The following is a 49,947-nucleotide window of genomic DNA, read 5'->3' as shown; positions in this document are numbered from 1 at the left end:
GACTGCCTTTTTGGCAGGCTCGGAGGGGCTTTGGCTACTTTGGGCGGCTGAGACGGCTTTTTTTGGCGGGCTCAGCTTGCTTTTGCGGGAGTTGGGGGCTTTTTCTCTTCCGAGACTGCCTATTTGGCAGGCTCGGAGGGGCTTTTGGCTACTTTTGGCGGCCGAGACGGCTTTTTGGGCAGGCTCGGAGGGGCTTTGGTTACTTTGGGCGGCTGAGACGGCTTTTTCGGCAGGCTAAGATTGCTTTTGCGGGGTTGGGGGCTTTTTTTTCTTCCGAGACTGCCTTTTTGGCAGGCTCGGAGGGCTTTTGGCTACTTTGGACGGCTGAGACGGCTTTTTGGGCGGGCTCAGCTTGCTTTTGCGGGGGTTTCAGTCAAACTCGATAGATGCTGGCTGATACCCTCCGTTAACCAAAGAAGAACCTTCACCACGAATCAGTGGTTGAAGGTTCTTCTTGGTCAATCGTTGAAGGTTCCACTCTAGTCAATCGTTGAAGGCTCCACTCTAATCAGTCGTCGAAGGTTCCTCTCTAATCAATCGTTGAAAGCTCCACTCTAGTCAGTCGTCGAAGATTCCACTCTAGTCAGTGGCTAAAGGTTCCACTTTAGTCAGTAGTAGAAGGCTCCTCCTTCGCCTACCCTATTAGATCCCTTTAAACGTAAAAGCATAAGCATACGTACGGTTCGCAAACAGCGTGAATTCAGGGTGCGTTCTAGCCCCCCAGCTGTCATCTCCGCCAACGCCCATCTGCTTATAGTTCACGCGCAGCACGACTTTATCGCTGGCTGGCAGCTTGTAGGGATGATCATGAGCTTCGAGCTCCGCTGGTGTATAAGGCAGAGCATTTACTTCAACTGTCGGCAAGCCAGTAATCAGGAGACCACGTCCCTGTTCATTCGTTAATGTCGCTGAACGCACATCCGTCTTGTTCCCGCATTCTTGTGGGCGCAGATAAGGAACCATTTGCTCCTCCACCGTTCCGTGATGAAGTGCCAGCTTAGCCCCTACCGCGCGGTCCCAATAGTTCTCATGAGGGCCACGGCCATACCAGCTCAAGTTCTGGAATGATCGATCCAGTTGGAATATAACGCCGATCTCTGGAATTTCCGGCAGTTGTGCGCCAGGTACGAGTTCCATGCGAACTTCCACTTCGCCGCTTGGCGATACTGTGTAGACCAGTTGAACGCTCGATACAGGCTGCGTGGCCAAATGATAACGTACCCGGACTTCAGCTTGACCATCGGAAGTTGACTTCACTTGAAGAGCTTGCAGTGTTCGACTGCTGCCAGCTTCTTGCCAAGGCGCGCAACGAGCAGGATGTTGATTGCCGCGATCATTATCCGTGTAGGCACGCCAGAAATTAGGGGTTGGCCCGCTTAGGAACAACTCTGTCCCCTCGACGTTATAGGAAGTAATGTCACCGGTAGCTTTATCGATTTGCAGTGAGAAGTTAGCGCCCTTAAGGTTAATCGCGTCAGCGGTTGTCTCTATGCGGACAGCATCCTCAACAGATAGAGTCGCGGCTGTTTGTGCGTTTGCCGCCAGATCGGTATAAGCCGATACCGTTTGAACAGCAGGCAGCACATACTGCTCCCAAGCAATTTCATGGCCTTGGCTTGCCCATAACGTTGTTTCTTTCAACTGCAAGCTGATCGTAAGAACGAACTCATCGTTCGGTGAGATGACTTCCAGCCGATCCAAAGCCAGCTCAATAATTGCTGTCTCACCAGGCTTCACAGCATATTGTCCACGCTTCTCCTCACCCACGACGACACCGTTGCGAGCGATCGTCCACGTCCAATCAAACTCACCTAAATCCGTGAACAAGAATTGATTCGTTACCTTCACTTGACCTTTGGACAGATCGAGCGCTTCGAACTTAGCGTTCTGATAGCATTTCTTCACTTCGTAGATTTTCGGCGAAGGTGTTCGATCTGCGAAGATCAGGCCGTTGCCGCAGAAGTTGCCATCATTTGGCGTATCGCCAAAATCGCCGCCGTAGGCTTGATAGGTCATGCCTTCCGGTGTTGTCGTACGAATAGATTGATCGATCCAATCCCAGATAAATCCGCCTTGGAGAATCGGATACTTATCAAACAGCTCCCAGTATTTGAACAAATTACCGCAGGAATTGCCCATCGCATGGCTGTATTCACACAAAATGAAAGGCTTCTTGGGATTCGTTCTAGCGTACTCTTCAATCTTCTCAATCTTGGAGTACATCTGACTTTCGATGTCGGAAGACGCCTCCGAAGCGCGGAAGTGAAACACTCCTTCGTAATGAACCACTCTGGAAGGATCTTGTTCGCGCAGAAAGTCATGCATTTTAATAAAATTATCACCGCCAAAGGACTCGTTGCCCAGCGACCAAATCACGATAGACGGATGGTTTTTGTCCCGCTGCAGCATGGAATTCGCCCGATCGAGCACGGCTTCCGTCCATTCCGGCTTACTTCCCGGTACTGCCTCGCCTTCTTCCTCCTGCAAGTAGCTCCATGATCCGTGTGTTTCGAGATTGGTTTCATCAATCACATATAAGCCATATTGATCACAAAGCTCATACCAGTATGGATTGTTCGGATAGTGCGAGGTTCTGACGGCGTTGATATTATACTGTTTCATCAGCAGAATATCAGCAATCATGCTGTCTTTATCAACAGAGCGACCACGATCTGTATCAAACTCATGACGATTCACGCCTTTGAATACGACAACCTCGCCATTTATTTTCATCAAGCCGTCGTGAATTTCAAATTTCCGGAAGCCCACTTTGCAGCTTTCTGTTTCCAACAAAACGCCCTGCTCATCTTTCAGGCTCAAAACTAGCGTATACAGATTAGGCTTCTCCGCACTCCATTTGGCTGGGCTCTCTACCTTAGTCTGCAGTTCAACTTCCTGCAATTCAACGCCGTTTACAAGCACTTCAACAGATAAAGGCTTATTCCAAACAGGCTTCAGCTCACTATCGTACAAAACGGCTTCAATGCGGCGCGTCCCTGTACCTTGACCATCATAATTGCTGATTTTCGCTTGAATGCGCAGCTCAGCATGCTCAAAAGCCTCATCCAAATCCGTGTTGACCATGAAGTCGGCAATATGTGTAACCGGCGTTGCATACAGGTAAACATCACGGAAAATTCCGCTCAGCCGCCAGAAATCCTGATCCTCCAGCCAGCTTGCATCACTCCAACGGTAGACCTCGACGGCAAGCTTATTTTCACCTTCTACTAAGTAAGGCGTAATATCAAAATCCGCAGGTGTAAAAGAATCTTGGCTGAAACCGACCAAATCGCCGTTTACCCAAACATAGAAGGCTGATTCAACCCCTTGGAAGCTTAGATAAACCGGTTGCTCGGCCCAAGCCGCAGATACTGTAAAGGAACGTGTATATGAACCAACAGGATTGTACTTAACCGGTGCAAAAGGAGGCTTTAAATCCTCATGGCCTACCCATGGGTAGATGACATTCGTATATTGCGGGAAATCAAAGCCTTGCAGCTGCCAATGGGAAGGAACGGCCATATCCGCCCAGCCACTCGTATCATAATCTGTCCGATAAAACGCTTGCGGACGGCCCTGCGCATTCTCGGCAAAATGGAATTTCCATGTTCCATTCAACGACTGATAGGCATCCGAAGCCTCGCGATCACCTACAAGCGCTTCTTGTTCGGACTTATACGGCATCAATGTAGCGTGAGCCGCCATGCGGTTTAATTGAAAAATTTCAGGATTATTGTTCCATTCCGGATAACCGTTAGCAGGTGGAGTATTGACGTATTTATTAGCCATTGGATGAGTTCCTCGCTTCTATAAGTTGTATAAATATCTTCAACTACCCCTATATTGTACAAGACAATAATTTCTTTTAAAATATAAGATAATACGCTTCGTATATTAAAAAATGAAAGAGATGACTACTCATCATGGCCATAGATTACAGGAAATTTTTCGTCATTACCGAAACAGACCGCAAGCTCCCCCTCATCCTAGAAACGGTCGGCTACGAGATGGATCAGCTCTATTACAAGCGGGAAGAAGGCTATCCCTGCTTCCACTGGCTCCAATCGATTGAAGGAAGCGGAGAAATTATTCTTGAAAGCGGAGCTGTTCGGCTGGGAGAAAATCAAGGGATGCTTCTGCCTGCTGGCATACCGCATGAATACAAGCTGCTTGCTTCCCGGTGGTCGACATGGTATTTGACTTTCGACGGTGCCTTGGCGGCATCCATTGTGTATGCATTGGAGATTCCGTTATCCACTGCTATCAGCTGGGGAAGCGAAACGCCTCTGTCCAGCATTCACGAGTACTACTACGAAAAATACCGCTACAGCTATGATTTCACCGGCATGAACGGTTCTCTGGAGGTTTATCAATTCCTCACACTGCTCAAAAAACACGGCAACGTCAATAAAAGCGCCTCCTTTTCCCAAAGCCATGAGCGTTTGCTGCCGCTGTTGTTTCAGTTAGAAATCAATTTTGCCTCTTCAGACACCGGCCTGCCTTGGATGGCTCAGCTTCTTGGGGTCAGCCCCCAGCACGTCAACACCTTATTCCGCAAGGCTTTTGGCCTTTCGCCATATCAATATTTACTGCAGCTACGCTTGCAGAAGTCCAAGGAATTCCTGATCGCTCAGCCCGGACTTACCGTGAAACAAGTCGCTGAAGCTACCGGATTTCTCGATGCGTCTCATTTCATTTCCACTTTTCGCAAATCCATCGGTTTGACCCCTGAGGTTTTCCGGAATCAGTATAACCAAAAGAACCAACAGGAGGATCCCCGTTAGTTTGCGCAGCCTTCTCCCCCAATAGAAAAGGACAGAACGATTGAAATCGTCTGCCCGCTTAGATTAACTACTATTTCCTTACAACTCGATAATTAATGATTCGGAATAAAATCGTTGTGCGCTGCCAGCAGGTTTTGGACGAAAATCTCAAAATCTGTTTTGCTAGAAGAAAATTTGAAATCGGTTACACCAGTATTAAAATCAATAATCGTTAAAGCCACGCGGTTCAATGGGTACTCAGGAATCGGTTCAGAGGCAAGAGTAATATTTTTGAAAGGGTAAATGGATGTTTCACCGTACAAACGAAGTACAGTCAGATGATCATCTCTTAACTCCAAAGAAATATGTTGATCAGAATCAGTGAAACTTTTCAGTGTACTCATTCTTTATCAATCCTCCTCTTGTCCTCTATTTTACTCCAAGTCTGCTAGATAAAGAAGCCCAAATCGAAAAAATTCCTAATTCTTTCCTGTTTCACTAGGAACTTATGAGGGTACATAGAGTTAGGGCTGAACGCTGCTCTTACCAATGCTACGGAGGTGCCAGACAATGAGTACAACGATTTTACTATCCGAAAGAACCGGTCCAGTTAAGACGCTAAGAGCACAGGGGCAAATCCCTGCTGTGGTGTATAGCTCTCGTATGGAATCCGAACATGTTACCGTTCCGGAAAAAGAAATCCGCGCATCACTGAAACGCAATCCGCATGCCATTCTGACGGTTGCTTTGCCATCCAACACGGAGCAGCCTGTGATGATTCACCATGTTCAGAAGGATTCTTTGACTGGGCAGCTGCTGCATATTGATTTTTTGCAAATTGATTTGAAAGAAAAGCTCGATACCTCCATCGCGGTTCATTTCACAGGGGATGCGCAGGGAACCAAAGAGGGAGGCATCCTGCAAGTCGAGACCCATGAAGTTATGATTCGCTGTATGCCGAGTAAGCTGCCTGATTACCTGTCCCTTGATGTGAGCAAGCTCTTGATTGGCGAGCATCTGACTGTAGCTGATCTCGAGGTGCCTAAAGATGTTGAAGTGCTTTCAGATCCAGAGATCATCCTTGTCACGATTCTAGGCATTCAGAAGCTGGATGAAACCCTTGAGCCTAACGCTGAAACCGTGGATGAATCGGTGCAATCGGGCGTTTCCTGAAACGCTCTTACAATAACTTATATGTAAATAAAACCGACTCTACGCATTTAATTGCACGGAGTCGGTTTTTTTATGCATCAAAAGGCATGAATCCTTGGGCTTTTAATTTTCCAAATGATAGCTTTATGCCGCTCGTCTCTGGCAATGATTGCTCTCAAGCTTTGAAGCACCTCTGCGGCCTGCTCCAAGTATTCCTTATCGCCAAACATGGCATAGAGTCTCATGTAATCATTGTAGGTATCGAGCCATTCATTGAAGTAAGAAGATGCCATCTCTATCACTCCCTTGCTTCAATGATAGAGTAAAAACATTAAACCACGATGAGTAGAAGATTAAACTTTTGTAAGATTCGTATTTTTATGAATACTTAAGCTGAGCTAGTCAATAAGCGCATACAATTCATGCATGGGTCTGATAAAATTATGCTTCATCTCAGCCGCTGCCAAATTCGCATCACGATCAGCTAACGCAGCAATAATCGCTGCATGCTCCTCAACAGAAGTGAGCGTCCCCGCGATGGGCTGCTTAAGGAAAACGTATTTAAATCTTCGAATATGTATTTGCAGTGAGGCGCTAAATGAAGTGATATAGGCATTATCGGCGACCTCAATAATCAAGTTATGGAACTGCTCATCCAGCTCCATGGCTTGGTAAGGCTGCCCGCCTGTGATAGCCTCGCTGAACTCAGCGTTCAGCTCTTTCAATATTTCAATTTGCTCCGGCTTAATAAGCTGTGCGGCATATTCTGCGGCCAGTGCATGAAGCGCGGCGAGCGTCGGATACATTTTCAGAATATCGTCTTTCTCGATACTCGTCACTCGGGTTTCTTTGCCCGGGTGCATAGAAACCAAGCCCTGCACTTCCAAGAGCTGAAAAGCTTCCCTAATCGGGGTGCGGCTGACCGCCAAAGATTCAGCTAATTCAGCGTCTATTAGTTTCTCTCCTGGATGAAGCGTTCCTTCAATGATCCATCTCTGGATTTGCGAGAGTACGCGTTCTTTGGCTGACATGCGTATCGGTGTGGTAAAATTCGTGGGTACAGGCATCTATCCAATCCTCCATCGCATAACATTATATGCAATATATCGGATATCGATAACTGATGCAAGCAATTTCAGTTTCAAGCTTCTTTACTCATCAAAAATGAGGTCATTGTACTTCACTTTCTCTTTGCTTGCTACAATCAAAAGCTGCTGCCGCGCATCATATTGAAAGTGATACACGTCAACGAACTCCTGCCCCGCTCCGAAGCCGCCAGTCAGAACTAGCTCCTCACTCTGAATTTGCAAAGAGCGATGCGGAATTTGACTGATTTGAGGCACAATCTGCCCGTCATTCAACATCAGCTTGAGCGGAAAGGCTTTTCCTTCTTTTACGCCAAAAAAATAAGTCTCTAGGCCATGACAATCCGTATACCTTGGAACATAGGCGAGAATGTCGATGCCTCCCAATTGGAAATGCTGCATAGGAGTCGGCGCCTCACTCTGCTGCACGATTTCAAAATCATCAGGAAATTCCGAAACCTTGCTCGAGCCCCCCTCTGACGTGGATTCCCACCACGCTTCATAGTGACCTGACCATCGCAAGTCCGTCTCTTGACCATAACAACTAGGTGCTCCTAATGGAGCGGCCACAGCTTGGCTCATAGGCTTGACAATCAGCTTGCCTTCAGGAAGCGTACCGACAGCTCTTATCGCAATATCTTCTTTGTTCCACCGAGCTTGCTCAGCAGCGGGCGAAGCAGCAGGATGAATGAGAGGTGCCCGATCTTTGTCTGCGCAAGCGGACAGCGCAAGAATGAAATTCAACACAACCAACGACATATAGTTTGATTTGTTAAGCACTGCGACTGTAGCCTCCTTCATAGAAAAATGAGATTCTCTTTCGAGGGAAGTTGCTTATATTAGACTATTTCACATCAAAAAAAGTTCCAATTTCTACCTATCGTTTCATAAAAAAAATGAACAGAATAAAACCTTGCAGCGCTTAATTCCTATCACAGGAACAAGCGGCTGCAAGGCCGATAAGACTAATCCGAATAGCTCACATCGTCAAGAAGCATATTGCCTGCATTCCAACTGCGGAAGCCAATTTGTCCAGCGATTGTGGGGATACTGGCTAACGCACCTGTGTAGATCTGTGTTCCATCAACCCAGACGGTTACCGTCGCACCTGTAAACTGAACCTTCATCGTGTAGGTAATTCCACTTGCGAGCGCAGGACCTGTAAAATTGCCATATTGGCCTACTCCGTTCGACCAAGCCCAGGAAGTGCCAAGATCGTAGCCGATAGCAGCCCACGAGCTCGTTCCCGTATAACGGAACACCGCTTGCAGGCGCCCATTTGCATTTTGTGGTGTCACCTTAAAGGTGTAGACACCGTCAGCTTTTGCCGGAGAATTGCTGTCCACTACAACCGTATTGCTGCTGTTGGCATTTAAATTAAGCCCACCTGAGAAAGCGCTGGCCGTTCCTGTGCCCATGACAACATTCCAACCTGTAATTCCATTGTTAAAATCCTGTGTATACGCGGTGCTGCCTCCACTTGCTTTGTACACATTTAGCTCCGATGCGGAAGCCCAACCGCCAGTTCCTGCTGTTGCTTCCAGACGTATGTGCGTGGCAGGCGTGGCCGCAAACACAGCGCTTTTCTCTGCAGCATCATTCGCCCATGTTCCGGATGATACCTGCGTAAACGTCGTGCCATTGGTGCTTGTGTACACTTTATAGCCGGTAATATTGCCATTAGAGCCGCCGTCTTGTCTTGGCATATATTTCAACTGATTGATTGTATAGCTGACGCCTAAATTCAAGGTAATTGACTGTGGAAGCGGATTGGACAAGTCCCACTTCGTATGCCAAAATGTCGATAAATTGCCGTCCAGTACGTTCGCTGCGCTATTGCTGGCATTGACCGTCTCTTCGCTTGTTGCGGAAGCCGTCATCTGGGATTGAGGAATCAGATTAGGATCAACAGGTACGGTGCCGCCAGTGGTCACTTTCAAATCGTCCATAATGAAATCCGTCTGATTGCTGTTCGTTTTTTGAATGCCGATCCAACTGTTGCCTGAAGCTGAGGCCGTAAATACTTTGCTGAACGTCGTTGGCGATGTGGCAGTTCCCAAGCTGGTCGTAGACACGACAGCAGTACCGTCTCCGACGACAAATGCATAATCGCCAGCAGCTTGATTCTCATAGCTGAAATTAACTGTGTACGCAGCTCCTGGCGCAAATCTCAACGTTTGGGGAATCGTTTGATACAGCAAGCCAGAGGATTCCTTGTGAGCCATCAACGACCAGCTGCCATTCAACACATCATCAATCGTCTTGCCATTCCAGCCCTTTTGCGTGAAAGGAGCATGAAGCTTCATCAAATGCGTACGTGGATCATTCGTGCCGCCTGCCGGCCCTTTGACAAAAGGGAACCATCCATCGGGCACATTCTCGAAATCCTGTACGAAATAGTCGTTGTTCGGATTAGGCGTTTTGACTATCTTTTCAATACGCACATCATCAAACGTAACCGCCGTAGTACCCGCATCGCTTTTCAAATACAAGTTAGCCGTCGTAGAGCCGGCCGGTACATCAAACCACACATACATGCGCTGCATCATCGTATCTCGTTTGGAGTCTGCTTGGATGTAATTTTTCCACAGAGAGCTGTTCGCATATGTGTTGACGTCGGCGCCGCCGTAATTATTGACACCGAGGTAGGCTTTGCGTCCGCCGCCGGTCGATACATACACAGAAGCATAATAGCTGCCTGGCGTCAGTCCCGAGATCGTTTGACTGACCGTCGTCGAACTCGTGCTTGTGCCAATCTGAAGCTCTTGCTGGCCATTCGCGTTGCGCTGAACGGAAGCGCCGCTGCCTGCAACAGTCCAAGCGCTGAGATTGCCGTTATTAAACCCAGGATCGGCCATGCCTGATCCTTCCCCATAATTGACGGCCGTGTTCGCTGGAGCCGCGCCTTTGTAGAGCACGTATGCTTTGTTCGCGCTGGCCGTAATTGTAACTTGATTGTTCGTTACAGCAAGATCACTGACAAGCTGTCTTCCCTGATCGGACAATTGATAAAGCTTTACGTTGCTAAGTCCCGCCCAACTAGCGGGAAGCTGCCATGTGGTGCTGCCTGCACTCGAATTCCAATGATATAATTTGTCCTCTGTGGCTGGACTCCAAGGCAGCAAATAAGATCCGCCGTTCAGGACTGTGCGGTTGTCCTTCGTAATTACACGCGTACCACCGGTATTGCTGACCGAGACATTGTTTTCGAAGTTAATCGTCCCTGGCGTCCACTTCATAATCTTGAAGTGCTGCAAATATTTGCTCGGTAAATCTGTCCCAAAGGTCATCGCAATCATGACATCGAAATTGGTTTTCCCTTGCCAGCCTTCATAAGCGGAGAGCTCGGTTCCGCCTAATAGCGGATCGCGTGCGATCCATGTATCCTTCTGGTGGTTGCGGATAAAACGAGCAATCTGGCTGTTAAAGCCTTTGGTATCGCTGCCGCCATAATTATAATCAACAGCCCAGTGATTCCAGATGCTGTCGTATTCGTGATCGGATGGAAACTCCGTTGCGAGTGGCCAGCCCAGCGAATTCACTTCCTTCGCCGCTTTTCGACTATCCCAACCATTGGATTGCCATACATCAATATAAATGTAGCCAAGGTTTGGCACTTGATTTTTCAATTGCTGCAGTCTGGCTAATCGGCTTCCCGAAGTCGAATCATACCTTTTGTTTATATAGTACGAAGAATCCAGCCAATCCCAGCCTGGCGAAGTTTTGTTCACAAGCGTTTCGTTAAAAGCCTGCGCCTCGGGATACGATTCCGTCGCATTGATATGGACGCCGAACAAAGCATTATACGCGCTTCCCGCATTCACCAGCGTGTTCATATCGGCAGCACCGCCTTGCCTTTGACCAATATCGCCGTAATCAGGATGCCCCGAATCGTGGCCTTCGGAACCGTAGCCTTTGAGCAGCACCATCTGCCCGAGGCCGTCTGTCGCATTGTACACTCGCTTCGTTTCATCGAGTGTTTTGGTAAACGGATTCGTCGCCTGGCTGGCGAAGTTCATCGGTATTCGCTGTACAACGAGATCCGGCACCTTGTCCGCACCCACGGGATTGTTCATTATGCTGCGGTAAGCGATCGCACCATCCTGCCAATCCACACTGCCATCGCCGTTTGCGTCCGGCGTAATCACAACCTTCGCGCTGGGCAGCGAATCGGCATCGGTCATCCCTCTGGCACGGTAAATCCAAGCTCCGCTCCACAAGCCTGTTCTGGAGTAGCCGGATTTGGCCGTCGTTTGCTCCTTCACCCTGCCATTGTTATCAGCATTTTCGTATACCGAATTCGTCCACAATCCGCCAGCAAGCTGATTCGTATTCACGAATGCGTACATGTAGTCGACAGGTGAAGCATCTGCTGTTGGTGAACCTGCGACCGATTTGATCGTGTCGCCCGTGCCGCTTACAGCGGTGTACATTTTATTGCCGGCAAAAGAAGCCCCTGTTTGCGTACTTCTGACACTAAGCAGATTATGATTGCGAATTTCGAGCGTATTCACTTTGGTTGTGCCATTCTCTGCGATATTCGTGATGTCGAAAAGCAACGTATTGTTCACTACCTTCATTTGTACGGTAACAACCACATTAATCGCCGGTATTGTAAGCGTATACAAAGCTGTGTTTGAATTAGGGGTGGCAAAGGCAACCGTCGGCGTGTACGCCGTGCCGTTGATATAAATCTGATTAAGCGTGTCTTCTGAGCCATACAGGATAGCCCCATTTGCCAGCCAGGTGTACTGATTTACTTTGGGAAAGGCAGTATCCAGATCTACACTCAGAACAGATGAAGCAATAGACTGCGTGGCTGCACTTACCGAACCGTACATCACCGAGGCAAGAGGCGCATAATGCCCGGAACCAACCTGCAAAGCGAGGAAGGCAGATAGAGCAACGCTCACCTTCCACTGAAATCGCCTTCTTTTGATCATTAATTCTCCTCCTAACATGTATTTGACTTCCTCCTCAATATACCACTACATGCTTGAGCACAAATTTGATATATTTGGTTATTGCTTGATGTTTTTTGCTTTAAACCGGCAGCGATACAAATAATCTAAGGTAAATCCAAGCACCCGGCTGAAAAAGCCTGTGATAATGCAGAAATTTTCGGCGAATTCGGCTATAAAATGGAAAAACCTGCAATTGTACAGGAATTTTCAGCTTCTCCAGCCCCTAAGCCAGAAAAAGCCTCAAATACATGCACTATTGCAGGAATTCAATGATAGGAGCTATTAAAGGAGTAGAAAAGATGCACAATTGCAGGTTTATTAAAAATGGTACTAGAGCAGAACGACATCAAGGCAATGATGAAGTGTAAGTAAAAACAAGAGCTGCCCCAAGTAGGTTTATCTACTTATTGGACAGCTCTTTACTTATGTATAAGTCCCCAAACCCACCCTCACCCATTATCAACAAATCAGCACGTGGTCATTACAATAAGCGGTAAGTCATAAGTAGATGCAAGCATCTTGTTACAGTATTGGGCTAATTAGTAAGGTTATCAGGCATGGCCCTGCTCTGATTGTCAGTCCAACATTCCCGTTGGCGGTTGAGCTCGCTTTTGTTGACATGGGTTACCGACTTCATTATTCTTCGATGACTTCGACAGACCAATTCTTTTCTTGTATCTTGAAATCCAGCTCCCGATAGCTTTTGGCTAAATCATCCAACTGCTTTTGAAGCTCATTCACTTCAATGGTTCGATAGAATTTAACTTCAGAACGACTATAGCGATCCTGCTTAATGGTAGCTGCTTCTAGGAGATCATTTAACAAATTTCTTTTTTGCATTAAATTATCCCGTTCAGCAAGTGCATCAGCAATACTTAGATGACCATCGAATTTCGTATAGGCATTCGTTTTGTTGATCTTTTTAATCCAACTTACCAACTCTTCTACTGTTCGATCTAGTTCTGTCAACAGAACGGTTGGCTGTTCCGCCGGCTGTTCTCCTTCTTGCACTTTAATCACTCTCTCAAGTCGTTGCTTGATTTGCGCGACTTTTCTTTGAGCATCTGCGCGCAGCACAAGGGCTTCAGCAAGTTTCATCTTCGTTTCCCACCTACCCGTAATTCCTATATTTTGTTAATTCTCACTTTACCCTACTATACTATCTTTCTACCACTTTTGTAAAATTTTGCTCATCATCACTTCTTTTTCATAATAACTGTTACTTTAAATAGATCTCCATCCATATCAATTTTCAATTGCCCGCCTTGGAGCTGCATGATGCTCTTCGCAATAGCCAATCCTAGTCCTGAACCTTCGGTTTGTCTGGATTCATCCCCGCGCTTAAATCGTTCAAACAATTCTTCCGCGTCAAAATCAATTTCATATGCGGAGACATTTTTAATGATAAAAAACACTTGATCTTCATCCTCACTGAGAGTCAAATGAACTCTAGTATTCGGCATGGCGTACTTAATCGCGTTGCTAATCAAATTCTCAAACACTCGCCACGTTTTGCGGCCATCCAAAGCAGCTACGATGTGTGGATGCTCAACTTGCAACCGGAAGATTAATGGCGAACTCTCCATCATCTCGCTAAATTCAGCTAAGGCTTGTTCTAGCAATGCAGAGACATTCACCTTCTCTATTTGCAGCTCGACAGAGCCGCTCGACATTTTGGAAGCCTCAAACAAATCATCAATCAGCACCTTGAGCCGTTGCGATTTTCGGTCCAGCACCTCGATATAGGTTTCTACCTTGTCGGGGGCAAGATCTCTTTGCTTAAGAAGATCCACATAATTAATGATCGAGGTTAGCGGCGTTTTAAGATCATGGGAAACGTTTGTAATAAGCTCAGCTTTCATCCGCTCGCTTTTCATTTCATTTTCCATCGAAGCTTTGAAGCCATCTTTCATCTGGTTTACGTGGTGCGCCAATCTGGACAAGTTGCCAGAACCTTTTTCCGGAATCACATCGGCCAAATTGCCTGCCGCCATTTGTTCAACGCCATACAGAATTTGTTCAAATAAACGAATTTGTTGAACACATTTGGGCAGGATTGTGAATAGGAATGCCAGCAAATATCCACCCGCAAACAAGATTATCCCATTATTCCAGTCCAAAACAAACATCCAATATATCGTTATTAAAAAGGATATACCAAATAACGAAGTAAGGATGAATACGAATACGACTTTAAAGCGAAGAGATTTTCTAATCAACTTGAGCGTACACAATTGAATCATCGTATTCAATAAACAATTATTCCATTGATTGCGCAATGCAGCCTTGTCCCTGTAAAGCCTCCTTCCATCCATCATAAGAATGACGAGGAGAATCATGGTCAAGGAAAGCTGAATCCCGTCTACTGCTTGTTGAAATCGCAAGGGCTTTTGAAAAAAGGAATTATCGTTAATTTGGTTAAACAACAAAAGCAAGATGAGGAATGCTGCAATGACTCTTAGATCTAATGGGACATATTCCAGCCACTTCAGCGGCATTTCTTCAGCCAACACCTGGAATGAATGTTTTCTCCGCATGATCCACACTAGTACACCTGCAATCATACAAAGCACTGCGAATAGACCGATTTCCAACCAAATCCGTTTGCTAATTGCCTGATAATACGTATAATCCTCGTGCATTTGACTCGACCACATTGCTTCCTTCGGAATAAGAATATACCCATGAAGCTGATTCTGCTGAAAGAATTTATTTATCCCTTTAAGAAAAGAATTGCTCACTTGTTTCTGCGGCAGTTCTGCATAAAATAATGCCTGCTCGAATTCAGCAGCACCCGGCTCTTTTATCATATTGGAATATAGATGATCCGTCTTCGGGTCTCGAACGTAATAGTGAAATGATTCGCCGCGTGCAATTAAACTGTCGGCAACATCACTAAATTCTTTGTTCTTGTATTCCAAATATTGAATCTTTCGGACATCCAGCAGCTTTGCGACTTCCGCTTGCACATCAAGGATTTGTTTGTCAAATTCCTGTTGAAAACGTGAAACGTCGCCTGATATATCCGACATTCGGGCTTCCTGTAATTTACTATTGTAGGTATAGCGAGCGTTTGCTTTACCACGCTTCTCTATAGCCGTGTAGGCTTGATTCCAAGATTCTCTCCGTTCTTTTCCAATTTTCTCTTCATCGCTTAAAAGCGGGTAGTTCGCATTTTCAATTGTGTATTTCAGAAGATTGATAGGAAGCTGCAGCTCATTCCCAAATATTGCACTTCGAAAATAACTGTCCTTGCTTAGGAACGAGCGATGTTTCCCCACATCAATTAACGTGCAAATCGCTAAAACTGCTGTACAAATAAGTGAGATGCCAAGTAGATACGGAATAGCTTTATTTCTCGATTTTATAACCAATGCCCCATACCACCTTCAAATATTTGGGTTCCTTCGGGTTGATCTCGATCTTCTCCCGAATTCTTCGAACATGCACGGCAACCGTATTCTCTGCATTGAAGTAGGGCTCTTTCCAAACCTTTTCATAGATCTCTTCGATGGAGAAAACTCTCCCTCTATGTTCCATTAGCAGCTCTAGTATTTTGTATTCCGTAGCTGTTAAACGTACTTCTCCGCCATCCACGGAAACACTTTTCGTGTCCTTGTTCAGAATCAAGTCTCTAACTTCAAGTCTATTTTCACTAGCCGTATAGTGCCCAAAACTTACATACCGCCTAAGCTGGGATTTCACACGGGCAATAAGCTCCAAAGGATTAAATGGCTTGCCCAAATAATCGTCAGCACCCACATTCAAGCCTATAATTTTGTCTGTATCCTCTGTCTTGGCTGACAGCATAAGAATTGGAATATTCCTGCTCTCCCTCACTTTAAAAGCCGTTTTGATCCCGTCCAGTCGAGGCATCATAATGTCTAGAATCATCAAGTGAATATCTTGCTGCTCGAGAATGTCCAAAGCCTGCAACCCATGATCAGCCTTGAAAATAGTCATATTTTCATTCGTCAAATAAATTTCTATCGCATCTTGAATCTCTTTCTCATCATCAACAACGAGAATATTGTAAGTATGCATGTCCATTTACCCCTTCTATATCATCCATGGATGCCGCCGGCTTTCCATCATCCCCCTTTATATTACAGGAAAACATTTACAAATAACCAACTATAATTATTACAAATTTCTTAAGAAAAAACCGACTCTCCCCTTCAGGGAAAAATCGGTTTTGTAAATTACATTTGTGCCAGCCCATGATTAACGCTTTTCCGATTTCCCTGGAAAGCTTCTTCTATCCTATTGATGTCCGTTTCCCTACATGCAAAAAAACTGCAACTCCACGGCTTTCCGCAGTGTTGCAGTTTGTCTTGCATGTCAAATGGAGGGCAGGATGGCCTGCCTGATCCGTTTCCAATCAACATCAAGAGCCTGAAATTACGCACTATCCCTGATATTTGCGAATAAAAGCAATCGCATTGGCGATATCCACCTCAGGCTGTTCGCCAACCTCACGCTCAATCGTTAAATATCCGGTGTAGTTAATCGCTTCCAGAGCTTCAAAATATTTTTTGAAATCGACATGGCCTTCGCCCAAAGCGAGCTCCCGATAATAAGGACCGGATGCAGCTGCTTCAGCAATATTCGCGTGACTCATCGGCTGATACCCAAGTGATCCGTATACTTCGCGTGGATCTGCTTGACGAAGACGAAGTCCGTCCTTCACATGGGTATGTACAATATAGTCTTTCAAGGTAAGTACCCCTTGTACCGGGTCGTCGCCTGTGACCATGACCATGTTCGCAGGGTCAAAATTAACTGAAACGCCATTGGTGGACAGCGTATCAAGGAAGCTCTTCAAGTGTGCAGCCGGCTCAGGTCCGGTTTCCACAGCAAAGTATGCACCCAAACTGTTCGCATACACACCCAATTCTTCACAAGCATTGAGCATGACTTCGTAAATCGGATCATTCGTTTGCTCAGGAACTACGCCAATATGGGTAGTGACTACCTTAGTGCCTAAATCAACCGCAAGATCCAGAATACGCTTGGATTTTTCAATCTTCGCTGCGTTAGCTGCCTGATCCTGAAAACCATGCCCGCCTAAGTCTCCGCATAGAGCAGAAATACTGAGTCCAAGGGATGCAATGTAATCTTTCAACTCTTTACGCGCTTGCGGCGATAAAAGAGCAGGATCCATCTCCCCGGATACGGCATAGATTTGTACTCCGTCGGCGCCAAGCTCCTTGGCTTTCTGTAAACCATTCCGTACGCCAAGACGCAAACTGTCGACCATAATACCGATTGGATTGTTCATTGTTGTCAAACACACCTTTCAGAAGGTTGAATGTATGCTGCTTGCCACTATTATCGCTTACTCGATCTCAGCCCAAATTCGTTTTACATTTTCAAGCCCAATCCGTGTGCCTGTTTTGCACTCTTCCATGCCTTCGAACTCGATTGAGATATAACCATCATAGCCTGAGCGTTTAATTACACGCAACACTTCTCGCATATCAATATCCCCTTGGCCGACAATAGCGCCGCGCAAGTGATTGCCTTGCGTCGTTTGGAAAAATCCTGAACCTGGATGCTCATAGGAAGGTCTCAGATAAAAATCTTTCACATGGACCATAGAAGCGAACGGCAGATTTTTTTTCACAGCTGAAACCGATTCTTCATCCACGCACATGAAATTGCCCACGTCAAGAGTTGTCCGGAAATTCGGACGGTCTACAGCCTGAATCAGCGTTTGAACCCGATCGCTATGTTGAACAAAATAGCCATGATTCTCAATGCTGGTTACGATATCAAATGAGCGCGCATAATCCGCTATTTGCCGGCAAGCCTCTGCCATACGTTCAAGCTGACGATTGAAGTTGCCAATGGACGTATCGTCTGTGCGTGCCACATCATGACGCATCTTTTTGACGCCTAATCTGGCTGCGATGTCGACTTCAGATTTGACTCGTTCAATTTCCTTCGCATAATCTTCATCCGAATCTGTGAGGAAATTAGCGCCGATCGCATAGTTAGAGATTTCAAGGCCGCGAGACTCTGCTTTCAAACGAATAGCGTCGGCTAACTCCAAATTCCCAGCCAGTTCAAAGCCTAACGGAACGATTTCTACATGCACGGCGCCTTGATCGGCCACCCAATCAATGACCGCATTAATGTCCATTTCGCCAGACTTCAGCGCTTGGTATAAACTATACGTACTCACTCCGAGTTTCATGTTTGCATCTCCTGTTCGCCTTGTTATAGGTTGATTTCCTGGCCTTTGGCTGCTGATTCATATATCGCGCAAAGCATTTTCATCATAGTAACTCCATCTTCAACTGGACTTATCGGTGTTTGGCCGGTTCGACAGCAGTCTAAGAAATGAGCGATTTCATTGCTAAATGCCCCAACGATGTTGATTGATTTATCATCTGTCTGTGGAGAAACATTCAAGATGGTATCTTGCATTTCTGTCACGAAAACAAGCTCAGGCTCAACCTCGACGCCACCCTTGTCCCCATAAAGCTTGACTGCGATTTCGTCCTTTTTGGCATGCAGCGTAAAGCTGACATCCACCAGCAGCGACGCCCCATTTTCAAATCTAATCAGGGCATTGGCCATATCTTCGACGTTATTCAAAGCAACATCATAGTCAGCGGCTTTATAAAAGCTTAAATTGCGAACGTTGGAACGGTTGCCTAGTTTATTATAGGTGTTTCCGCTTACAGAAACAGGCTTCGGTCTGCCCATCAAATACCAGCATAAATCAATCACATGGACGCCAATATCGATTAAAGGTCCGCCACCGGAGCGCTCTTTATCTGCAAACCAGCCTCCTGGATTGCCCAAACGACGAAGACAGGACGCTTTGGCATAATATAATTCGCCAAACTGGCCGCTTTCAATAAATTGCTTAACAAGCTGAGCATTCGTATCATATCTGCGTACAAAACCAACCTGTAGAATTTTCCCGGATTCGCGAACAGCCTCCTGGATTTGAAGCGCCTCTTCCACTGTCTTACACAGCGGTTTCTCAACCAGCACATGCTTGCCAGCTCGCAAGGCTGCGATACTGATCTCCGCATGTGAATTGTTCCACGTACATATGCTTACAGCGTCCACTTCAGGATTGGCTAACAATTCATGGTAATCCGTATAAATATGTTCAATGTTATAAGCAGCCGCTTTATCTTCGGCTCTTTGGCGATTAAGATCGCACACGGCAATCAAACGAGCATCCGCTTGCTTGCTGTAGGACTGAAGGTGCATGTCAGATATTGAACCTGCTCCGATAACACCAATATTCAACTTGTTTATGCTCATTGCAAATTTTAGCTCCCTTCATTGTCTTATACAATCAGGATACCATGCTTTTACTGCTCGTAGAATGCATAAAATGAGCATTAATATGGATTATATGATCAAAATGGCATCCAGTGAAGCCTACGCTCCACCGGATGCCATTCATAGTAGAAATGAAGAATCTATGTACGGATGGTACCTTTTTGCCCAAATCCCCTTGAAAGGGAACTATGTTCCGCTATTTGGCTCAATATCGAACATTAGCAGCTCAAAGGGAACTCTGATCCTCTATTCCCCCTCAAAATGGTGAAATCCAGCAAATAAAGGCTAATTAGCGGATCATAGTTCCGTCTCACTAGCTAAAAGGCTGTTTTACCGAAGAATAAGGGAACACAGTTCCCTTTCGCTGGTTCTGTCAACTAGAAGCAACTAGACTTAGAGACTTAGAGACTTATATCAATGGCTGCGAGCCCTTTGTTCTTTCAGCATGAAGCCGATATTCACCAAACCGATAAACAAGAAGCAGCTCCAAGGTAGAAGCCGCCATCCAAGCAGATTGCCTAAATCATACAAATAGCCACCGCCTACATTACCGATCATCGCACCTATCGACAATGCAAAGCTGTTGAAGCCAAAGTAGCTGGCAATACTTCCGCTCCCTGCGTAGTCGGACACCATTGTATTCATCATTGGCTGCAGAAACACTTGTCCAATCATGAAAGCAATAACTCCGACATAGATACCTGCAAGAGATCCTGTCATGCCAATTGCAAATAATCCTCCTGCAAGCAGCAATGTGCCTAGGGACATCACTCCAAATGGCTGCAAATTGTTGTTGCCTAATTTGGCTAACGGCACCTGCAGCAGAACCATCACGATAGCCCCGCAGCTGTAAATGAGCCCGATATTGGCACCATTCGCAATTTGACTAACACGAAGAGGCACCGCTATGTATAACTGTGCGACTAAGGACCATGAGATCATGGTGAAAATCATAAACCTTCTGAAGGAACGGTTATGCAGCACCTTTTTCATCTGTGGCCAGATGCCCGGCAGCTCCGATTGAGGCCGAGCTTCCTTCAGATTCGGCAAAAAGAAAAGACTTAAGAAAAAAGAAAAGACAAAAATAAGCGTCGCTGTCATGCTCACATAGGTAAAGTGAAAACCCATTAACAGAGCCCCCAGCACCGGACCAACTACGAAACCCATGTTGCTTAACATTTCCCGGATCGCATAGATCGTAATGCGGTTGGCAGAAGTAGAAAGCGCTGTGTAATAAGCATAGCTGGCCGGCTGAAAAAGCGCCGCGCCTAGGCCAGAGAAGAAGCAAGCCACGATTAATCCAGGAATGTGATCGACGAAGCCGAACATCCCGAAACCAAAAGTTCGGATCAAGAGGCCGACAAGTATCGTGCGTTTGTACCCCAGTCTGTCTGCCAAAGTGCCGCATAATACTGAAAGTCCTTGCTGACTAAAGCTGCGTATTGCCGAGATGACGCCGACCATCATGACCGTCAGTAATAAATCATGCAATAAATACGAAGCTAACAGCGGAATCATCATATAAAATCCAACCGCCATGCTGAAGGTATTCATAAACATGATCCAAAAAGGCAGTTTAATGGCGGTGAGTTTATTCCAGATTGCTCCCATACGGCATTTCCTCGTTTCCATCTGCGATGTGGTAATTTCAACAAGATACCTGATTCGCAGCGGAATGCATAGGGACATTCTTTGTATTCACTTGGGTATATTATTGCTGTCGCTTTTTCGTTATGGAATAAGCAAAATTTTGCCTGTGCTCAATCTGCTTTCCATGAGGCGATGCGCGTCAGCACCTTCGCTTAGTGGCATGCACATGAGATCTTCCATGTGTATGGTCCCTTGACGCAACGCCTGAAACAGCTCTTGCGATCGCTCAATCCGGTTGGCTCGTGTTGTTACATGGTTCCACAAATCGCCGCCGGTCAGCGTTTTGGATGTGTCCATGAGCATTCTAGGGTCAACGTGCGGCGGATCGCCGCCTGCCATGCCATAGAAAACGACAGTCCCTTTCGTTTTGACAGCAGCGAAGCTGTCCATTAATGTGGACCCCACGGAATCGTAAACGATGTCAACGCCCTGGCGATTCTCCGTGCAAGCTGCGACTGCATGAACCCAGTCACTGTCGTAGCTGAACACTTCGTTTGCGCCTGCTTTGCGGGCAACTTCTTTTTTGGCTTCGGAAGACGTCAGACCGATGACCTTAGCTCCTTTGCTTCTACCCAGCTGTGTCAACAGCTGTCCCACTCCACCGGCTGCCGCATGGACGAGAATAACGTCGCCTGACTGAACTTTGCAGCTGTCTTTAACTAAGTAATGCGCTGTCATTCCCTGAAGCAGGATGCCTGCCGCCTGCTCGAATGTTATATCGACCGGCAGGGGAATTGCCCGTTCCACTGGCATAGCCACCAGTTCTGCATTGGCAAAAGGAACATCAACGAAGGCAATTCGATCTCCAACACTGATATCGACGACATCAGGAGCAACATGTTCAACAATCCCCGCACCTTCGTAACCTAGTATGAAAGGCGGTTTCCCTGCCAAATGATAGTTCCCTTTTCGCCGATACACATCGGCAAAGTTCATGCCAATCGCTTTGGTTCTTACCACGATATGTCCTAACGCAAGGGTAGGATCAGGGATCTCGGCATAGCGTAGAACTTCTGGACTTCCAAATTGTTCAAAAATCAATGCTTTCATAAGTTACCTCCACAAGCTCATCTTGCAAAGATTGTATCATATCTCCAGTGGCAAAAAAAAAAGCGGCTCTCAGCGCTCAAAGACGCATCGTGCCGCAAAAAACTTTCCCACTCTTTGAGAGCGGAATTTGTCTGGGTTCCTACTGCTTCGTTTATTCTGCTCCCACTGCTTGCAGCCAAGCTTTGGCAACCAAAGCATGGCCCGCCGGAGAAGGATGTACGCCATCTGGAGCCCAGAAAGAGCTCTCGGCGCGAGTTGAGGCTTGAGCGAACAAGCCATCCAGACAGACTAGGCGTGCTCCGAATTCTCTTGCCAGCTCGCGAACAACCGTAATCTTCGGATCGAGGTCTTCTCTCCACAGCTTACGATCTTCTGGAACTGGAAGAACAAACGGTTCGATCAACACGAGTTTTGCTCCTGTTTCTGCTGTTTGCGTCAGAATGTTGCGGTAACCCTTTTCATAAGCTTCGGTAGAAGTTGGATCATTCCGATCGTATCTTCTCCACGTATCATTAATACCAATATAAATAGACACCAAGTTAGGCTTTAGATCCAAGCAATCTTCCTGCCATCGCTGCTCTAGATCTACTACTCGGTTGCCCGAAATTCCTCTGTTCAGGAATTGCACCTGTTTCTCTGGGCAGCTCGCTGAGAATTGGGCCGCAGCCATCAGCGCATATCCTCTGCCTAAATCCTGTCCGTTGTCGCGAATACGCCCTGCGTCTGTGATACTATCCCCTTGAAATAAGACAACATCATTCTGCTGAATCCATGAAGACATTTGATTATTTCCCCCTTCAATACACTCCCATTGCTTAAAATCGATCGAATAGAAATCCAACGGACCTAGCTTCGTGTTGCTTGTCTGCGGCTTAGAACCGAGTTTAGTCAGCAGCTTAATAAGCTGAGGCTGACCTGAAGGCGACCAGAATTAAATCGTTTCAATATCCAGGTTAACGGTTGTTGGATAAAAGCGATTTCAATCTGACATACTTCTCTATTCTCATACTGTTTATCGCCGTTACCATATACATAGCCCATAGCACCAACGGTTTCATATTCGTCTTCGTTCACACAAAGGATTACTTTCCCAAACTCCATCGGACTACTAATGACGCTTAACTTTGTATGAAAGTCATAGGGTAGATTAAGCTGATAAACCTCCTTTTTCCATAAGTTGCCTAGAGTATAGCACAGCTTATTAGGTCTATCAACTAAGATTTTCCTTAGAAGTTAGGAACCAAATCTAACAAGAAATTGCTTAAGTTGATTGATTTCGACTTCATAATAAGTCCTCCCCCTGATTCATCTTCAAAAGTCAAAACTTGCTTCGCAAACTTGCCATACAATGTTTCCAGATAGACATTAGCTGACAGCGCAACAAGCTACTGGTATAAATATACATAAAAAAATCTTCCTCATCGGAATGATGGGAAGATTCTCTGAACAGCGGATTAAGCTGATTTATAGTAAGTGTTCAATAGCTCGTCCAATTCGACTGAAAGTTTTAGTACAAAATCGGAAAGCAGGTCATGATGACGACTGGCAAGATTAAGCTCAAATCTTTTGGCTTCTATCTTTTTTTCCAATTCTACTAACTGACCCACGGTTCATCCCTCCCATTTGAGATTTTCCAATTTGTACAAGTACTTGGCTTCTTATTCCTTATCTTACACCTATTATATTAAAAAACTATTAGCTAATTATTTAGACTTTTCAATACTCGAATGAAATCCATCTATCATTATATAATAAAAAGGAGCCGCTTGGGCTCCATTTTTTATTTTATTTATGAGAATTTTTTAAACCCGCGTATTTGCTGCACTTTTTCAACTACAAATCTTGTGCTAATCGAATCATATCTCGGCAAGTTATGCCATTTTCAACGATGTCCTCGGCATAATGTCTGATGAAAAAGTCGCGATCTACACTCACAATCCGGAATCCGCATTTCTGGTAAAGTGCGAGCTGTCCGATACTTGAATTCCCAGTCCCGACTTCCATCGTCGAGAATCCGAGCGCTTTGGCTTGTTCGATCGCGTGCAGGATCAGCTGTTTCCCGATCCCCTTGCCCTGCTGATCCTCGGCGACTGCGATATTCACTAATTCGATTGTCTCCGGTCTGGTCGGTAAAATAACATAAGCGGCAGCTAGATGACCGTTCATTTCTGCCAAATAGCACTCCCCGCGCTGCAAATATCCAAGTACGATAGAAGCAGAAGGGTCCGCTAACAAAAGCAATTCCATGGGCGGTTCTTCACCCAGCTTCAACTTTCGAATTTCCATTTGCGACTCCATTCTAACCAATTGTAATCTTCCCCTCCGGGTATCGGAAGTTTGCTTTTTCTGGCACAGGCGTTAAGGTGTAGGCCAAGGATACGGGGCCAAGGCGCCCTACAAACATCAAGATGATAATAAATACTTTGCCGAATTGCGTCAGCTGCGAAGTTAAACCAAGCGACATGCCTGCCGTTGCGTAAGCCGATGTCACTTCAAATAAAATCCCTAAGAAAGAAAAACTTTCTGTGGTAGAGAGAATCATCGTTGATAGAACAATCAGGATAAAAGAGAGCAAAGCGAAGGTGATCGCCTTATAGATCCGATCCTTCGAAATGCGACGGCGAAACAGGACAATTTCTTCCTTGCCTCGCACCATGGCGAGCAGCGCCCCGAGAAGAATCACGAAGGTCGTCACTTTAATTCCACCGCCTGAGGAACCTGGTGCTGCCCCGATGAACATCATGATCACGATAAAAAACTGCGTTGCCTGCCGCATGGAAGAAATATCCAAGGTGTTCACACCTGCGGATCGGGATGAGACAGACTGCAGCATTGCGCTAAGCACCTTGCCTATTGGTGATAGCGGCTGCAAGGTCTGTGTATTCGTGAACTCAAATACCAAGATAACGATCGTTCCGATCACAACCAGCGCCGCCGATGCCGTCAGCACAACCTTACTATGCAGTGTAAGCTTTTTATTTTGGGGATACGTGAGCAAGTCCGAGATGACGATAAACCCAATGCCGCCGAGAATGATAAGCAGCATGGAAACGATGTTAACGTATGGATCCTCGACGTAATGAATAAGGCTGCTCGGTCGGTTCGGCAGTGCCCCAAAAAGATCGAAGCCCGCATTATTGAAGATAGAAATGCTATGAAAAACGCCGAAGTATAAGGCTTGACCTATCGGCATTTCGAAAGACCAGCGCAATGCTAGCAGTAATGCCCCTGCAAGTTCAATATACAGCGCGTAAACTAGCACTTTGCGAACCAGACGAACAACGCCTTCCGTTGAATCATGATTCATAGCTTCCTGCAGAATAAGCCGTTCCTGAAAGGAAATACGACGACGCAGCACAAGTGCAATCAAAGTAGACATCGTCATGAATCCCAACCCACCGATTTGTACGAGCAATATCAGGACAATCTCCCCAAAAGTGGACAAATGGGCACCTGTATTTATCATCGACAACCCCGTCACACAAGTGGCTGAAGTCGCCATAAACAGCGCATCAATAAAGGGCAATCGGCCTTCTCCCGCAGACGAAATCGGCAGCCACAGCAGTTCCGCCCCCACGAAGATCATAAATAAGAATCCTAAGGTCATTACCTGAGGGGGACTTAAGCGAAATTTTTTCTTTTTATAAATAGACATATTGATACTCCGAGCTCTTATGATATTTGCGACTATTGTATAATCTAGCAAACATAATGTAAAGACTTAGAGAGTTCGAGAGCACCCTTTGGGCGATTCATTAGCGGTTTCTATTGATTAACAATTCGGTTGAAGGAATTGACACAAAGCACGTAATAACTGAGATAAATGACCGCATAGGCAATAATTGAACTCGCAATTGGCACAATGAAATTGCCTCCTATCATTTGTATTGCGACAAGCGCTTTTAAAATCATAAGATAATGAGCGACTCCCAGAATCAAAGGCAATATGAACACAAATAATGTTTGTTTGGCAATCGACGATCGAATTTCTTTCCTGCTCACGCCGATTTTACGCAGAATCTGATATCGCTCTTTGTCCGCATGGGCATCCGTCAATTGTTTGAAATAAATGATGCAGCCAGTCGCAGCAAGAAATACAAGTCCGAGAAAACCAAGAATAAAAATATTCAAGCCCGCTGATTCAATCCCTTGGCGGTATTGATAATAGTAGGAGGACATCCCATTCTGATCTGTTTTCAATTTCATTAGCGTATCGGAGGTTCGCTTTGTTGTTTGTTGATCCTTTACTTTATAGGCATTGTACGTCAACAATTCATTGCTGGAACCCTTCAGCAGCCTCCCATATAGGTCATCACTAACTATGAAGCATAAATCTGGAAACCCCCATGGCAGCACCCTTCCCTCAACCAACTTTCCGATAGTTAATGATTGCTGCTCATTCCCCGAATTCAAAGAAATCATATCGTCTAGCACTTCAGATTCTGAGAAAGTTGCATGCATAGGTCTGATTAGCATTAACTTTTGGTCTGGCGGTGGACTTAACTCTTCTCGTTGCAACGCCTTCGCTAATTGATTGTAGGCGTTTATGGAGAGCAGCTTAATAGGTACTGCATTTGCTCGAAAACCGGAAGGATGATAGTAAAAGGATGTCAAATCTGCTGTAACTCGAAGGGCTGTCACCTTAAGTTGGGCTTGGACAGGGTGATCTCCATCTGTTGAAATGATCGTGTTCACTTGGTTATCAAAGGCTTCACCTTGCGAAATTTGCATGTAGCTGAAAGGCGCTTCTTGATCAGCCACTTTAGAAATCGTATAGTATGCGCTGGCCCCCACAGTCACTAGGCACAAGGTCAATGCACTCAATAAGGCAATCATCGTAAACATCCGAGTATTCCCTTGAATACGAAAGATCAATTGCGACGTGCTAATGATATTCATCCCATGGTAGTAGCGAGATTTGAGTTTTTGCGCCAGCTTTAACAAATAAATAATCCCAAAACGAAACAGCATGTACGTTCCAACTATCATACTTGCAAAGATGAGTAAAAAGTTTCTTCCCGTCTGGGCACCTGTTGTCATAGGCTGAAGGATAAGCCAGTAAGCGAATGCCAACAATATCACTGCGATCGCAGCAGTTATCCAAGATGGTTTGGGCAGGTTCTCACCTTCTTGCTCCGCTTGAAACAATTGCACTAACTGAAAACGGTAGATCAACCGATAACTGTGCAAAGAAGTCAGGAGAATAATACATGCAAACACAATTATCGTCTGGAGGATAGCATCCATGGAGATGTGAAAACTCACCTTTACAGCGGAATCCAGCAGTTTCAAGAACATCATTGCGAATAGCTTGGATAACAATGTACCCAGTACGATGCCCACGGCGACTGCCCCAACGCCCATTAACATATTTTCGTAAAAAAGCATGTTCCCGATCGTTCTTTTTCGTACGCCGAGCAAAGCATATAAGCCTACTTCTTTCTTGCGCTTCTTAGTAAAAAAAGAGTTCGAATACCAGATAAAGACGCCTGAGAACAGAATAAGAAATATCGACGCCTGTGAAAATACTTCGAGCAAACCCTCCCATTTCTGCATATTAGCTGCGATCTCTTCACTAAACTGCAAGGAAACAAACGTGTAATATATGACAACACTGAATATCATAGATGCGAAATAGATCAAATAATTTTTCAGATTTCCGAGGACATTCCTTTTCGCCAGGCTAAATACGGTCACTTGCCCCACCCCCAAGCACAGACAACACGTCCATGACCTTATTGAAAAAATCCTTGCGAGATGCATTCCCCTTCACAAGCTCCGTAAACATTTGACCATCCTTAATAAAAATAATACGCGTACAATAGCTGGCCGCAAAGGCGTCGTGAGTGACCATCAAAATCGTTGTTTTGTCTTGCACGTTCAATTGCTGTAAGCTTTCCAGCAGCTCTGTCGCGGATTTCGAATCGAGCGCACCCGTTGGTTCATCCGCCAATACTAAGCTGGGAGATGATACGATAGCTCGGCATACGGCTGTCCGCTGCTTTTGCCCGCCAGAAATTTGATAAGGATACTTATTCATAATGGTCTGTATCCCGAACTTTTGGCTGATGACATCTACTCTGCGTTCCAGTTCCGCAACCTTCATTTTTGCTAACGCAAGCGGAAGAACCATATTCTCTTTCACGGTTAAAGTATCCAGCAGATTATAGTCTTGGAAAATGAAACCCAGCCTATCACGGCGAAAAGCAGATAGCTGTGCCTCATTCATCTTCAGGAGATTCGTTCCATCAATCACAATATCGCCGGATGTCGGCTGGTCAATGGTTGCCAGCAGGTTGAGCAGCGTCGTTTTACCCGAGCCGGAAGGGCCCATAATACCAACAAATTCACCCTCAGCAACCGTGAGGTCAATGTCTTGCAAGGCAGTAAAAACATTCCCTTTGGCCCCATAAACCTTCTTAACTCGCTTGGCTTCAACAATCGTTTTCATTCGAGCAGCCTCCTGTACAAACCTTCAAATTCTTTCTACCTTCATCTTACAAGGTTAGCCTCCGTCCAAACATCGAAGCAGCTCACATCTGACAGCCGTTATCTTACATTTTTGTCATGATTGTGCTAACATTTCTGGTGAACGTTCAATTCGTCTAGATTTGGAGGCTTTTACGTGAAAATTATGATCGTTGAAGACGACCAAACGATACGGGATATGATTGTTGAAGCGCTGAGACGCTGGGGATTTGAGACGCTCATCACCGTAGAGTTCGATGCCGTACTCTCTCTTTTTATCCAAGAAAATCCTCATCTCGTGCTGATGGACATTAATTTACCCGCCTACGATGGCTTCTACTGGTGCCGCCAAATCAGGGAGTTGTCCAACGTGCCGATTCTCTTCCTATCCTCTCGCAATACGCCTATGGATATGGTGATGTCCATGAACATGGGAGGTGATGATTTCATTCAAAAGCCATTTTATACGGATGTTTTGGTTGCCAAAATCAATGCTGTGCTGCGCAGAACTTACTCCTACATGGAAACCAACTCCAATGTAATGGAGCATAATGGCATCGTCCTCAATCTGAAGGATGGTGACATCACCTGCGGTACTCAGAAAATAGAGCTGACCCGGAATGAATTCAAAATCATGACTATTCTTATGAAAAAACCGGGAACCATCATCAATCGGGATCAAATCATGCGTGGTCTATGGGAAGACGAAAGCTTCGTCGATGATAATACATTAACGGTCAACATCACCCGATTGCGCAAAAAGCTCAGCGAGCTTGGCAAAGATGACTTCATTACGACCAAGAAAGGGCAAGGATATTTAATCCCATGAGCTTTGTCCACTATTTGAAAGATAAACGGTACTTTTTCTTGATCTATGGGGTGATCATGCTCTTTGTCTCCCTAATTATGTTCGTAAGTGTCAAATGGCAGGATGCCATCAACAATATAGCTTATGCCAACGCAGGCTGCTTATTTTTTGCCGCTGTCTATATCACTGTTGGCTACTACTACCGAAAATCCTTCTTTAATGAGCTGCAGGATTTAGTCGGCAACACGCAGGTGGAATCGGCTATCACGTCAGTTCCTGAACCACAGAGCGCCGAGCAAGCGCTTTATCTGAAGCTGCTTAAGCAGCTTTATTTGGAGCAAACGAATGGAACTCGGAAGCTGCAAAATGAGATGAAAGACCATCAAAATTTTGTTCTATCTTGGATTCATGAAGTCAAAGTGCCCATAGCGGCAAGCCGTCTAATCATGGAAAACTATTCTGGCAAATCGGCAGAGCATCTCGTGGATAAGCTGGAGGATGAATTGAGCAAAATTGATAGCTACGTAGAGCAAGCACTCTATTATTCGCGAATTGATTCGTTCTCAAGAGATTATTTCATCATCGAAGTCCCGCTTCAAACGATCGCGAAGGAAAGTGTTAAGAGAGCTGCAAAACTTTTTATTAATAAAAGGATTCGGCCAAACCTGGAGGAATTACATCACACCGTGAACAGTGACAGCAAATGGCTCTCCTATATGGTTAACCAAATCGTCATGAATTCATTGACTTATACACCAAGTGGCGGCAGCATCGCCTTCATCTCTGAAGAAACCGAACATGACAAACGACTGATTATCCAAGATTCCGGCCTGGGCATAAGCCCCGCTGATCTCGGGCGCGTATTTGACAAAGGGTTTACGGGGTCGATTGGCAGAACCCATTACAAATCCACGGGAATGGGGCTTTATTTGGCTAAACAGATGGCCCTTAAACTAGGACATGATCTAACGATTGCATCCGTAGAGGGCAAGGGAACCGCGGTGACTATACATTTCCCGAAAATACGAAATTATGATGATCTGCGCGGCGCCTAGCATGGCGTTCATCCGATTTCAGTCATTTGCGCGATATTTTCTGCGATTCGGTCTCTTACAATTGGCGAACAAATTTCTTGCGTGCCGCCAAGGCTATCTTGACAAATGCCTCCGCGGCTCCCGCTTTTTCAGACAAAGCTGTCTTCAGATCTTCTCGAACTTTTCGGCAGAATGAGTTGAATGGAAGGGCTTACATTCGAATGAATCTCTACTGAACTATCTGGTTTGACGAACAAGGAAGTGCGTGTTTTTGAGGTAAAAGTTATATTGAACCGAAAGGGAACTAGGATACGCTATTTCATTAAAATCGGAGCAAATTGACCGGCAAGCGGAACTACAGTACGCTATTTCATCGGTTTTCTCTCCAAATCGCGCTATTTTGTTCGAATAGCGTACCCTAGTTCTCTTTCATGCTTATTCAGCTCATTTTCGCTTAAATAGCGTACTCCAGTTCCTTTTCAAACTAGTTAACTCCTATTTCCAGGTACCCGAGTTCCGTATGAATGTATCAGTTAACTCCCTCGCTATTCTTGCATTTATTTCCCCGACAATAGATCACCGATTATTTGCATAACATGATACACAAGAAATGCAGCAAAAATAAGTACGGACAAAGCGGCGGAATTTCTTCGATGATTCTGATACCACTTCGGCCATTGTTCCAGCCTCTTCGGGGCTTGAACACCTTGAACGATATCGTTGTGCTCGATAACATCGTTAAACGAAGCTCTCTCGTTCAGAGGGCTTGGTTGGGTTTGATCCGTCGTCATGTGAATGGTTTTATCTTCAAATGGATTGTTGGAAGGGTTTGTCATGAGGAACCTCCTTCAATAGAATATACATATTATAACATTTATTCTAATCGACGGTGGCCTGATCTCCCATTTCCGGTTCATGACTAGGTTCCTCTGTTTTCATGATTTGGCGCTTCTTTGGATCAAAATATTCTGCAATTTCTTATCCTTAGTTTGAAATGGTATGATGGACAAACGAGGTGATCCGTAGGATGAACAACATAGAAACATTAACCCTTGGAATGGGATGCTTCTGGAGTCCTGACGCTTTGTTCGGGCAATGGCCAGGCGTTATTAGAACACGAGTTGGTTATGCAGGCGGCACCCACGCACAGCCAACGTATCGCACAATGGGAGATCATTCCGAGACGATCGAGATCGATTATAATCCGCAGATGATGACGATTGAGCAGCTTCTTGATATATTTTGGAGTCATCATCAACCAGATAATATCAATGATTATAAAGGCAGACAGTACCAATCTCTGGTGTTGTATCGCGATGAAAGACAGCATGGTTTGATTAGAGAAGTCATGAAAACCAAAGAAGCCGATGGAAAAAAGAAGCTGAATACCGAGATTGCTCCCTTGGCTGGCTTTTATTTGGCCGAAGAGCGGCATCAGAAGTATTATTTGAAAAGATATCCGGACGCGATCAGCAAGCTGAGCACCCTTTATCCCACCCAAGATGAGCTAGTGGATTCAACCTTGGCCGCGCGCTTAAATGGATTAGCCAAAGGCTACACCAATTTGGAAAGGATCATTAGCGAAATCCAAACTTGGCCATTGCCAATAAGCGAGCGTGAGTCGCAAATTGCGTTGGTGAAACGCATAAAATGGTAGCAAATAGCTGCGATCGCGCTGTATTAGGCTGGTTCCGCCGCGTTGCCATTTCCTTTCACCTCCCCTTCCAATTCCATAAAAAAACACCGCAATAGCTGCGATGTTTTTCAGGTAACTATAGGCTTATCTACTTCCAGAGAGCTGTGCCTTATTGCGCGGCGGGGAACATCCCTGTAGAAATAGCGATCCGATTCCAGGCATTGATGATATTGATCGCCATGATCAAAACGACATATTCCTTCTCATCAAAATGCTTCCTCACCTTTTCATAAACGGCTTGTGGAACTCCGTTCTCCGAGATACGAGTGACTGTCTCCGTCAATTCCAGCAATGCTCTTTCTTTATCGGAATAAAAGGGAGCTTCCCGCCAAGCTGTGAGCAAGTTAATTCTTTGCTCTGTTTCGCCCATGTTCCGCAGGTCTCGGGTGTGCATGTCGATGCAGAAGGCGCAGCCATTGATTTGAGACGCTCTAATTTTGATAAATTCATACAGCTTGGCATCCAAACCGCTTGTTTTAATAAAACCTTCCAGCTTCAGCATCGCTTGCAGAGCTTCCGGGTTTACCTGACTATAATTGAATCTAACTTCCATGTGAATCTCCTCCATACACGTTTAATTTAGGTTTGCCTTAATAAGACAAATTAGTCAGGAGATTTGTGACAACACGGAAGAAATATGTTGAAGTTTATCTGGATTCACTACTTTATAAACATGATTAGCCCGCTGATGATGATGCTCCATCTCAAAACAGATGACCATATCAGCCTTTTCATCTTTGACGAGCACTAGCCCTGCTTGACCATTGATGAGAAAAGGACGCCACTGCCCTTGCAGCGAACCTTTGCCTGCAATCCCTTCAAAAAATGCCTGAATGCGCTGTTTCCCGAATATCGATTTGATAGCTGCACGTCTTTTGCCGCCACCGTCTGAAACCAGCACTGCGTCTTCCGTCAGCAAAGCAACAAAATCCTGAAAATTTCCGGTCTGAACAGCACGCAGAAATTTCTGCACAAGCGGCTGCGAGTCACCTAGCTCACCCAAATTTTGCACATGATCCTGATTAATTTTCACCTTAGCTCGGCTATAAATTTTGCGGCAGTTGGTTTCGGTCTTATGCAGCATGTCGGCAACCTCATTGTATTCATAACCCAGTACTTCTCTTAGTACGAATACCGCCCGCTCCACAGCTGATAATTCCTGCAGCAGCACTAAAAAGGCATAGGAAATCGTTTCGTCTTGAACGACCTGTCCCATGGGATCCGCATTATTGGCCATAATGAGCGGTTCAGGCAGCCAAGCTCCGACGTAAACTTCCCTTTGCTTTCGTGCAGATTTCAAGACATTCAAGCAGCGGTTCGTGATGATTTTGACTAAATATGCTTTCAGATTGCTAATGTTCTCTGTATCCATCGTAGGCAAGGAAGCGAATAAGTCCTGCACCATATCTTCCGCTTCCGACACAGATCCGAGCATCCGATAAGCCACAGTAAAAAGCAGCTGCTTATAAGTGCGATACACCATTTCGATGTCAATCATACAATGTTCTCCAATCTTGCTAGTATGCTTGTATTCTAATACTATATATCAAAAAAGCCAAAAAGCGTCTATATGCTAAGTGCATACAGACGCTTTGATTTATTTCAGATAATTAATGGAACTGCTTAATCAAGCGTTTCGCCGTACCGTTAGGCGTCTCAATGACTTCATACATGTTGACTTTCACGCCGGAATCCACTTGTTCATTTTTTAATCCTGTGACAACAATTTTTTGATTGCCGCTTACCAGTTTGCCAGTTCCTAGCAATGAGGCCGTTTGCGTGCCGACTATGCGACCAAGCGAATCGATCATGTCGAATTCGACTTTGGAGAAATTGCTATCCACGATGACCTGATCCTCATGCGTTACATCAAGATCCAAATTGAGCTGGTAGGAATAAGTGCCATTGTTATAAAGCCAGCTAATGGAATCGCTATTCACTTTGATCGTGAATGGATACAAAGCAAGCGTATCGCTTACTTCCTCAGCTTGCAGCGCAACTTGGTAAGTGCCAATGTTCACTTTGCCTTGAGATACCGATTTATCATCGAAAATGTTCAAAGCAAAGGATTCGTCGTCCGTATCCTTTTTATTCGGCAGCAGGTAGGAATAACTCACCACGTAGGAGCTTCCCGGCGTAATTTGAGTCGTTACAGAAGTTTGACGAGTGCCCGTGTACGAATTTCCGCTGCTGTCGATCAGTTCGTTTTGCAGCTCGGGAAGAGCGATCGTACTTGAGCCGTTATTCGTAATTTTGTACTTGGCTATTGCTGTTTTATAGCCTAAATCATCATTCTGGTGGGCGTGCAGCTCAACGAGTGAGACATCTAAATTTTTGTTCACAACGGAGCTGTTGGTAAAAGTCAATTTGCTGCCCAGCTTATAAGCAGCTGCAGTCGTGAATCCATTTTGTGCTTCGCTTGCTCCTTTCAGGAGGAAGACAGCCACAGGCATTTGCCCTGTTGTTCCACTATTTGACCCAGTCGTTGAGCCCGTATTGGAGCCCGAAGTAGTGCCTGTCGTGGAAGCAGCAGATGAGCTTCCAGCTGTGCCCGTCGTCCCTGTCGCCGTTCCGCTCGAAGTCGAACTTACTGAGCTGGTAGAACTTCCCGTGTTCTCCCAAAGAACAAGCTGCGCGGCATTCGGATCAACGCCTGTTGGCAGAATCGCATTGAAATAATACGTCGTTGTTTCCTTTGGGGCTAGATATTCATTGCGGGCGGTATTATCCGAAGCTTTCACAGAAGTCCCTGCATCGCCGAATTGATACGAGGCGAAGAACGATGGTACCGCAGCGGCTGCATCTCCATCATTGCTGAGCGTTACGATCGTTTGGACATGCACGCCATCAGCCTGGTTGCTGTACTTGGAAGAATTCGCTTGAACCGTCATCTTCTCGCCATCCTGCTGTCCGCTGTACGTTTGTTTTGTATTCAAGTCCGTCGTTTGCAGCGACGTATTCAGGTTCATTGTACCCAGCGTAACATCCTCAGTTTGATTCAAATAGTAGTATTCCAGCGATAATCCGGATACCGGCATTTGCTTGGAAATCGGCGTTTTCAGCGTTACCGTATCTGATTCGCCAGGCAGGAACGTCGTTCCGGATCCATTAACAACCGTTGATGCATATTTCAAACCATTCGCGTCCACCAGTCTGACTTGCAGGCCCGTTGGCAGCTTCACGCTGCTTGCGCCAAGGTTTCTAGCTGACAATTGTGTATACATGACCCATTTGCCATTCTCCGACACACGAACACTTTGCCCTAATTGAAAAGCAATGGATGAATCAGTGGGCAGGGTGCTGTCGAGCGTTCGGAGATTAATAATCTCCTCTGGCACCTGCGCTTGCCCTTCTTGAATTGCGGAAGCGACCGGAAGATTGCCAAGATGGCTCATGAAGTCAGCCTTGCTTTCATCCCAGCGAAACACATCGATTTGCAATTGATCCGCAGTTTCCCCCTCATCCAAACTAGCGTAGAAGCGGAAGCTTGTATCTTGACCGGGAAGAACGCTGGCACTCTTTTTCTCACTTAGTTTAGCCGTGTAGCTGTGTCCTGAAGAATCTGTCACCCTAACGCCATATTGGTTGAAATCGATCGTCTTATTTCCCCCATTATGTAGAGAAACTGAGAACTGAAGCGACGACGATGAAAGAGCAGCTTGATTCAAGGTAAAATAAGAAGAATCCGAAATATACACGCCCGCCGATGCCGCATGAGCGGAAGGAGCTGCCCACGAAGCGGCTGTCAAGCTGCCGGTAAGCAGCAGGGCTAAACTTGTATGTTTGAAAGAAAGTGAAGTTAATTTGCGTATCACAATAATGACCTCCTAAAACGGATTGGTAGAAATAAGTTCAACTGACATTAGTCATATCGAAGCGCGTCGATAGGTTTTAACTTGGAAGCCTTGTTCGCTGGATAGAGTCCGAAAATGACACCGACTAAAGCAGAGAATAAAAAGGCATATAATCCTACGCTGAGGGAAAGACTTGTTTCCTGACTTGGATTGATATAAGGCCATGCCAGCGATAAGCCGACACCGACAATAAGTCCGATTAAACCACCCATCCCGCTGATTAATGTGGCTTCAACGAGGAATTGAAGTAAAATGTTCCGGCGTTTCGCGCCAATGGACTTGCGAATACCTATCTCCCGCGTTCGTTCACTGACGGTCACGAGCATGATGTTCATGATCCCGATCCCCCCAACGAGCAGGGAAATTGCAGCAACAGCAACCAGTTGATTCGTTAGCGTGCTGGAAGCGGCTTGTCTGGCGGTAATCAATTCGGAAGAGTTGAAGATATTGTAGCCTGACGTGCTTTTAAATTTGCTGTATAAATATCTCTCCAATACCGCCTGCACCTTGCTTACCTGGTCTCCACTCTCAGCTTCTACATACGTAGAGCGAATGTTGCCAAGTTTAAAATCTCTGCTCATCGTTGGCAAAGGTACAATGACTGAACTGTCCAATGAGGTACCGCTCGTATTCGAGCCTTTGCTTTCCAAAACACCAATAATGGTGTACATGTACCCATTCACATTGATTTCTTCATTAATGGGATCATCTTTGCCAAAAAACTTCGTTGCGACTTCGGTACCAATCACCGCTACGTGATTTCGAAAATCCAGATCAGCTGCCGCGAGGAAGCGGCCACTGGCGATTTTTCCTTTTTGCATATCCAAATAGCGGTCATTGGTGCCGATCACGTTATACGTTTGCGTAGTCCGATCATATTTAATGCTTGTGCTGCCTCTCGTCATCGTTGGTGCGATGGCACTAATGCCGGATGTGCCTTCCAGCTCCATAAGCTCATCGTATTTCAACTGCGTGGCGCGCCCATTGCCGAGCAAATTAACCGTCAGCAGGTTCGTCCCCAGTCCTTCGTATTGCTTCTCAATCGACTTGGATGTTCCTTGCCCGATAGATACCAGCGTGATGACGGAGCTAACCCCAATAATAACGCCCAGCATGGTCAAAACAGTCCGCAGCGGATTAGAACGCACCGTGGCCATAGCCATTTGGAAGAGCTCCCAAATTCTCATGAGGAAACCACCTCCTGATTGATCAAAGATGACATCGGCTCATTTCTTACATCGTTGATAATCTCTCCGTCTCTTAACGTGACGACGCGCTTCGCGTTATCGGCGATGTGATTATCATGCGTGATCAAAACAATCGTGTTGCCTTGCTCATTCAATTCCTTAATCAATTCAAGCACTTCAATGCCCGTTTTGGAATCCAGTGCGCCTGTAGGTTCATCCGCCAGAATGAGCGATGGTGAAATAGCTAAGGCTCTAGCAATGGCAACCCTCTGCTGTTGACCGCCGGAAAGCTCACTGGGCTTATGATGCCCGCGCTGCCCCATCCCGAGCTTCTCCAGCATGGCATTCGCTTGTTCTCTGCGCTGCTTGGTAGGAATGCCTGCATAGATCATCGGCAGCTCCACATTCTCAATCGCACTAAGCCTAGGCAGCAAATTAAATTGTTGAAATATGAAGCCGATCTTCCGATTTCTCAGCTCGGCAAGGCCGTTGTCGGACATCTGAACCGTCGAGACGCCGTCGAGCGTATACGTGCCTGAGCTAGGGATGTCCAGCAGGCCGATTGTATTCATAAGCGTGGATTTGCCAGATCCACTGGGACCGATAATGGCTACAAAGTCGCCTTTGGCAATGTGCAGCGTGATGCCTCTCAAGATTTGCAGCTGTTCATCGCCCCGGGCATAGCTCTTGGTGACCTGATTCAATTCAATGATGTTCATATCGTTGGCTCCTTTCCGGAAGCTGGTTCCTTACTGACGTGATCCGCCGCCGTTTTGGCCGCCACCAAACCCGCCGCCTCCATTGCCGCCTTGGAAGCCACTTGGCGGACCTCCTTCACCACCTGGGAAGCCTCCCGGCACTTGCTGCTGGGTCGTCGTTGTTGCTTTCCGAGTTGGCATGACAACTTCATTGCCCTCTTCCAAGCCGCTTACAATCTCTACCTGCGTTTTGCTGCGAATGCCGATTTTGATTTCATGCTGCTCTTCCACCGTTCCGTCCGCTTTCTTCAAAGAAACGGTTGATTTGCCTCTGGTCGTTGTCACGACTTGAATCGGCAGAACGAGAATATCTTTTTTATCCTGAATATAAATTTCAGCAGTTGCTGTCATCGCATATTTCAAATCATTCTGTGCCGTATTCGGAATGGCCACAACGGCATCATACGTCGTAACACCATTGGAAGTTGTTCCCACATTGGACACTGAGGTTACTTCACCCTGGAATGTTTTGCCCGATATTGCATCCACCTTCACGGTTACCTTTTGCCCTACTTTCACACTTGTCAAATCAAGCTCATCGACTGCAATAGCCAGCTGCATCGTGCTTAAACTTGCTACCGCGCCTAATGTCGTATTGGCATTAATTTGGGCTCCCACCGGGTAGTTGCGCAAAACATTGCTTTTACTATTCGCAAAGTCAGCTGAGAACACGCCGTCGAATGGCGCTTTGATCGTCAACTGATCAATCTTTTGCTGCGCATCATCCACTTTAATCTTCTGGCTGTCAATCGCCGCTTGTTTACTAATGACGTTATTCTGCAAATCATCATTGAACAACGTGGCAATCAGATCGCCTTGTTTCACCGTTTCTCCGTCTTTGAACTTCATGCTTTTGACCGTACCGCTCGCATCAGAGAATATCGGCGACGTCCGAACGTAGTCCAAAGCCGCTTGATCGGAGGATTCTACTTTACTGTCTCCCGTGCCCACACTGCCTTTTACTTTCAAGCCCGCTGACAGCGTTCCGTCATTGGCCACCAGCACCTCGACATCAACCATTTTATTTCCGTTGGCATCCGCCTTCACATCGTGACCAATTGTGTTGACACTTCCCACCTTTGACAGCAAATAACCATCCACCGTCAATTCCACATTATCGCCATTCTTCAATTGCACAGCCTCTTGCAAAGGAAAAGGCAGTTTCACTTTAAACTGCGTCGTATCGGAAATCGTTCCGATCTTCGTTGTTTTATTCACTTGACTGCCTACATCCAAGTTGGAAGCCAAGGTCAATTTTCCACTCATCGCAGCCGAAATACTCATATGATTTTGCTCATCCTGCAATTCGGCCAGTTCTTTCTCCAGCTGTTGCAAGCTCACTTGGGCTTCCTTCAGATTCGTTTCTGTGGAAGGAACCGAAAGTTCGACCAGCACATCGCCTTTCTTCACCGCTTGATTCTGTGTCAAATTCATCGTTTTAATGATGCCATCTACCGGAATGACAATGTTTTGCTTGTCTTTGGCATCCAATTGCGAAGTCCCCGATACCGTGGAGGAAATCGCTCCTTTACTTACCTTCATCACCTGTTGTTGTGCAGCTGCAGCGGCGGGTTGCGACTTTTTATTTATGTATACATAAGTTCCCGCTCCACATAATATCGCAGCCAAAACCACAATCAACCATTTTTTCTTCCGGCCGAATTTCATCGATAAATCCCCTCTCCCATGTTCCATAACTCCGAATGACATTTCCCTAAGTCTTCTTCACAAGACCCAGTGTAATGGCGGCGGCTGAAACCCTTCTGAACATCGGCTGAAAGTCAGTTGAATGCAAGCTGAACATTTGCTGAAAGCACTTTCCCCGCTTCGGTAATACGAAGACAAACAGAGCCCTCCGGAATTTCCGGGGGGGCCAAAGGCAGATTGATTAGCTATAGGTCGAACAAGCTGTGGTGCCTTCCTATAGTGCGATGCGGATGTGATTTTTTTGGGGGTGGCTTAGGTGCGGGATGCTGGTGTGGATTGGGATGTGCGCGGGATTGTGGGGATGCGTGTGGATTTGGATGTGGTGCGGGATTGTGGGGATGCGAGTAATTTGGTTGTGGGGCGGGATTGTGGGGATGCGAGTAAATTGGTCCGCTTTGAGTCAAACAGACATTGAACCAGTGAAAGGGAACTATGTTCCCTTATTCATCCTCAAAACAATCTTTTAACCAGTGAGACGGAACTATGATCCGCTAATTGGCCTAGATTGGCTGGATTTCATCATTTCAAGCCGGAATAGAGGATCATAGTTCCCTTTCAGCTGCAAATGTTGGATTACGAGTCAAATAGCGGATCTCAGTTCCCTTTCAAAACAGTGATCCACCTTACTGGCGATCAACTTGTCACCATTGTGGCGCGGGATAGTGATCATGCGAGTAGATTTGAATGTGGTGCGGGATTGTGGAGATGCGTGTGGATTTGGTTGTGGTGCGGGATTGTGATGATGCGTGTGGATTTGGATGTGGCGCGGGATTGTGATGATGCGAGTAATTTGGATGTGGTGCGGGAGTGTGGTCATGCAAGTAAATTTGATTGTAGCGCGGGATTGGGGGATGCGAGTAGATTTGATTGTGGCGCGGGACTGTGATGATGCGAGTAGATTTGATTGTGGCGCGGGACTGTGATGCTGCGAGCAGATTTGATTGTAGCGCGGGATTGGGTGATGCGAGTAGATTTGGAAGTGGCGCGGGATTGTAGTGATGCGAATAATTGGGTCCACTTTGAGTCAAACAGACATTGAACCAGCGAAAGGGAACTATGTTCCCTTATTCATCCTCAAAACAGTCTTTTAGCCAATGAGACGGAACTATGATCCGCTAATTGGCCTAGATTGGCTGGATTTCATCATTTCAAGCTGGAATAGAGGATCTCAGTTCCCTTTCAGCTGCAAATGTTCGATTTTGAGTCAAATAGCGGATCTCAGTTCCCTTTCGCAACAGGGATACACGATACTGCGATCATCTCGTCACCATTCGCTGAATCTGCGCAAAGCAATTTCCAGCGGCAAAGCGTTGGCTTTCGTGGGGTTCGTATGGCCCACATGCTCCTTCCAGGCGTCATGCAGCACTTGGTGGCGCTTGACAATCAATTGAAAAAATGGCGATGCTTCTAAACGCAGAATAAAATCAGTATTCTCTGCCAAGGTTAGATGAAATACACCGCTTAATAAGGCTTTCGCTATGATCCAGTGGCCAGCTGAGTTGGGATGGATACCATCACCCGAACGATAGTGGCCATTCTTCTTCCGTTCCTGCTGTATATGGCGAAGCAGCGGATCATACACATTCACGACTGCATCCGCCTTGCGATCGAGCGTGAGAATCCAGTTTGCATAGGACCGAAGCACATCATTGTAATGTTCAAAAGGGGTTTTGTAGCTATAGTTGTTCTCCCCTTCAGGGATAAGCGCACTTGCCTCAATCGACAGGTGATCAAATGGTGGCGGGGTCATGACAACTGCTTTGGCTCCGTAAGCGTGGATTCTGCCTATCGCATCCAGCATTCCTTGTTGGTAGGCGGCGAACCGCTCCGCAGAAAAAGGCGCATAAATACCATCGTTCATGCCATATCCCAATACCACCCAATCCGGCTTGCTTTCTTGCAGGGCTCTTGCAAGACGATCATGAATGCAAGGACGCGGAAACGGATGATCAGGTTCTGATAACCCGGAAGCCGTTTCGCTGCTAACGCCTAGGTTGATTAACGTGTAGCGATTCTCTGGCCGCTGCTGTTGCAGATACGCATCCAAATAGGCGATAAATGTCCCGTCCTCCGTTATGCTGTCACCTAGAAAAACAATTCTGATTGGCTCATTCATCTGTTATTCCCTTTCTGATGGTCGTTGTATCACGCTTCATTCAATAACCCAAAGAAGCCCCGCCATCTACAGTTAACGCGAGTCCAGTAATAAACGCGGAGCTATCGCTAGCTAAATATAGGGCTGCTTGCGCGATTTCTTCTGCGCTTGCGCAGCGGCCTAACGGGTGCATGTCGGTCAACGCTTGGACTGTAGCCATCGGGTCCGCTTGCTGTCCAATCCATTGCTCTAATAATGGCGTCATAACGCCGGCCGGGCAAAGGCAATTTACACGTACGCCATCCTTGGCGTAATCAAGCGCCAAAGATTTCGTCATGGCGATAATCGCCCCTTTGGTAGCGGCATAAACCGGATTGTTCCGCTGCCCGATTAGTCCGTTCAAGGAGGACATATTGACGATATTACCTTTGTTTTTGCGGATTTCGGGGATGCAATGCTTAATCATTAAATACACACTTTTCAAGTTGATATCCAGCGTCCGCGTCCATTCTGTCTCAGTAATTTCTTCCAATTCCTTGGGTAAAACAACAGCTGCGTTGTTGAAAAGAATATCAATGGAACCAAACGCAGACAAAGTTTCCCTCACTACATGTTCGACCTGCGCTTCCGCAGAAACATCCGCTTTTACCGCAAAAGCTCGCTTTGAGCCTGCAACTTTCGCATTAATTTCATCAACAACTCGTCCTGCTTGGACCTCATTCCAGTCCGCAACGATGACATTTGCCCCATGGTTAACAAATAATTTGGCCGCAGCTTCTCCGATCCCAGAGCCTGCCCCGGTAATAATGGCAACCTTCCCCTTTAACTGCATAAAGACCTTAACCTCCAATCCAGCTGAACGATTCATATGTTCCTGTTGTTACTATTCACCCAAAGCCTATACACCTGTCCTCACAAAAAACTCGTTTGTCCGTTTTTGTGAATTTCTTAAATGGACGGTCATCGCTGCAGCAGCGCCTTGGGGATCACGGTCACGCAGCTTCTGTAAAATCGCCTGATGCTCCGACCACTCGACATTCGTGGTGTCTACATCAAGCGTTATTTGAATAAAGGTTAGATATCGCTGGATTTGCTCCATATACCCTCTGACCAAGTTTTGCAGATTCGTATTGTCACAGTAGGATAGAATCGTTCCATGAATCGAATTATTCATTTCATCAATAATGTCTAAACCGTTCGCTGATGGCGTAGAAGGATTGTTGTGGAGCGAATCCATCGTAGCTTGCAGGTGTTCCAGCACTTCAGCAGGCAGATGATTCGTCGCTTTTTCTACCGCCAGCGGTTCGAGCTGCATTCTGATTTCATATAGCTCGTTCAAATCCTTGAGGCTCATCATATTCACAAACATCCCCTTGAACGGAATTACATGGATGAATCCTTCGGATTGCAATCGGGAAAGCGCTTCCCTAATCGGAATATTGCTGACTTCTAAATTGCGTGCTAATTGATCGATGTTAATTTTCTCGCCTGATTTTAGTTTATGTGACAGGATATCTTCTTTGACAATACGGTAGATTTCTTCCGTTATATTAACACGACTGATTTTACTTCCCATTTGATCCTCACCCAACATTTTTCTTTTAATATATCATGTATGATTGATGGTTATCAAACGATAAAACTTGAAGCCCTTCTTCATAGGCAAGAAGAGCTCCAAGCTTTTCACTTACGGGGTTACGATCAGCGCATCCGAAAGCATGTAGGTCCCTGTTTTTTTCACAGCTTTGAACGTATGCGTGCCACTGGATAGCCCGGAAATGCTGTACAACGATTGCTGCGCTAAGCGTGCAGCGTTGTAGGTATTCACGGTTTGTTTGAACACATTGTCGATATAAATATCAACATTGCCTTGGCCTGGATCTTTCTCCGTGATCCATTCGATACCGGTTCCCGTAAAGGAGAATTGCAAGTAGTCATTGTTGGTTTGTGTGAAATGAACATCATTGTTGTAATCACCAAACCCTCTGTTGCTGTTTAGCGACCAAGCGCCTGAATACGCAACAGCAGGATCTGTATCATTGAATTGAATCCTCGTATCCTGTACGTTAAATTTATCCAGCAGCATGTATGTTCCCGATTTCTTCACGGCTTTGATCGTATGAGTCCCGCTGGAAAGCCCGGAAATGCTGTATAAGGTTTGCTGAACAATACGGCTGGGATTATAGGCACTCACCGTTTGTTTGAACACATTGTCGATGTAGATATCAACATTGCCTTGAGAGGAATCCTTTTCAGCAATCAAATCAATGCCTGTGCCTGTAAAGCTGATTTGCACATAATCGTTATTGGTTTGTGTAAAATGTACATCATCCTGGTAATCCCCAAAGCCTCTTGCGCTGCTGAGCGACCAAGTCCCTGAATAGGTGATGGCCGGATTGGTGTCATTTATCTGTACAGGAGACGGCACGTTAAAGATCAGCTTATCCAACAGCATATACGTTCCCGATTTTTTAACGGCTTTGATCGTATGCACACCATTGGGAAGACCGGTAATGCTGTACACTTTTTGCCCGGCTAATCGTGTGGTGTTGTACGTATTCACGGTTTGCTTGAACACATTATCCACGTAGATGTCCATGTTCCCTTGAGAGGAATCCTTTTCCGTAATGAGATCAACACCTGTGCCTGCAAAAGAATACTGAAAGGAATCGTTGTTCGTCTCGGTAAAATGCACATCATCCTGGTAATCCCCAAATCCGCGGCTGTAGCTCCGCGCCCAAGCCCCATTGTAAACAATACCCGTATCATCATCATTAACGGTAACAGAACCGCCAAGAGCAGTTACTTTCAACAACCGAGATGCATGAGAAGCCAAATTAACAGAGCTATAGCCCATGTTATAGGTACCGAGATCGGAATGGCTCCACAAATCGCGTACGCTGGCTGGACCGTTCAGCCCGATATCATTCCAATTCACCGTCACTGCCGAGCTTGAGCTTCCGAGATTAAACAAACCTACCGTATAGCTGCCATCGCCGTTATTGGCATACCAGACTTGCTGATTCGATGCCATGGAGACAGGATGCGCTGGATGACCCGCTTGATTGACGGCGATCACTTCATCATTGGTCAATAATTGAATGCCATAGCTGTCCAAATTAGTTAAATCATTGCCTGTATACAGCTGAGCCGATGACATCGCCCAAAGGGACATAGCTGTTTGGCGTTCATCCTGCGTCATGCCATCCATGGCGCCGTTGCCGATGTCCAGAGAATCAAAATCGTTCCAGCCCCCCGCCCCTGCTTCCCGCCACCACTGATTGGCATCAGGGAAGAGTCTGGCAATATTGGGCCAAGCCGTCAATGCCGTCGTTCCGCAATAACACTCAACGTCCCAGTCTACACGCCAGCCATTCGCGTACTGCTTCCACGTGCTGGCATAATTATGATCCAATGCCCACGAAAGTTCGAACCAGATTTGATGCGGCGCCAAAGCCTGAGACCATGCCTTGACATCATCGCGAGCATCAATTGTCGTATCGTTATGTCCAGAGCCTGGCGTTACGCTATCGAACTTCACGAAATCAACGCCCCACGAAGCAATTTGATCGGCAATTGAGGTAATATAGCTCTGTGCGCATGGATTCGCAAAATTAATTTTATACCCGATATTCCAATAATCCGCTGTTGTCAGGGGGAGAACTACAATGTCCTGCGCGTGGCAGGAAGTTCCCAAGATCGGCAAATTTGCATTGTACACAGCAGGCGACATCCCTGGGATAAAATACAATCCAAACTTTTGCCCATTATTATGCACGTAATTAATAACATCACTTAATCCATTCGGATACAAAGTCGCACTAGGTTGAGGTCGGCCATACGCGTCTGCACCTGAACTCCACCCGGCATCCACATTAATATACGTATAGCCATGCGGCTGAAGTGTTGTATGCATCGCATCGGACTGTGCTTTAATCTGAGCTGCGGTAATCCAGTTTGCACTATTGGTGTAGCTTTGCATGCTGTAGCTGCTCCAGCCCATTAACGGTTTTTGTGCCAAACCATTATTAGCGGCGTGAGCAACTTGCGTATTGGCTGGCAAATAGGCGGCCAACAACAAACTAACGAATATCGTAAAAGTTACGAATATTCGCATGTTTTTCCTCTTTTTCCCCACATCATACATCCCCTTTAACGCTAGATTGGCAAAAAAAAGCCAGGTGCTCAATATCGTGATCAAACACCTGACCTGACTTCTCTTTCACTTATTTTTTAATTGCTGCAGCATCATACGCCTTCTGTAAAATTTCGAGATAACGGCCGACCTTCAAATTATCCAGACCTTTGACATACGCATCCCAATCCTTCGTCAAATCTTTATTGCCTGTGATGAATTGAAGCGCGCTTTGCTCAATATAGCTTTTAATGTTGGTTTGTAAAATTGTAGCTTCATCCGTCAGAGCCGGATCAATCCAAACGGCCCACATCGGGAACAGTTCCTTTGGCTCGTGTCCTTGATACAGAAGCGTTGCATCATATAATCTGCGCTCGTAGTTAGCCGAATCATAAATATCCGTTCCTTGCACGAAGCTATCGCGATAGGCGGCTGGTTGATAGAAATGTCCCATCCCGCTCCATCCAGCATTGCGTGGAGGTTGACCATCAACAGCAGGAATCGTTGCGATTTGCGGTGTAACCCCTTTGCCTAACGCAACTTCACCTTCTTTGGGCTTTCTCCAGTCAATCCCTTCCATCCCGGATGCCGCATTCGTTTGACCTTCCATGGTGAACATGTAATCGACCATTTTGATCAACGTAATTTGGGCTTCTTTGCTCGCTTTATTCGTAATGACGAATTTCGCGCCTGGCGTTAATCCGCCCCCGTCGTGTGTAGCGAACGAACCATGCGGTCCTGTCAGTGGAGGTACCGGATTGTAATCAGCTGAGTTTTTGTTGCCTTTATCGATGTTCACGAAAATGGCAGGGTGCATGCCAGCTCCCGCTCCAAGGATTTGACCGCTTGCGTTCTCACCGATTTTTTTGTAGGCTTCGGCATTTTGTGTAAATGCGCCCGGATCAATGAGTCCCTCTTCATACAGCGATTTGATGTAGGCAAGTCCTTCTTTCCATTCCGGCTTATTCGCCGCTGTATCTACTTTGCCGTTCTTGAGGTTCAAATAATTGCGATCATCATTATAGATGAAGCCATTCATTAAGAACGGAATGACACGTACCCCGAAGTCTTCGATGGACCCGCTTAGCGGTACTTCATCGGCTTTGCCGTTTCCGTTTGGATCATTTTTCTTGAAGGCTTCCAGTACTTTCTTGAAATCCTCTGTCGTTTTGGGCATTTCCAGATTCAATTTTTTCAACCAGCTAGTATTGATCCACATCTTGTTGGGATAAGAGCAGTGGAAGCATTCCGTATAGGAACCTAGACCATAAATCTTACCGTCCGGTGCTGTGATGAAGCTTTTGAACGTAGGCTCTTTGGCCATTGCTGCTTTAATATTCGGTGCGTACTGATCAATCAAATCATTCAAAGGCAATATAACACCTTGCTTGCCGAATTTCAGCAAATCAGCTTGCGAGAACTGATCAATATACGAAGTTAGGATATAGGACTCCGGATAATCCCCGCTGGCCAGCGAGATTTGACGTTTTTCTTTGGCGCCATCGTAGGGAATAACATCGAACTTGAATTTAGCATTAAACTTGCTTTCCAAATGCTTCGTGAACAAGTTTGTATTCAAATCTATCGTATTGTCCTGTTGAGCAAACACGCTAATTTGTACAGGTTTACCTGCTTGTGCTGCACCTGCAGTTGCTGTCTCTGTTGTAGGCTTTGACGTTCCCGCACTCTGGTCGTTTTGCGAACATGCCGCAACAAACAGACTGACCATCAATACGCAAGACAAAGCGATGACCGATTTTCTTTTCATGTAATCCGCTCCCTTTTTATTGAACTGACGAAATGAATATGAGATTAATTATTAGGTATTATCCATTTGTTATCGTATAGCTATCACCCCTTTCAATTCTTCAAAGGGACTTCCATCCCTGCTTCCTCTTGATTATCAGCAAGATTAGCTTTAACCTTTAACCGACCCCACCAGCATCCCCTGAACGAAAAAACGCTGCACAAACGGATAAATAATGAGGACTGGCAACGTGGCCACGACGATAAGTGAATACTTCAAAAGCTCAGCTAGCTGCTGCCGTTCCACCAATTTTAAAGCATCGGTCGCATTGGAACTGTTGTTCAGAATGATAATGCTTCGCAGGATGAGCTGGAGTGGAAACAAACTCGCCGTTTTCAAATAAATAAGCGCATCGAAATAGGCATTCCATTGTCCTACCGCATACATTAAAACGAGCACAGCAATGATTGGTTTGGACAGCGGCACGACGACACTTCGCAGAAAGCGAATATCGCTGCAGCCATCAATTTCACTAGCATCAATCAGCTCGCCGGGGATAGAAGCTTGAAAAAATGTACGTGTAATGATGACCTGCCATACCCAAATCGCATTGGGAATCAAGATGGCCCACCTTGTATCAATAAGCCCCATTTGCTTCACGACGAGATACATCGGAATCAAACCTCCACTGAACAGCATAGTGAACGTAATCAGCATCATGAGCACATTCCGCCCAAAAAAAGTATGACGCGACAACGGATACGCAATCATAATGGTAAGGCTTACACTTATCACCGTGCCGACCGCTGTATAGAACAGCGAATTGGCATAGCCAGTAACGATCTTCGGATTATCCATCAGACTCGCATAACCTTTAAGCGAAAATTCCACCGGATACAACCACACACGGCCTGAAGTTACCGCCGACGGACTGCTGAAGGAGCTGCTCAAAATATAAATAAGCGGATACAACACAACAATCAAAACGAGGCCTAAGACCACGTAGATGCCCATTAAAAAAAGTTTATCCCCGACCGAATCCTTGATCGATGATGTCGTCCTATTCATGTGTTCGCACCCCTTCCTCTACCAAATACTTGTGTTTGATAATCGCTTAGCCAGCATATTAACCACGACCAGCAGCAGCAAATTAATAGCTGAATTAAACAAACCCACCGCAGTTGCGAAGCTGTAGTTCGCATTCAACAAACCAATTTGATACACGTAGGTAGCAATGATTTCCGAATTAATTTTGTTCAGCGGGTTCTGCAGCAGATATATCTTCTCAAATCCGATAGACATCACACTGCCCACATTTAAAATAAAAACAATCGTGATCGTCGGCATAATGCCTGGCAAATCAATATGACGAATTTTCTGAAAGCGCGACGCACCATCCACCTTAGCCGCTTCATACAGGGCTGGATCGACACCAGCCAGAGCAGCCAAGAAAATAACCGCTGAATATCCAGCTGTCTGCCAAATGTCGGACCATACATAGATGGAACGAAACATCCCTGGCTCCCCGAGGAAATTAATCGAATTCATCCCGAGGTGGTTCATCATAACATTAAAGAAACCCAGCCTTGGCGCTAAAAACAGCATAATAATCGATACCATCACAACCGTCGATATAAAATAAGGAGCAAACGATACGAGTTGCACAAGTCGTTTGAACCTGCCATTACGAATCTCATTAAGGGCCAACGCCAATATGATGGGAATCGGAAAGCCGACAATTAAAAGATAGCCGCTAATCAGGATCGTATTTTTAATTAATGTCCAGAACAACGGATTTTCGAAAAACAGCTTAAAATGCTTAAAGCCTACCCACGGGCTGCCCCAAATCCCTTTGGTGACGTTATAATCCTTAAAGGCCAAAACGGCATTTAACATCGGATAATATTTGAAAATAATAAAAAACAACGCTGGCGGTATCACAATGAGATACAATTGCCAATGTTTCTTGAAGCTCTTTAATGCTGCTTCGCGAATTCCTCCGCGTGTTTTGGCTGCCGCATGACTGCGTTTCATCACAATTCCCTTTTCCAAATGACTCCCCCCAATTACCTCTGTTCAGATATGATAGCGCTTTCTATATGGCTGATTATAGGCCGTTTTTCCACTTACCGTATAGGTACATCTGCGTCATTTTACGAACATATCGCCCGATTGCAGCGAACATTTGCCTGTTAGAACGGGCAATTTTCCTACGCTGCATGCGTTCAAGTCAGAACGCGAAAAGGCGTATGGCTTAACTTGCGGGAATCGGAAGAAATGTGATTTGGTCTCTTGTTTTATTGATGGAAGATGAAAATTAAAAGATAAAAACCTAAAAGATAAAAAAATTAAAAGATAAAAAACCAAATAAAAAAGAGCTGTTCCTTAAAGTAGTAAACCTACTTGAGGGCAGCTCATTTTTTGTTCCAGTTCCAGTTCCAGTTCCAGTTCCAGTTCCAGTTCCAGTTCCAGTTCCAGTTCCAGTT

41 protein-coding genes are annotated in these 49,947 nt (G+C 45.8%); 7 read left to right on the top strand and 34 right to left on the bottom strand.

What is annotated here, in order from left to right:
• Positions 1–238 (top strand): hypothetical protein (locus BC351_RS43050; protein ID WP_208629872.1); only part of this gene is annotated, 238 nt, incomplete at its 5' end.
• Between the two features lie 404 nt (positions 239–642).
• Here BC351_RS43050 and lacZ read toward each other — a convergent pair.
• On the bottom strand, positions 643–3,789 hold the full coding sequence (gene lacZ, locus BC351_RS31565; RefSeq protein ID WP_079418539.1) for a beta-galactosidase, LacZ type: 3,147 nt from the start codon (positions 3,787–3,789) through the stop codon (positions 643–645).
• A gap of 134 nt (positions 3,790–3,923) precedes the next feature.
• On the opposite strand from lacZ, the gene BC351_RS31560 reads away from it, so the two are divergent.
• Positions 3,924–4,784: an AraC family transcriptional regulator gene (locus BC351_RS31560; RefSeq protein ID WP_079418537.1), complete on the top strand. Its 861-nt coding sequence runs from the start codon at positions 3,924–3,926 to the stop codon at positions 4,782–4,784.
• 92 nt (positions 4,785–4,876) lie between these two features.
• Here BC351_RS31560 and BC351_RS31555 read toward each other — a convergent pair whose 3' ends face one another.
• Positions 4,877–5,167 carry a hypothetical protein gene (locus BC351_RS31555; RefSeq protein ID WP_079418535.1) on the bottom strand — a complete coding sequence of 97 codons (291 nt, stop codon included), beginning with the start codon at positions 5,165–5,167 and terminating at the stop codon, positions 4,877–4,879.
• 166 nt (positions 5,168–5,333) lie between these two features.
• Here BC351_RS31555 and BC351_RS31550 point away from each other — a divergent pair, with 166 nt between their 5' ends.
• Complete coding sequence (locus BC351_RS31550) at positions 5,334–5,936, top strand: 50S ribosomal protein L25 (RefSeq protein ID WP_158082299.1); 603 nt, start codon at positions 5,334–5,336, stop codon at positions 5,934–5,936.
• Between the two features lie 77 nt (positions 5,937–6,013).
• Here BC351_RS31550 and BC351_RS31545 read toward each other — a convergent pair whose 3' ends face one another.
• The 18 genes from BC351_RS31545 to BC351_RS31455 form a co-directional block, all read right to left on the bottom strand.
• On the bottom strand, positions 6,014–6,208 hold the full coding sequence (locus BC351_RS31545) for a hypothetical protein (RefSeq protein WP_079418531.1): 195 nt from the start codon (positions 6,206–6,208) through the stop codon (positions 6,014–6,016).
• A gap of 105 nt (positions 6,209–6,313) precedes the next feature.
• The gene (locus tag BC351_RS31540; protein ID WP_079418529.1) at positions 6,314–6,982 is read right to left on the bottom strand and encodes a GntR family transcriptional regulator; all 669 of its coding nucleotides are present in this window, start codon (positions 6,980–6,982) and stop codon (positions 6,314–6,316) included.
• 84 nt (positions 6,983–7,066) lie between these two features.
• Positions 7,067–7,780: a hypothetical protein gene (locus BC351_RS31535; RefSeq protein ID WP_144028584.1), complete on the bottom strand. Its 714-nt coding sequence runs from the start codon at positions 7,778–7,780 to the stop codon at positions 7,067–7,069.
• Positions 7,781–7,965: 185 nt separating this feature from the next.
• The gene (locus BC351_RS31530; protein ID WP_158082298.1) at positions 7,966–11,943 is read right to left on the bottom strand and encodes an endo-alpha-N-acetylgalactosaminidase family protein; all 3,978 of its coding nucleotides are present in this window, start codon (positions 11,941–11,943) and stop codon (positions 7,966–7,968) included.
• Positions 11,944–12,600: 657 nt separating this feature from the next.
• Complete coding sequence (locus BC351_RS31525; RefSeq protein WP_079418523.1) at positions 12,601–13,062, bottom strand: DIP1984 family protein; 462 nt, start codon at positions 13,060–13,062, stop codon at positions 12,601–12,603.
• A 98-nt stretch (positions 13,063–13,160) separates the two neighbouring features.
• Positions 13,161–15,338, bottom strand: coding sequence for a sensor histidine kinase (locus BC351_RS31520; RefSeq protein ID WP_144028583.1), 2,178 nt, complete (start codon positions 15,336–15,338; stop codon positions 13,161–13,163).
• Positions 15,316–16,008, bottom strand: a complete 693-nt coding sequence (locus BC351_RS31515) for a response regulator transcription factor (RefSeq protein ID WP_079418554.1) — start codon at positions 16,006–16,008, stop codon at positions 15,316–15,318. Before BC351_RS31515 ends, BC351_RS31520 begins: the two co-directional genes overlap by 23 nt.
• Positions 16,009–16,372: 364 nt before the next feature.
• The gene (locus BC351_RS31510; protein WP_079418519.1) at positions 16,373–17,245 is read right to left on the bottom strand and encodes a sugar phosphate isomerase/epimerase family protein; all 873 of its coding nucleotides are present in this window, start codon (positions 17,243–17,245) and stop codon (positions 16,373–16,375) included.
• A gap of 57 nt (positions 17,246–17,302) precedes the next feature.
• A complete protein-coding gene (locus BC351_RS31505) occupies positions 17,303–18,163 on the bottom strand; it encodes a sugar phosphate isomerase/epimerase family protein (protein ID WP_079418517.1) in 861 nt (286 codons plus the stop codon).
• A 23-nt stretch (positions 18,164–18,186) separates the two neighbouring features.
• The gene (locus BC351_RS31500; RefSeq protein ID WP_079418515.1) at positions 18,187–19,251 is read right to left on the bottom strand and encodes a Gfo/Idh/MocA family protein; all 1,065 of its coding nucleotides are present in this window, start codon (positions 19,249–19,251) and stop codon (positions 18,187–18,189) included.
• 435 nt (positions 19,252–19,686) lie between these two features.
• Positions 19,687–20,883: an MFS transporter gene (locus BC351_RS31490; RefSeq protein WP_158082297.1), complete on the bottom strand. Its 1,197-nt coding sequence runs from the start codon at positions 20,881–20,883 to the stop codon at positions 19,687–19,689.
• A 120-nt stretch (positions 20,884–21,003) separates the two neighbouring features.
• The gene (locus tag BC351_RS31485; RefSeq protein ID WP_079418508.1) at positions 21,004–21,972 is read right to left on the bottom strand and encodes a quinone oxidoreductase family protein; all 969 of its coding nucleotides are present in this window, start codon (positions 21,970–21,972) and stop codon (positions 21,004–21,006) included.
• A gap of 151 nt (positions 21,973–22,123) precedes the next feature.
• Positions 22,124–22,753 carry an SGNH/GDSL hydrolase family protein gene (locus tag BC351_RS31480; protein WP_079418506.1) on the bottom strand — a complete coding sequence of 210 codons (630 nt, stop codon included), beginning with the start codon at positions 22,751–22,753 and terminating at the stop codon, positions 22,124–22,126.
• Positions 22,754–23,426: 673 nt separating this feature from the next.
• Positions 23,427–23,579 carry an aspartyl-phosphate phosphatase Spo0E family protein gene (locus BC351_RS31475; RefSeq protein WP_079418504.1) on the bottom strand — a complete coding sequence of 51 codons (153 nt, stop codon included), beginning with the start codon at positions 23,577–23,579 and terminating at the stop codon, positions 23,427–23,429.
• A gap of 226 nt (positions 23,580–23,805) precedes the next feature.
• Complete coding sequence (locus tag BC351_RS31470) at positions 23,806–24,258, bottom strand: GNAT family N-acetyltransferase (protein WP_079418552.1); 453 nt, start codon at positions 24,256–24,258, stop codon at positions 23,806–23,808.
• Between the two features lie 13 nt (positions 24,259–24,271).
• Complete coding sequence (locus tag BC351_RS31465) at positions 24,272–25,627, bottom strand: TrkH family potassium uptake protein (protein WP_167388049.1); 1,356 nt, start codon at positions 25,625–25,627, stop codon at positions 24,272–24,274.
• A gap of 110 nt (positions 25,628–25,737) precedes the next feature.
• Positions 25,738–27,669, bottom strand: a complete 1,932-nt coding sequence (locus BC351_RS31460) for an ABC transporter permease (RefSeq protein WP_158082296.1) — start codon at positions 27,667–27,669, stop codon at positions 25,738–25,740.
• Entirely contained in the window at positions 27,656–28,423 is a 768-nt protein-coding gene (locus BC351_RS31455) for an ABC transporter ATP-binding protein (protein WP_079418500.1), read from the bottom strand. The genes BC351_RS31460 and BC351_RS31455 overlap by 14 nt, the downstream gene beginning before the upstream one ends.
• A 174-nt stretch (positions 28,424–28,597) precedes the next feature.
• On the opposite strand from BC351_RS31455, the gene BC351_RS31450 reads away from it, so the two are divergent.
• Both BC351_RS31450 and BC351_RS31445 read left to right on the top strand, forming a co-directional pair.
• Entirely contained in the window at positions 28,598–29,269 is a 672-nt protein-coding gene (locus BC351_RS31450; protein WP_079418498.1) for a response regulator transcription factor, read from the top strand.
• Positions 29,266–30,303: a sensor histidine kinase gene (locus BC351_RS31445; RefSeq protein ID WP_079418496.1), complete on the top strand. Its 1,038-nt coding sequence runs from the start codon at positions 29,266–29,268 to the stop codon at positions 30,301–30,303. Before BC351_RS31450 ends, BC351_RS31445 begins: the two co-directional genes overlap by 4 nt.
• Before the next feature lie 536 nt (positions 30,304–30,839).
• Here the strand turns inward: BC351_RS31445 and BC351_RS31440 are convergent.
• Positions 30,840–31,118 carry a hypothetical protein gene (locus BC351_RS31440; protein WP_079418494.1) on the bottom strand — a complete coding sequence of 93 codons (279 nt, stop codon included), beginning with the start codon at positions 31,116–31,118 and terminating at the stop codon, positions 30,840–30,842.
• Between the two features lie 191 nt (positions 31,119–31,309).
• Between BC351_RS31440 and msrA the strand changes: the two genes are divergently transcribed.
• Complete coding sequence (gene msrA / locus BC351_RS31435; RefSeq protein ID WP_079418492.1) at positions 31,310–31,939, top strand: peptide-methionine (S)-S-oxide reductase MsrA; 630 nt, start codon at positions 31,310–31,312, stop codon at positions 31,937–31,939.
• A gap of 148 nt (positions 31,940–32,087) precedes the next feature.
• Here the strand turns inward: msrA and BC351_RS31430 are convergent, their stop codons facing one another.
• The 6 genes from BC351_RS31430 to BC351_RS31405 all read right to left on the bottom strand — a co-directional run bounded on the left by BC351_RS31430 (position 32,088) and on the right by BC351_RS31405 (position 39,445).
• A complete protein-coding gene (locus BC351_RS31430) occupies positions 32,088–32,531 on the bottom strand; it encodes a carboxymuconolactone decarboxylase family protein (RefSeq protein ID WP_079418490.1) in 444 nt (147 codons plus the stop codon).
• A gap of 54 nt (positions 32,532–32,585) precedes the next feature.
• Positions 32,586–33,476, bottom strand: a complete 891-nt coding sequence (locus BC351_RS31425; protein WP_244209240.1) for an RNA polymerase sigma-70 factor — start codon at positions 33,474–33,476, stop codon at positions 32,586–32,588.
• A 112-nt stretch (positions 33,477–33,588) separates the two neighbouring features.
• The gene (locus tag BC351_RS31420; protein ID WP_079418488.1) at positions 33,589–35,793 is read right to left on the bottom strand and encodes a hypothetical protein; all 2,205 of its coding nucleotides are present in this window, start codon (positions 35,791–35,793) and stop codon (positions 33,589–33,591) included.
• Positions 35,794–35,840: 47 nt separating this feature from the next.
• A complete protein-coding gene (locus tag BC351_RS31415) occupies positions 35,841–37,019 on the bottom strand; it encodes an ABC transporter permease (protein WP_079418486.1) in 1,179 nt (392 codons plus the stop codon).
• Positions 37,016–37,738 carry an ABC transporter ATP-binding protein gene (locus tag BC351_RS31410; protein WP_079418484.1) on the bottom strand — a complete coding sequence of 241 codons (723 nt, stop codon included), beginning with the start codon at positions 37,736–37,738 and terminating at the stop codon, positions 37,016–37,018. The genes BC351_RS31415 and BC351_RS31410 overlap by 4 nt, the downstream gene beginning before the upstream one ends.
• Positions 37,739–37,768: 30 nt before the next feature.
• Positions 37,769–39,445, bottom strand: a complete 1,677-nt coding sequence (locus BC351_RS31405) for a permuted SH3 domain-containing protein (RefSeq protein ID WP_079418482.1) — start codon at positions 39,443–39,445, stop codon at positions 37,769–37,771.
• Between the two features lie 295 nt (positions 39,446–39,740).
• Between BC351_RS31405 and BC351_RS42515 the strand changes: the two genes are divergently transcribed.
• The gene (locus BC351_RS42515; protein WP_158082295.1) at positions 39,741–39,899 is read left to right on the top strand and encodes a hypothetical protein; all 159 of its coding nucleotides are present in this window, start codon (positions 39,741–39,743) and stop codon (positions 39,897–39,899) included.
• Positions 39,900–40,748: 849 nt separating this feature from the next.
• On the opposite strand, the gene BC351_RS31390 is transcribed toward BC351_RS42515, so the two are convergent.
• The 7 genes from BC351_RS31390 to BC351_RS31360 form a co-directional block, all read right to left on the bottom strand.
• A complete protein-coding gene (locus tag BC351_RS31390) occupies positions 40,749–41,600 on the bottom strand; it encodes an SGNH/GDSL hydrolase family protein (protein WP_079418476.1) in 852 nt (283 codons plus the stop codon).
• Positions 41,601–41,640: 40 nt separating this feature from the next.
• Entirely contained in the window at positions 41,641–42,411 is a 771-nt protein-coding gene (locus BC351_RS31385) for an SDR family NAD(P)-dependent oxidoreductase (RefSeq protein ID WP_079418474.1), read from the bottom strand.
• A 66-nt stretch (positions 42,412–42,477) separates the two neighbouring features.
• Positions 42,478–43,155: a GntR family transcriptional regulator gene (locus BC351_RS31380; protein ID WP_079418472.1), complete on the bottom strand. Its 678-nt coding sequence runs from the start codon at positions 43,153–43,155 to the stop codon at positions 42,478–42,480.
• Positions 43,156–43,266: 111 nt separating this feature from the next.
• Entirely contained in the window at positions 43,267–45,696 is a 2,430-nt protein-coding gene (locus BC351_RS31375) for a glycoside hydrolase family 27 protein (RefSeq protein ID WP_208629871.1), read from the bottom strand.
• Between the two features lie 109 nt (positions 45,697–45,805).
• The gene (locus BC351_RS31370; protein WP_079418470.1) at positions 45,806–47,482 is read right to left on the bottom strand and encodes an extracellular solute-binding protein; all 1,677 of its coding nucleotides are present in this window, start codon (positions 47,480–47,482) and stop codon (positions 45,806–45,808) included.
• Between the two features lie 150 nt (positions 47,483–47,632).
• On the bottom strand, positions 47,633–48,529 hold the full coding sequence (locus BC351_RS31365; RefSeq protein WP_079418468.1) for a carbohydrate ABC transporter permease: 897 nt from the start codon (positions 48,527–48,529) through the stop codon (positions 47,633–47,635).
• A gap of 18 nt (positions 48,530–48,547) precedes the next feature.
• On the bottom strand, positions 48,548–49,495 hold the full coding sequence (locus BC351_RS31360) for an ABC transporter permease (RefSeq protein ID WP_079418543.1): 948 nt from the start codon (positions 49,493–49,495) through the stop codon (positions 48,548–48,550).
• Positions 49,496–49,947: the final 452 nt, after the last annotated feature.

It is taken from the genome of Paenibacillus ferrarius (assembly GCF_002027705.1).
Classification (GTDB): Bacteria; Bacillota; Bacilli; order Paenibacillales; family NBRC-103111; genus Paenibacillus_E; species Paenibacillus_E ferrarius.
Note: the sequence above shows the minus strand (reverse complement) of the source record. Positions and strands in the feature narration are given on the sequence as shown.

Coding starts and splice junctions, on each gene's coding strand:
- BC351_RS31540 (WP_079418529.1), bottom strand. CDS start 6,982: ATGCCTGTACCCACGAATTTTACCACACCGATACGCATGTCAGCCAAA.
- BC351_RS31505 (WP_079418517.1), bottom strand. CDS start 18,163: ATGAAACTCGGAGTGAGTACGTATAGTTTATACCAAGCGCTGAAGTCT.
- BC351_RS31385 (WP_079418474.1), bottom strand. CDS start 42,411: ATGCAGTTAAAGGGGAAGGTTGCCATTATTACCGGGGCAGGCTCTGGG.
- BC351_RS31545 (WP_079418531.1), bottom strand. CDS start 6,208: ATGGCATCTTCTTACTTCAATGAATGGCTCGATACCTACAATGATTAC.
- BC351_RS31490 (WP_158082297.1), bottom strand. CDS start 20,883: ATGGGAGCAATCTGGAATAAACTCACCGCCATTAAACTGCCTTTTTGG.
- BC351_RS31525 (WP_079418523.1), bottom strand. CDS start 13,062: ATGAAACTTGCTGAAGCCCTTGTGCTGCGCGCAGATGCTCAAAGAAAA.
- BC351_RS31500 (WP_079418515.1), bottom strand. CDS start 19,251: ATGAGCATAAACAAGTTGAATATTGGTGTTATCGGAGCAGGTTCAATA.
- BC351_RS31375 (WP_208629871.1), bottom strand. CDS start 45,696: ATGCGAATATTCGTAACTTTTACGATATTCGTTAGTTTGTTGTTGGCC.
- BC351_RS31370 (WP_079418470.1), bottom strand. CDS start 47,482: ATGAAAAGAAAATCGGTCATCGCTTTGTCTTGCGTATTGATGGTCAGT.
- BC351_RS31530 (WP_158082298.1), bottom strand. CDS start 11,943: ATGATCAAAAGAAGGCGATTTCAGTGGAAGGTGAGCGTTGCTCTATCT.
- BC351_RS31380 (WP_079418472.1), bottom strand. CDS start 43,155: ATGGGAAGTAAAATCAGTCGTGTTAATATAACGGAAGAAATCTACCGT.
- BC351_RS31410 (WP_079418484.1), bottom strand. CDS start 37,738: ATGAACATCATTGAATTGAATCAGGTCACCAAGAGCTATGCCCGGGGC.
- lacZ (WP_079418539.1), bottom strand. CDS start 3,789: ATGGCTAATAAATACGTCAATACTCCACCTGCTAACGGTTATCCGGAA.
- BC351_RS31555 (WP_079418535.1), bottom strand. CDS start 5,167: ATGAGTACACTGAAAAGTTTCACTGATTCTGATCAACATATTTCTTTG.
- BC351_RS31480 (WP_079418506.1), bottom strand. CDS start 22,753: ATGTCTTCATGGATTCAGCAGAATGATGTTGTCTTATTTCAAGGGGAT.
- BC351_RS31445 (WP_079418496.1), top strand. CDS start 29,266: ATGAGCTTTGTCCACTATTTGAAAGATAAACGGTACTTTTTCTTGATC.
- BC351_RS31515 (WP_079418554.1), bottom strand. CDS start 16,008: ATGCATACTTACAATATTCTCGTTGTTGATGATGAGAAAGAGATTCAA.
- msrA (WP_079418492.1), top strand. CDS start 31,310: ATGAACAACATAGAAACATTAACCCTTGGAATGGGATGCTTCTGGAGT.
- BC351_RS31390 (WP_079418476.1), bottom strand. CDS start 41,600: ATGAATGAGCCAATCAGAATTGTTTTTCTAGGTGACAGCATAACGGAG.
- BC351_RS31430 (WP_079418490.1), bottom strand. CDS start 32,531: ATGGAAGTTAGATTCAATTATAGTCAGGTAAACCCGGAAGCTCTGCAA.
- BC351_RS31560 (WP_079418537.1), top strand. CDS start 3,924: ATGGCCATAGATTACAGGAAATTTTTCGTCATTACCGAAACAGACCGC.
- BC351_RS31550 (WP_158082299.1), top strand. CDS start 5,334: ATGAGTACAACGATTTTACTATCCGAAAGAACCGGTCCAGTTAAGACG.
- BC351_RS31470 (WP_079418552.1), bottom strand. CDS start 24,258: ATGGAAATTCGAAAGTTGAAGCTGGGTGAAGAACCGCCCATGGAATTG.
- BC351_RS31485 (WP_079418508.1), bottom strand. CDS start 21,972: ATGAAAGCATTGATTTTTGAACAATTTGGAAGTCCAGAAGTTCTACGC.
- BC351_RS31365 (WP_079418468.1), bottom strand. CDS start 48,529: ATGAATAGGACGACATCATCGATCAAGGATTCGGTCGGGGATAAACTT.
- BC351_RS31405 (WP_079418482.1), bottom strand. CDS start 39,445: ATGAAATTCGGCCGGAAGAAAAAATGGTTGATTGTGGTTTTGGCTGCG.
- BC351_RS31425 (WP_244209240.1), bottom strand. CDS start 33,476: ATGATTGACATCGAAATGGTGTATCGCACTTATAAGCAGCTGCTTTTT.
- BC351_RS31465 (WP_167388049.1), bottom strand. CDS start 25,627: ATGTCTATTTATAAAAAGAAAAAATTTCGCTTAAGTCCCCCTCAGGTA.
- BC351_RS31415 (WP_079418486.1), bottom strand. CDS start 37,019: ATGAGAATTTGGGAGCTCTTCCAAATGGCTATGGCCACGGTGCGTTCT.
- BC351_RS31510 (WP_079418519.1), bottom strand. CDS start 17,245: ATGAACAATCCAATCGGTATTATGGTCGACAGTTTGCGTCTTGGCGTA.
- BC351_RS31455 (WP_079418500.1), bottom strand. CDS start 28,423: ATGAAAACGATTGTTGAAGCCAAGCGAGTTAAGAAGGTTTATGGGGCC.
- BC351_RS31440 (WP_079418494.1), bottom strand. CDS start 31,118: ATGACAAACCCTTCCAACAATCCATTTGAAGATAAAACCATTCACATG.
- BC351_RS31360 (WP_079418543.1), bottom strand. CDS start 49,495: ATGAAACGCAGTCATGCGGCAGCCAAAACACGCGGAGGAATTCGCGAA.